We start from the raw sequence: 57671 nt of genomic DNA, 5'->3' as shown, positions 1-57671 counted from the left end.
AGCCGAGGTCCTCATAACGTTTCAGCCAGCGTTGAATCTGCACGAATTGAATCTCGATCGACCGTCCCAGGAGGCCCTTATGCATGACGTCCTTGATCAGATCCAAATAGAACATCACATCCTTCTGGCGAAAATCCTGACGCAAAAGTCCGACCGTGAGGATCGCACACTGGATAATCACCGACAGAAATGTTTCGACGCTGACCTTGCTGGCTGGCTTGCTCATGGTGTAGAGAACCCCGATGCGCGTTTATTCGACTCTCTTATGATTCACGAAAATGATGAATCTGGCGAGTTCAGGATGCTTTTTATCATTCTTTTTGCCATAATGAGTGGCCACGCCTCATTCACAGGGGTATCGGTTCTCAGGTTCAGGAGGATACCGTTTTTTTATGGAACATTTTGTTTGGGACTTTTCCCCCGAGATCTTCAAATTCGGTAGTTTTGCGCCGCGCTGGTATGGACTGATGTTCGCCATCGGTTTCATGGTCGGCTACTCGTTCATGCAAAAGATTTTCACGCGCGAAGGCTACAATGAAGAGGACCTCTCGTCTCTGCTCTTTCACGTCATGCTGGGGACCATTATTGGGGCCCGCCTCGGACACTGTCTGTTCTATGAACCGGAATACTATCTCCGCAACCCGATTGAAATGCTTTTCATCTGGAAAGGCGGACTGGCCAGCCATGGCGGAACCATTGGTGTCATAATTGCCGTCTGGCTCTACAAGCGCAAGCATCCCGATCAAGGCTATGTTTGGCTGGCCGATCGTCTCTCGATTGCGATCGCCTTCACCGCGGCCTGTATCCGCATTGGTAATTTTTTCAATTCCGAGATCCTCGGCAAACCCAGCGATGTGCCCTGGGCCATCGTTTTTGCACGCGCAGGCGAAACCGTGCCCCGGCACCCGGCCATGCTTTATGAGTCGCTCAGTTATCTGGTTCTGACCGGAGTTCTCTACTGGCTCTACAAGAAAACCGAAGGCAAAAAACGCGGCCAGATGATCGGTCTCCTGTTCGTCTGGGTTTTCACCTCGCGTTTCTTCATCGAGTTTTACAAAGAGAATCAGGTGCCCTTTGAAAACGATCTGCCGCTGAATATGGGGCAAATTCTCAGCATCCCGTTTATTATCCTGGGTCTCGTGGCATTCTCCGGCAAACTGGTGGAGTGGATGCCCTGGCTCGATGGGGCCAGCAGTCGCCCGGCTCCACAGAAGAAAGCGTGAGGAATGAGGAAGGCCCCGGCCTTCCTTTTCCCTTTCAGGGTTGTGATACTGGCTCCGCTTCCGGATTATTTTCGATGTTTTCGATGTTTTCCGCAGGTTCGTTCGGCTGGTTTGCGGATTCCTTGATCCAATCCTTGATATTAAAACCGAACTGCAGATAAAGGACCACGGCCAGCGCAAAGGCCGTTAATATTACTCGTAACCACATGCTGCGACTCCTTCTTTGCTGCCATTATAAGACCAGCACGGGCGGAGGGTAAAGCTTAGGTTAAGGAAGGCATAAGGATCTTCACATGGTGCGCGGGCAAATCCTTCTTCTCACAGTGTTCATGTCAGGTGCTTTTTGCAAGTCCCAGTCGGAACCCGGCCAGGCGCTCCTGCCCTGGGACGAAGCGCGGGTCCGTCGTGCTGTGGAAGTGCTGACCGCGGAACCGCATCCAATGGGATCCCCGCGCCAGGCTCAGCTCGCCGATTGGCTGCAAAAGGAAGGGGAAAGCCTCGGTCTGAGTGTGACCGTGGACACCTTCCCCGTCTCGGTTCCTGATCCGACTCTGCTCGATTCCTCCGGCAGTGTCATGCAGAAGCTGACGCTTGATCTGACCGCGCGCAATGTTTATGCGAAGCTGAAGGCTCCCCAGGGCGACTGCGTGGTTCTCGTGGGTTCGCATTACGACAGCAAACGTCTTGATACAGGACCGAGCGTCGGAGCCAATGATTCCGGTTCCACCTCGGCGGCTCTCCTCGAGATCATGCGTCAACTGAAAGAGCGTTCCGATCTGAAATGTTCAATCATGGCGGTGTGGTTTGATGGTGAGGAAGCCTATCTTCCGGGATGGCGGGACGGCGAGGATCGTCACCCGGCCCGGCAGCAGGATAATCTTTACGGCAGCCGGCATCTGGCCGGGCAACTGCAAAGCTGCGCGCCGGCTCAATGTCTGCCGGATCACCTGGGTGGTGAAAAGGTCAAGGCCCTGGTGCTGCTCGATATGATCGGCATGCCGGGGGTGCGCCTCTCCCTGGATTCCATGTCCGATCCCAACCTCCTGGCCATGGCCGTTGACCTTGATAAGAAAATGTTTGCGGGCGAACTCTATGGGCGTTCGTATGTCCGGAGTTCCATCGACGATCATGTTCCCTTTATGGACAAGGGTGTCCCTGCCGTCGACCTGATCGACTTCGACAATCTCCAGACCTGGCATCAACCATCCGATCGTCCGGAAACTCTGGATTACAAGAGTATCGAAAAGGTCAGCCAGCTGGCGATGGCTCTGGTCGTGAAACTTGCGCAGCCTGGCCCCTGAAAACCAGTATGCAGGATAGACGCGTAAAAAGGCTGTAAAACGACCGAAACGCTTGAACCTTTTTCCAACTCCCTCCCATTTGGAAGCTTTCTCCTGCAGGCAAACCCTCATCTTTTATAAGGGCTTCGTTTTCATTTTGGAAACCCTGTGATATTCCCTTGTTTTCAGGTTCCCTATCCCAGATATTTTGGCGCTACCACAGGAGGAGACTATCGCATGAGCCTATTGTCATCCGACACCGTGTTCCACCCCATTCGTACCATCGACCGTCCTCGTACGAGCGACAACAAACTGGCTCGTGTTACGGACTATTTTGGGTCCAATGTTTTTGACCTTCGTGCCATGCGCAAACGTCTTTCCAGCCAGGATGTTGAAACGCTTGATAACGTCATGAGATTTGGCGGAAAGATCGACATTCATCTGGCCAGTCGCATTGCAACCGCGGTTCGTGAGTGGGCTTCGGAGCGTGGCGCGACTCATTATTGTCACTGGTTTCAACCTCAAACCGGCGCGACCGCGGAAAAGCATGATGCCTTTCTTTGGTTCGATAAGTCGGGTTCACCCATAGAGCGATTTACGGGCGCTGAACTTTTACAGAGTGAGCCCGACGCCTCAAGCTTTCCATCGGGCGGTCTCAGGGCCACGTTTGAAGCCCGAGGCTATACCGGCTGGGATCCCTCAAGTCCCATGTTCATCATGGAAACGGAAAGCGGCAAGACACTCTACATCCCTTCCGTTTTCATCAGCTACCACGGCGAAGCTCTCGACTACAAGACTCCTCTCCTTCGTTCCAATGAATCCCTGAACCAGGTTGCCGTCAAAACCATGCATCTTCTCGGTGAGAAGACCGTCTCACACGTTGTGACCACCATCGGCGCCGAGCAGGAATTCTTCGTCATTGAAAAACAATACTATGACCAGCGTCCTGATCTCAGCATGACCGGCCGCACGGTGCTGGGTCATAAGCCTCCCAAGGGCCAGGAACTTGAGGATCATTATTTTGGTCACATCCCGAGCCGTGTGCAGTCGATGATCAACGAAGCCGAGCTTGAGCTTTATAAACTCGGCGTGCCCCTGAAAACTCGTCACAACGAAGTGGCTCCACATCAGTTCGAAGTCGCTCCGATTTTCGAAACCTCGAACATCGCCGCCGACCACAACCAGCTGCTCATGAAGGTCATGAAGCAGATCGCGGTGCGTCACGGTTTTGTCGTGCTCTTCCATGAGAAGCCTTTTGCCGGCGTCAACGGCAGCGGCAAGCACCTCAACTGGTCGATGGCCGACAACACCGGCCGCAACCTTCTGGAACCCGGTCATACGCCTCATGAAAACATCGTGTTCCTCACCTTCCTCTGCGGAACACTCCAAGGGATCCACGATCACGCAGATGTACTCCGAGCCTCCATCGCAACGACCGGCAACGACCACCGTCTCGGTGCCAACGAAGCCCCTCCGGCCATCATCAGCGCCTTCCTCGGCGACACCCTGGATCGCATTCTGAATGCATTGGAATCCGGAAAAACCGAGGGTCTGTCCGCGGAACGCGTGATGCTCGACCTCGGTGTCAGCCATCTGCAGGAAGTGGCGAAGGACAACACCGACCGCAACCGCACATCCCCGTTTGCCTTCACCGGCAACAAGTTTGAGTTCCGCGCGGTCGGTTCCAGTACACCGATCAACTACCCAGCCACGGTCCTGAATGCCGCTGTGGCGTCAGGCTTGAAGAAGGTGAATGCGAAGCTGGAGGCCAAGGCGAAGAACGGTGTGGTATCGCCAGAAGATATCATCAGCGTCCTGCGTGGTGTGATTGCGGACACCAAAAAAATTCGCTTTGAAGGCAACGGCTATTCCCAGGAATGGCGTGATGAAGCAGCCCGCCGCGGCCTGAGCAACTTCCCCAACACGCCGGCGGCCCTGGAAGTACTGTCGGATAAGCGCAAAACCGAGTTCCTGGTGGAAGGTCGCATCTTCCGCTCCGAGGACGTGGCGAGTCGTATGGCGATCCAGCTCGAACGTTATCTGAAGCAGCGTTTGATCGAGATCAACTGTGCTTTGGAACTGACCGAAACAGCCATCCTTCCCACTGCGTTCACCTATCTCCGGGAACTGACCACACTGGTGAAGAACACACAGGAACTTGGCATCGAATCCGGCGCCAAGGATGTGGCGATGATCCTCGGCAAGGAAACCGCGCTGCTGGCCCACAGAATTCAATTGCTCCGCGTGGCGGTCAACAAACTCACATCCGGCGACGCGATGGAGCACGATCATCTTCTTCCAACAGCAAAAGAGATGGCCACCACCATCTATCCACAGTTGGAGGAACTGCGCGACGCCAGCGACCGCGTGGAAGCCTTGCTCCCACGTGACTTGCAGCCTCTGCCTACATACTCTGACATGTTGTTTGGTATCGGTTGATGAGTAGCTGTTACCCCTTCGGGGGTAACAGCTTCCCTGACGTCGATCCTTCTCCGTGACGTTATCCCCGAAGGGGACATCCCCACCGTCGTCATCACCGAAGGGGACATCCCCCACAAACTGAAGCCTTTTCCCCGCCCAACCTTTGGTGTACGATGCGCCCAAACTTGCCATAGGGGACCGTTTCGATGACCCTCAGCTTCGCCGACTTCATTCTCAACAATGAAATCATTGGATTTTTCGATAAGCCGCTGACGCTAAAAAGCGGCCGACTCAGCCACTTTTACGTAAACTGGCGCAAATCCACCAACGATGCCTGGATGCTCGATCAACTGACCGACTACCTCGTCAACTTCATGCGTGATCAAAATCTCGCCTGTGAAACCCTCTACGGCGTACCCGAAGGTGCCACCAAAACAGCCGTCATCGCCGCCATGAAGCTGGCCAAACAATCACCCAACTTCAGCCAGGGCAGCCATGTCATCGCCATGGGCCGCGCCAAACCCAAATTGCATGGCGTCCCTGCGGATCGCTTTTTCATCGGCCAGCCCCAAGGCGCCACCTTCGTGCTCGAGGACACGGTCACCACCGGCCTCTCGCTCTTTGAATGCCTCGATCAACTCCTCGAAGCCGGCATCAATGTCCGCGGCGTGATCTGTCTTACCGATCGTTGTGAACGTCGCAATGATGGCAGCACGGTTCCTGAATATCTGCACGAAAAATACGGCTCCCATATCAGCTATCATCCGATGAGCCGCGCTCCGGAACTTCTGCGCCTCGCCATCCAACAGCGTCAGCCTCCGCAGGCCTTGGTGGAAGCCCTGGCCAAGGAATTGGGCCTCTCTGTCGATCAACTGGTTTAAAGGATCCTGACTATGGATTTTCGTCAAAAATGGCTCGCTGCGGTTCAAAGAAAAAACAGCCTGCTCTGCGTGGGAATCGATCCCGCGGAAGCCGCCCAACGACACGGCAAACAAATGCCGGACGGCGTGAACAAGACCGATTGGACCCTTTCCATCATCGACGCCGTGGCACCCTATACCGCTGCCATCAAACTCAATCGCAATTACTTCAAGGATATTTCCCGGGACGCCATGCGGTCCTTGAACGATCGCATCCATGCGCAGGGCATGGTCAGTATTGATGACAGCAAGCTTGCCGATATCGGCGACACCAACGACGCCGGTATCTATCACGCAAAACAGGAAGGCTTCGACGCCATCACCTATGCTCCATTTCCCGGCAATACCCTGCAGGCCGGTGCGCAGGCCAAGGCTCATGGTCTGGGTCTTATCCCGCTCGTGCTGATGTCGAATCCTGAATACCAGCTGATGAAGAGCGCCCTCATCCAAGGCGAACCCCTTTACCGCTTCCTCGCCAAGCAAGCCGCCGAAGCCCAGGCCGCGGGCATTGTGATCGGCGCGCCCAGCTCCGGCAATCACATCACCATCGAGGAAATCAGCGAAGTCGCCCGCATCCTTCCCGAGGCCCTGGTTCTGGTTCCCGGCATCGGCGCACAGGGCGGGGACATCGCCCCGATTCTGCGGATTTTCGGTCAGCGAACGATCGCCAATGTTGGTCGCGCCATCATTTACGCACAGGATCCCGCCCAGGAAGCCAAGACCTATCGGGATATGCTGGCTCAGGCGCGGGGTTGATGGGCATCAGCTCGGTCCAGGTGGCAATTTTCCCGAAGTCCCTGTAAGAAAAATGTGGGATCCAATCGAAGGGGGGGCCTCTCATGCAACGTACTTTGGACCGACTTCCGCCCTATCTCCGGGCATACTGCACCGAACACGACACCAGCAAATACACCGCGCGCGATCACGCGGCCTGGCGTTATATCATGCGTCGGGCGATGGCGTTCTTCCCGGAGCACGCGGTCAGCACCTATGTGCCAGGTTTCAAAAAAACCGGCCTCCAGGTCGATCGCATTCCGCACGTCGATGAAATCGATCAGGCGCTTCAGGAAATCGGCTGGGGTGCCGTGCCGGTGGTGGGCTTTATCGCACCCTGGGCTTTTATCGAATTTCAGGCCAACCGGATTCTTCCCATAGCCACCGACATGCGCAGCGCCGAACACATCGCCTATACGCCCGCACCGGACATCGTCCATGAAGCCGCCGGTCACGCTCCTATTCTTCCCGACAAGGACTACAGCGATTACCTCGCCTATTATGCTTCATTGGGTTCCAAGGCCATCTATTCCAGGCAGGACCTGATGCTTTATGAAGCGGTGCGTTATCTCTCGGATATCAAGGAAAAACCCGAAAGCACCCAGGCCGTGATCGAGGGCGCCGAGCAGCGCCTGCAGCAGGCACTGAAAGCCTTCACCTATACCTCCGAGCAGGCTCTCGTCGCCCGCATGAGCTGGTGGACAGCCGAATACGGCCTCGCCGGCTCGCTGGAAAATCCAAAAATTTACGGCGCCGGTCTGCTCTCTTCGGTCGGTGAATCCAAACATGCGATGACCGCCAAGGTGAAAAAAATCCGCCTCAGCATCGATTGCATCAAATATTCCTACAACATCACCGAACCGCAGCCCCAGCTCTTTGTCGCCGACAACATGCAGCATCTTCATGATGTGCTGCATGAACTCGACGCCATGCTCGCCTATCGTATCGGCGGGATCGAAGCGTTGAAACGCGGCCGGGAAGGTGAAGCGGTCTGTACCGTTGTGCTCAACACACGCATCGGCGTAACCGGCCGTCTCGCCGAATTTGAACACGCCGGCGATCGCGTGGACTTTGTGAAATTCTCCGGCCCTGTTCAGATCAGCTACCGTGATCGCGAAATCGCAGGGCAGGGCACAAGCCGCCATGCGCATGGATTCAGTTCGCCCATTGGCCGCCTTGCGGGTCATACCGATCGCTCTCTGGCAGGCATGAGCGACAGCGAATGCCGCGACCTCGGCCTTGTCGTCAATCAGAACACCACCCTCCGATTCGCCTCCGGCTTTGAAGTCAGCGGCCGTGTGCTGCGACTGCATCGGGAGGAAGGCCAGCTGGTTCTCGTGACCTTCACCGACTGCTCCGTTCGCAAAAACGGTCAGCTGTATTTTGATCCAGCCTGGGGCGAGTTTGATATGGTCGTCGGTGATAGCGTTCCTTCCGTCTACGGGGGACCGGCTGATCGGGAAAAATATGGCGAGCAGGAAATCACCCCGGCGTCCACCACACCGGCGCGTGATACTCCTTATTCCAGTGCAGAGCTTGAGAGCTTCGCCTGCTATCAAAAATTGCGCAATCTCCGCGATGCGATGCATCAATCCGGTGCGGACCGGAAACGGGGTCTTGAGGAACTGGAGAGCCTGGCTCTCACCGTGCAGGAACATCACCCCAAGGAATGGCTGCTGCAACTCGAAGTCTATGAACTGGCGCGCGAGTATCTCGATGCACGCGGGCAGGAAACCAGCTGGGTCCGCGATCTGCGTCAGCGCCTGGAACCCTCCCGGCAGCCCACCGACGATACCCGTGAGCTGGTTGCGGAAGGCTTGCGTATCCTGCCCTGAAGGGTCAGCGGATGCCGCCATGGACCCGGCGCCATCCGCTTCATTCCGCAAAGGATTTCCCTCCCTTTCCGTCAACTCACCAAAAAGCAGGATTTCAGGAATAACTCCCTATTCCGATAGTCCCTTATCAACAGTCGAGAGGAAGGGCGTGCTCGTGCGACGTTTGGATCCCAAAACACCGAGCGAAAGTTCCGTGATCATGACCCAACTGGTTTTGCCCCAGAATACTAATCCGCAGGGCACCATCTTTGGGGGCGTGATCATGTCCTGGATGGATATCGCCGCCGGCATCTGTGCGCAAAGGCACAGCCGCACGGAAGTGGTCACCGCCGCGGTCGATACCCTGCATTTTCTGAGTCCGGTGAAAATCAGTTGGGTCGTGACCTTGAAGGCCACGGTCAACTATGCTCGAACATCAAGCTGTGAAGTCGGCGTTCGTATTGACTCGGAAAATCTGCTGACCGGCGAACAATTTCACACAGCCAGTGCCTACTTCACGATGGTGGCGCTTGGCAGTGACAAACGTCCGACCCGCATCCCGCCTCTGAAGCCGGAAACGGCTATTGAAAAGCAGCGTTATCAGGAAGCTGAATTCCGCTGGCAGGAACGTCAAAAACTGCGGAAACAGGCGCAGGACTGATCAGTCCTCCGCCGTGTTCACCATCCATCCAGAAAAGCCCTCAAGGAATTTCTTAAAACCTTCCAGATGCTCCACGGGAAATTGATAGCGTTCGGGCTGCTCCAAAACCCTATAAAAACAGGCCAGCCATTCACGGCGATGCGCGTCCGTAATACGAAACGGCAGATGCCGGGCCCGCATGCGCGGAGGTCCATAGGTCTGCATATAAACAGGCGGCCCACCCAAAAGCCCGATGAAAAACAGCGCGGACCGTTCCGAGGCCCGCACGAGTTCGCGCGGAAACATTCCTGCAATCGCCGATTCTCCGAGCTGCAGATAAAAATCACGCAGCATCGCCTTGATATTCTCTTCACCCATGGCGGCATAAATTTCGCGGCTGGGAGGCTCAGCACCACCCGGCCCGGAATCAGGGACATGCAGCGGGGAATCCGCCTTACGGAAAAACTTCTCAGTCATGGGAACACCTCCCGGTTGCCAGACTTGGGCATAGCCGGCCCCCGGGCTTTCGTCAACTGCGCCTTGGCCTAGAGCGGCAAAATGCTGCACTCATCCTTCGAAGCAATCCAGCAGATTTCCATGGACTGCGGTTTTTTGCTGGGATGATTGATAACAATTTGACGGCGAATACTCATCTCAGAGGGAATCCGCAGGGCTCCACTCAGCAGATGGTCGCGGCTGTAGACCGCCGGCCCGTATTGCGCGGACTGATGACTCTTGTGAATATCCCGACCGACGGCTGCGGTCGTCCCACCGAGCATGACCGCGGTGCCGGCGTTACTCGCTGCTTTTCCGGAAGCGCCCACCGCCACCAGGGCTCCGGTCAGGATCAGGCCGCTCAGAGCCATGGCTGTGTTGTGATCGCTGCGCTTTTGCTGAACGGCCATGGCATCCGCCAGGGCCTGCATGTCGTCAGCCGGCACAACCTTGACGTCCGCCTGATCCGGAAAGCGCACCGAACGAATTTTCAAATCCTGCCAGTTGCGGCTCTGATTTTCGAGGGTACAGACGATGCCCGAGATGCTGTTCGTTTGGATGTCCGCTCCATAGCTGCAGCTGACTTTGACGGGAGCCACGGCCAGTGGCACAGGCGTGGTCGCATGGGTGGTGACGCAGGCCGGAAGAAAGGACAAGAGAGCCAAGGTTGAAATGAAACGTGATTTTTGTTGAAAGTGTGACACAGGAACCTCCTTCGGCCGCCTCCCTTGCAAAGGATGTGCACCAAGGACTTCGCAGATTTCTTCAATCATCTTCACGGGCCTGCTTGTCCTGACCAGGATTGGCGCGTCACGCTTCGCACACACATGGTGAGGACCAGGCACAGAATTTTTTTCTGCAACACATCCGGGGTGGAGCCGCTGCTCCACCATCGAGGGGATCAACTTTGGAGTTTGGCCTGTACCAGGAGCTGGCCACCGATGGGTGGCTGCAGCCAGCGCGGCAGCCAACGGAGCGAACGCATGGGAGCCAGCATTTGCACGGTTTTCAGCCCGGTTTTACGGAGCAGAAAATCAAGGCTGTACCTTGAAAAAAGAATGCGGTGCTGAGGATCAAAGGCTCCGGACCAGCTGTCCGGTTTCAGCAGGCGCTCCAGGGACTGAACGTTCGGCGTCGTCAGATAAAGCGCACCGTTCGGGCTGAGGAGCTTCCGGCATTGTTCCAGAAAAGCCACCGGACTGCGCAGATGTTCGATGATGTCAAAGGCCAGTATCATATCAAACTGCTGCAACGGCAATTCCTTGAGCCAGTCCTCTCCATCGAGGTTGGCCTGCACAAAACGCCAGCTATTCGCTTCAAAGACTCCGTCCTTGGGTTTCTCAATATCAACTCCGACACTCACCAGCGCGCCCTGATTTTTGGCCAGACGGGCCAGAAACCCCGAACCGCACCCGAGATCGAGCAGCCGGGTACCGGCAAAGGATGTCACGCCCAGATTCTGCAGCCATTCCAGGTGCACCGCATCAGACACGCGCGGCGCGGGATTTTGAGCCAAAGGAAGCGAACCAGTCTGGGCCGTTGACATGAAAAGACTCCAAAAATAGCAGGGCAGCGATCGATGCTACTGCATCCCCTGCGGAATTGCAACGCGCCTCAACCCGACACGCGTTTGCGCGATGAAGGCAGAAGGAGCATCAGAAGCAATATCCCTTGATTCAAGGTTCCCTGCCGCCAGATAACGCCTTTCAGGTAGAGCCAAAGAGGCGACCAAAAACCCCAGCGTCGGAGCGAAACCGCTTCAATCAAGCGCACCTGATCCTCGCTGAGACGCGCCCGGTAGAGTTCCAGAAAATGGGCCACCATGGGTTCGGGACGGCGTTTGGTCCAGCGCCCCTGCCGGAAATTGCTCCAGCGCTGCTGCACGTCCTGCCAGCGCGAGCGCGGCGTTCCCAGGGAATTTTTTCCATGCTGCCGGTAAAGAATATGCGGCTCCGGATCATAGACCAGCGTGCCGAGCGCGCTCAGAACCAGGTAAGCCCACCAATCATGCGCCACGATCCGATCCGCCCGCGGCCGAACTTCCTGAAGGAGCTGGAGCGCCTCGGTGTTCAAGGCGATCGTGCAACCGGTCATCTGACTTTCAAGCAGGGCATTCCCCAGACTCCAGCGTGAGATCAGTGGCGATAGGTGCAAGGGCTGCAGCGTCTCATCCACCACCGATAGACGGCCAAAGTACAGAACGGGTCCCTTGGGAACCTTTTGCATGAGCCGACAGGCGGACTCCACCTTATGCGGCAGCCACACATCATCCTGATCGCAGAAAAAATAGGCACTGGCATCCGGTGGAGCCGCCGCGATCAGTTCCAGAAAGTTGCCGACAAAGCCCAGATTGGGTCCCTGCATGACCTGGAAGATGTTGGGATAGGTCGCGGCATAGTTCGCCAGAATTTCCATCGTCTCATCCTGCGATCCATCATCACGCACCAGGATGCGCAGGTTCTTGTGCGTTTGAGCAAAGAGACTCTCGATCTGCTCCCGCAGAAAAGGTTCGCCGTTATAGGTGGCCAGGAGTATCACGACCATATCACTCATGACAAAGCCTCACGCCAGGCCTGCAAAAAAGCCTCTTCCGTAAACATGCTGCGCACCGTTTCCCGTGCCCCCTGTCCCAGACGCTCCAGATTTTCCGGATGCAAAAGGAGCTGCCGGATGTGAGTGCGGAGTTCAGCCGGTGTTACGGCCACGAGTCCATTCACTCCGTGCACAATGGGAGAACTCGGATTGGCTATGGTCACGACCGGCAGACCGATATTCATGGCTTCGAGCATCGCCGTGTTATAGCCATCCCCTTCCGGCTGCTGAATCGTATACACATAGAAGTGTGCGGATGAAAAAAGGCGAATGAACTCCGCATAGGTTTGAGGTGCCACCGCAACGGGAATCTCGGGATTGCGCCCCAGAACGCGAATCGGAAATTCCCGCAGGAGCGGCCCCAGAAGATCCCAGCCGAGTTCCCGGCCGCGCGCGGCAATAGCGTTGCCGACCACGACCGGCACCACACCCTTGCTTTTCTCTGGCGCTAACAAGTCCGGAGGAAACGGCACCGGAAAGAATCGCACGACCGGCCCGGAAAAACCCCAGGTCATGCGTTTCCATTCACTGACCGCCACAAAGCGAAAGCGATGGGTCAGGCGATAAAGCCAGACCGTGGCGAGCTTGCCCAGGCTTTTCACAATACGCGTCGGCCGGTCCCAATAGAGGGGGATATGCGCGACAAAAATCGTGAGCACGCGGTTGATCCAGAACAGCCAGAACAGATTCTTCACCGTATGGGCCACGACCGCATCGTAGCCGCCCTTCTTCAACTGCGCCCTGGCCTCTTCAAAGTCGATCAGGCGGAAATTTTCCGGCGGCTGCCGATTGGCCGTGTTCCATGACAGGTCCAGCGGACCTTTTTTAATGACGATATCGAAGTGGTGCCCCAGCGGGGCCATGGCATTCAGAAAGGATTCATGATGATTGAAAGTCAGAATGCGCAATTGTTTGGCCACGATCAGTCCTTAATCGATAATACCAGCACCGAGACAGAGTTCACCGTCGTAGATCACCGCATACTGTCCCGGAGCGATGCCGCCATCCGGCTGTCCAAGGTCAACCGCCAGGCGGCCCTCCCCGAGATCCGTGAGACGACATTCCGTGGTGCGTTCGCCATGACGAATTTTCACGGTATAAAAACGTTCCAAATCCGGCTTCTCTTCCAGCCAGTGCATGCTGCTGACCGTAAAGTTGAGCTGCGGTCTTTGCAAACGCCCTTCTTCCGACGATACGTAGACAATATTCTTAACCGGATCCTTTTGCACCACAAACCAGGGACCGCCGCTCAGACCAAGGCCCTTGCGCTGGCCGATGGTATGAAACCAAAAGCCCTTGTGCTTTCCCAGAACCCTATCATTCGCGATATCGACGATATCACCGGGCCATTCCCCCAAATGGGCTTTGACGAAATCACTGAATTTCAGTTTTCCCAGAAAGCAGATGCCCTGACTGTCGGGGCGCGACTGGGTCGGCAGATCATACTGCGCGGCCAAAGCCCGCACTTCGCGTTTCGGAATATGCCCAATCGGAAACATGGCCCGATCGAGTTGCGCGCGGCTGAGACGCGACAGGAAATAGGTTTGATCCTTGATGGGATCGACGCCCTTCAAAAGCTGCTGATGCCCCTGATGCCAGCGCTGCCGTGCATAGTGGCCGGTGGCAATCCGCTCAAAGCTGTCATCGATGAGGTCGCAGAAGGCCCCGAATTTCACATTTTGATTGCAGAGTATATCCGGACTCGGCGTCCGACCCGCTCTCAATTCCGCAATGGAATGGGAAACGACCCGATCCCAGTAGGCGGTTTGCAGGCTGATGATTTCCAAAGGCACGCCGAGTCGATCGCAAACACCTTGCGCATACTGCAGGTCCTCTTCCCAGGGACATTGCCCCAGGTACTGCAGATCATCCTCGAGCCAGATTTTTAAATAAAAGGCCTGGATCTGGTGCTTATCTTCACGCACCAGCTCCGCCAGAGCCACGGAACTATCGACACCACCGGAGAGCAGCATGGCGATCTTCATAGAGATAACTTCCTTCTGAATCCATCGGTCAATTTCCAAGAGACCGTCTATGGCACCAGGACAGCCCTTTTAGCATGGAATAGCGGGGTCTGAAAGCCCTGTTTTCAGCTGAACGCTTGCCCTGAGCGAACAGGTTGCCTATGTTAAGCCGAACCCGGAACCAGGAGATGGGCATGGACATGGAAAGCCAGGATTTGACTGAACAGGACCGCGTCAAAAAGATTACGGTTGCTCAGTACAAGCATCATGAGGCCGGCCTGGACCTCGTGCTGAAGAATATGTCCCTCTACCTTTTGAATGAAGAGGATTTTGGGATCAATCCTGATCAATTTGACCCAGAACGCCACGAGCATGCGATTCCCAAATATGAAATGGCGCGTATCTATCTGCTGGTCTGCGCTCTGACCGGGGATGACCTCGGCTTTACGCCCGAGGATCGGGATGATCCGGTCTACCATATTTACGAAAAGGCATACCAGCGCAGCCTGGAGCAGGAAACTGAGCCGGAGCTGCTGCGGCGTCTCGACCAGATCGCACAGACCTGTGGATTTGTCCGCTCGGGGACCTGATATTTGTCCGTGATCCCACGTAAAAAGTCTTGGGCCAAGGGGGAAAAGCTGTTAAAAGGGGCGCGTTCCCCCACCTTGGACCAACTTTTACATTTGGATATCGACATGACTCAGCTTCCCGGCAAACCATTGGCCTTGATCTCGGTCACCGACAAAACCGGTATCGTCGACTTCGCCCGTTCCCTGGAACAATTGGGCTTTCAAATTTTGTCCACCGGCGGAACCGCCAAACTCCTTGCTGAATCCGGCGTTGCCGTAACCGAAGCCGGAGCGCATACCGGCAGTCCGGAAATCCTCGACGGTCGCGTGAAGACTCTCCATCCCAAAATTCATGGCGGCATTCTTTATGATCGCACGAAGGATGCTCATGTCGCGCAATGCCGTGAACACAGCATTCAATCCATCGACCTTGTGGTGGTGAACCTCTATCAATTCGCGGCCAAGGCCGTGGACCAGCAGCTCGATCTGCCCCAGGCGATCGAATATATCGACATCGGTGGCCCCACCATGCTGCGGGCCGCGGCGAAAAACTATCGCTTCGTGGCGCCGCTGCTCGACCCCCAGGATTACCCGCGCTGCCTCATGGAACTCAAGGCGGGGGGCCTGACGGATGAGTTCCGACGCTACCTCGCCGCCAAGACCTTCCGAGCAATCTCCGCCTACGACAGCATGATTGCCAGCTACTACGAAAAGAGTCTTGAAGCCGCCCCGACCGAATCCCTCGCTCCTTCCTACGACCTGCACCTCGAATCTCAACAGGAACTCCGATACGGTGAAAATCCCCATCAAAAAGCCCGGTTTTACCGCTCGAATCTGAGCCTCCGCGGTGGTCTGCAGGACGCCAGGGTTTTACAGGGCAAGGAACTTTCCTATAACAACCTGCTCGACTGCGACGCCGCTGTGCAGATGGTGGCCGATTTTCCCGAGTACACGGCCGTCACAATCATTAAGCACAACAACCCCTGCGGCGCCGCCCTCGGTCGTTCCGCGGATCGCCTTTTGGATGTTTATCAGCGCGCGCTCGCTGTGGATCCCAAATCCGCATTTGGTGGGATCATTGCCGTGAACAAAACGATCGATGCGGAAACCGCCGACGCCATGTCGCAGCTTTTCCTCGAATGCATCGTCGCTCCAGCTTTCAGTCCGGAAGCCCGCTCGGTGCTGGCCAGCAAGAAGAATCTGCGTCTGCTCGAACTTCCTTATCTTTTGCCTCAGCACAGCGTCACGGCTCCGAAACAGCTGGACATTCGCTCCGTGCTCGGCGGTATCCTGATTCAGGATCGCGATCAGGTGCGGGCTGAAAAAGGCCGCTGGGAAGCCGTGACCAACCTGAAACCAACGGAATCCCAGGCCGAGGACCTCACCTTCGCCATGCGCCTTTGCAAGCATGTGAAGTCGAATGCGATCGTTTATGTGAAGGATCTCGTCACGGTCGCCGTCGGCGCGGGCCAGATGAGCCGCATCGATAGTGCGACCTTCGCGGCGGAAAAAGCCAAGGAATTCGGTCGAACCGTCCAGGGATCCGTGATGGCCAGCGACGCCTTCTTCCCCTTCCGCGATACGGTGGACCTGGCGGCCAGGCTCGGCGTAAGCGCCATCATCCAGCCCGGTGGTTCCATGCGGGATGAGGAATCGATTCAAGCTGCGAATGAACATAAAATTGCGATGGTCTTCACCGGCGTTCGCCACTTCAAACACTAAAAATGAAAAAGCCCGGTGGGGAGTCCCACCGGCGTTCGCCACTTCAAACACTAAAAATGAAAAGGCCCGGTGGGAAATCCACCGGGCTTTTTTTCAATGACGCAAGGCTTTGCCTAAACCGGGTATGATCTGTCCCACAAACCACTTGGAATTCTGCACGCTGTTGGCATCCGATCCAAACGTTTGCCCGCTGAAATTCCGGGTTCCCGCCTGACAACGTCCATACAGAATCGGACAGGTGTCCAGCGGGTAGGACTCACCAAAGAAAACCGTGGTGCCGATCAGTGAATTCAGGGGCGAAAGATCGGACACGCTCGTCCCGCTCATATCGAGCTGAGTCAAAGCCTTCAGATTTTCGATCCCTTTGAGGTCCTGTAACGGATTGTTGCGGAGCGAAAGCGTCTGCAGGGCCGGCAGCTCCGTGCGAGCGCCAATCGATTCCACGCGACCATTCTCCATGACATCAAAGGATCCTTCGGAATCCAGGGTCAAAACCTTCAGCCCGGGATGCGACAGCGCCTCAAGACTGGTCCGCGGAAAATCCGTGTAATTCATATTCACAAGCTGCGGCATCTTCTTTATGAAGTCGAGCCGCGTCTGGACAAAGCCCAGGTCCAGGTTTTTCAGCGCCGGAAGACCGGCCAGAACATCCGAGCTTGTCAGAACCGCATGACGAATCGTCAAACTCTCCAGCTGGTTTAGACTTTTCAGAACCCGCGTATCATAAAGAGCGGAGCGCGCTATGTATTCACTCACTTCGCCCTGCACCATAAGCGAGCGGGCATCCTGGAGGAGCAGCTCAAGATGAAGGCAGGTTACATCTCCGTAAAAAAGGACAGGTAGATTCTGACTCCGCAGCAGAGAGGTCACCATGGGAGCATAAACATAAGTCCTGTCTTCCACCGTATTGCGGCAGTAGTCACCGACCGTTTGAGGATTCAAAACCCGATCCAGGGTGCACGTGATACCGCTGGGGCATGTGGCATCCGTCAGCGGATTGTCGCGCAGGTCCAGGGTCTTCAGGGCAGGCAGTTCCTTCAAAGGTTTAGCACTTTGGAATTGGTTGCCATCGAGCACGGCGTTCGTCAGTTCAGAAAAACCGGCAGGAGGCAGATGCTCCGACGTCAGACCATTCAGGGACACGTTCAGGTCCTGAATACCCTTGTTTTGAAAGAGTTTCATGAGATCCGGCCGGGCCAGGGCTTCGCGACCAATGGTCAGGGACCGAAGGGATTGAATGGCCTCACTATCGAGCCACTTCAGATCGGTGGCCTGTTCGGAGCGAATCTCAAGGCTGTCCAACGCGATGGGGCGAGGCAGCTTGATTGGCGACTGATAGTTCCAGTTGAAAACACGCAGGTTCTTCAAGGCCGCGAGACCGCTCAAATCCAAGGTCACATCGTCCTTGCCCGCCGTTGCCGTCAGGTCCAGTCCTTCGAGCTGCGACAGGGCCGCGGCCGGAAGGGTCTGCAGCTCCGCGGCCGTGTAGTTCGCAAGATTCAAAGTCTTCAGACTGCGTCCGAGTTTTTGCAGAGCCTGGAAACTCACCGTCCCGGAATGCCCATCGCGGGGCGCGGACAGGACGAGGGAGGTCAAGGCAGGTAGCCGGGATGCGGCTTCAATGCCGGCAAGGGCCGCCTCTTCCTTCAGCAACAGGGTTTTCAAACCGGTCCAGGTCGCCAGCGGGCGCAGGTCGAGCGCCTGATCCTTGAAATACTGGGCCTTCGTTGTACTCAAACTGAATTCAAGCAGACTTTCCTGTTCCACGAGCGCCTGGGAAAAGACGCCATCATTATAAATACGAATGAGTTCTTCAGGCTGAAGATCCCGGTAGTGGTTCTGCAACAGGGTGCTCAGCAAATGGTTGACGGTGTTCCAGACTTCATCATTATGATAAGGATACTGAACCCATTCCGCCCAGGTCTTCGGCTCGGCGACTTCCGCTGCTCTGGATTCCCCCTGGATCAGGACAGGCGGCGTGCTGCGATCCGGATTGCTCTCCGGTTTTTGCTGGAGCTCCTGACTCGATGTCTTCTGCAGCCAGGGAACATAGTCGCCCATGAAGGTATAGATATCACTGCCCGACTCGCAGGACTGGGAGGGATCCTCATAGCTTTCGGGAGTCAGGTAAATGGTGGCGCCATTGGTGACACCAATCAAATACCAACGGTCCTCAATCCTGGCATAAGCCGGTCCACCGGAATCACCATTGCAGGCGCCGCCCAGACCCTTTTCTGCATCTCCTTTGAAGACGAGGAGACTCATCAACCTTGGGGAATCGTAATACCTGTCGAGGGCGGTATTGGTTTCCAGGAGCTCGTCATTGCAGGTATACAGCAGGCAATTGGTTTTTTCATAGCCATAGCCTGCCAGGCGGATTTCCTTGGCTTCGTTCAAACGGGCAGGATCCCGCAGGATTTCCATAGGTTGGAAGCGTGCCGGCACCTTCGTTTTCAATTTCAGCCAGGCGATATCAAAGTTGGGAAATGCGGCGTCGCCATAGGGCTTATAAGTCTCCACCTTGTCCACGGCGATCTTTTCCATCACGCCGTTCGGCTGACCAAAGACCACATAAAAACCTTCTCTTTTGTGCACGCAATGGGCGGCCGTCACGACCATATCATCGGCGACGATGCTGCCCGTACAGAAGGTGGAGAAGCCATCCGAACTGAGGCCCACGACGTTGTTCAAGGCCGGACTATCCGGTCCCAGAGGACGTCCCCGGATGATATCAAGATCGCTGGTCGCGGCGCGATCGCAGGCGCCGGTCAGACTCAAAAAAGCCAAAGTGGAACTGAACGTGATAAGTTTCGAAAGTTTCATCGTGAGCCTCAACCTTGCTGCGGAACGAATTGATTCAAGCGGCCTTCCACAAAGCATCCCGTTTTTACGGAATAGCTTCCCAGCTTATCCACCGTGTGGACGTCCTGGGATAAACCGCCTGGAATGCGGCTGAGACGCAGATAAGTGCCGCCACGGCCTTCCATGAGGTAAAGGATATCGGGATCCGTCTCGTTCACACTGAAGCCAAGCATGACCTTGGCATTTCGTGGAGCGCAGCTGCCCTTCACGTGTTCCAGTTGAATCTCGCGCGGGCTCGCCTGAAACGTGCCCTTGAACGTATGACGTTCGGCCACGATCTGGCTTTTGCCCTTGCCGTAGATCAAAAGGCTCATCAGCACCTGACCATCTTTTTGAATCGTATAGGTCACGTTCCCAAAGTAATTGGGATCCGAAAAGTTCGATTGCCAGTCACCAATCATGGATTCCCAGGGCAGTCCCTGCGAGCCCGGAGCTGGCGTTGGGGTCACTGTGGGTAGAGGAGTTGGTTCCGGATGGACAGGCTGAGTCGGTGCAGCTGGTGGCTGACTCTTCCGGCTGGAAGAGGAGGAACAGGCCGTGAAAATGCTGACAAAAACCAGCATCCCGGTCGAAATCAAATGCTTACAGGGCATGGCGCGCTCACGTTTGGGGTGAATCCATAGGTCCAGCTATCAGAACGTGGAGGTGCCCTCTATATTGCAAAAAAAGCCTGGAGGTCAAGCCATTTAGACTTACCGAACGTAAGTTTTCCCGCCCGACTCTCCCTAAATCCCGTGTCCCCCAATTTATTCGCGCTGTAAGAACCCATGACAGCTCAGCGGAATCCTTGAGAAATCGAACCCTTTTATAGTTTTCGATCCTGTAACCGAATGAACTCTTAATCGGTGTGAGGATGGTCCAAACACCAGAACAATAGAGTAGGAGCCTCACATGAGCATTGCCCGCCATCTGACTCTTGCAACCTTCCTTATGGGAAGCTGCCTCTTCACAACGGCTTTATTGGCCCTAGAGAATGAAGTTGAGACAGATGAGGGACTCGCGGCTTTCGTCTATGGCGGTGAATGTAGCCAGCTGGCAAAGTTCACCCGTCTCCAGATTCAGGCCGTGACCCATGCGGTGCATGCAGAAAATTTCGATCGCTTCTGCTTTGTGCAAGGCATTTATAGTTGCAGCGATTATACGGCACTGCTCCAAGGAGCGGGCACGCTCGTAGAAAACGATAGTTTCGGCTGTAACTTCGTGCCGGCCAGGCGTTGAGATCAGACAACTGAATAGTTCGTAAGCAGGGCGGTCGTCGAGGAGACGACCGCCTTTCTCTTTGTCAGGACTTAAAGAAGTTTTGCGGCTTTCGAGGCCAGTTCACTCCGCTCACCCTTCTGCAGGGTCACGTGCGCGGCAATCTCTTCCTTGCGGAAGCGTTCGATCACATAGGTCAGACCATTGGTCTGCGAATCGAGGTAAGGGTTATCGATCTGGTAAGGATCACCCGTCAGCACGATCTTGGTGCCTTCGCCGGCACGGGTCAGAATGGTCTTGATCTCATGCGGCGTCAGGTTCTGTGATTCATCCACAATGAAATACTGCGCCGGCAAGGAACGTCCGCGGATATAGGTTAGAGGCTCGACCGCCAGCATGCCCTGATTGATCAGCTCCTGATAGCTCTTGTTAAAGCGTTTCTGCCGTGAACCCGGCGAACCGCCCAGAAGCAGGTCAAGATTGTCGTAGATGGGCTGCATCCACGGATTGAGTTTCTCATCAATGTCACCGGGCAGATAACCGATATCCCGGCCGAGCGGGAAAATGGGGCGCGACACCAGCAATTTCTGATACTGGTCCTCGTCCGTGGTTTTCACAAGGCCGGCGGCGATGGCCATCAAGGTTTTGCCCGTTCCGGCCTCCCCGCTGATGGTCACCAGCCTGATTCTATCGTTCAGGAGACACTCCAACGCCATGGCCTGTTCCATGTTTCTGGAGTAAATTCCCCACACGCCCTCATTCCGGGGCTCGATCATCTTGATCACATCTTCATTCGCATCGTAGATCCCAAATACGACCGAACTCTTGTCGTTTTGGTCCTCGAAAATCACAAACTGATTGGGGTACAGCTTCTGATCCGGGAGGCGGATTTCGCGATTCGTATAAAAATCGTTGATCACATCCGGGGGAACGGTCACCGTGACAAAGCCCATGTAGAGGTGGGAAATGTCCACCTTGTCCGCCGCAAAGTCTTCAGCCGCCAAACCGAAGGCATCCGACTTGATACGCAGGTTGGTATCCTTGGTGATGATCAGCACCTTGCGCGTATCGCCGAACTGCTTCTGCAGCGTGAGTCCAATGGCCAGGATGTGGTTGTCCGTGCTGCTGGCCAGGAGCTCAGGCAGGATGTCCATGTTGTGACCAAGATACACGTAGAGCTGTCCGGAATCTTCGCGGTTGTCGAAGAGTTTAATGCCGGACGAAAGAGTGCCCTTCATTCTCAAACGGTCCAAGATACGGGATACTTCACGGGCATTGCGGCCGATATCGCTCTGGTCCTTCTTGAAGGTATCAATCTCCTCGATGACGGAAATGGGGATAACTACGTCGTTATCGTCAAATTTAAAAATGCTGAGGGGATTGCTCAATAGAACGTTTGTATCCAGTATGAAGACTTTCTTCATCAGGGGCCCTCGTAGCTTGTTGACTTGTATGGCTCTTTCTCACCATTAGCATAATTCTCAGGGCACCAAAAGTCGCGATTCGTGAATTTCCTAAAAAAAGGCAGTGCCCTGCCTGCTCTTTCTCCGTTATAGGGCCTTCCCACCTGGAAAGTAAAGACGATGACTGTCGCTGACAAACGGTGCCGCTCGGGTTATGCTGGGGAGAATGAACTTTCTTCGTCAGCCGGAGGCAGGACCCATGGCAGAGGCTACAGATCTCCTCTATCAACTCAATCAGCAGTCGCGCTCGCTCTTTCAGGAAAGACAGGTCATCCTGAGTTTCAGCGGTTTTCTCCGAAAGCTGCGGGAACGCCCGATTCCACTCATTCGCAACTCCTCCCAATATCTTTACGACACCTTCAATTACTTCGGCCGCACCGAGGCAGGCAGTGGCTTCGAGGACTGCGCACGCTGGAAAGTATTTGACATCGGCACGCATAAAAACGTCCCCATCGTGGGATCGGAAGGCGTCCAGGATGAGATCTATAAAGTCATCACCGGCTTTGTCCGGCAGGGCTACTCCAACAAACTCATCATGCTGCACGGGCCCAACGGTTCCGCCAAGACCTCGATCATCGAATCCATTGGCCACGCCATGCAACGCTACTCAGAGACCGAGGACGGCGCGGTCTATCGATTCAACTGGATCTTTCCCACCGACAAGTCGCTCACGTCCAAAGCCATGGGCGCGGTCGGACCGATCGGCTTTACCGGCATGCGGGACGATGACAGCAGCCTCCGCGAGGATTCCTTTGCTTTCCTCGACGAAAGCAAGATCGCTGCAAAAATTCAATCCGAATACAAGGAAAATCCGATCTTCCTGCTTCCCATGCCGCAACGGGCGGAATGGCTCAAGAAATGGATCTCCGAGGATACCGGCGTTCCCGAAGCCGAAATTGAAATCCCGCAGCACATTCAGCTGGCCGGTCTCTCCAAACGCAACCAGTTGATCTTTGAAAACCTCCTGGCCGCTTATGATGGGGATCTGGGAAAAGTTCTGCGCCACGTGCAGGTCGAACGCTTTTTCTTCTCCAAGCAGTATCGGGTCGGGATCGGCACCGTCGAGCCCCAGATGTCGATTGACGCCTACGAAAAGCAGCTGACGATCGACAGGAGCATTGCCAACCTGCCGCCCGTTCTGCACAACATCAGCTTTCATGAAGCGGAAGGCCCCTTGGTCGAAGCCAACCGCGGCATCCTTGAATTCTCGGATATGCTGAAGCGCCCAATCGAAGCCTTCAAATATCTGCTGACAACGGTGGAAAAGGGCTCTGTGAACCTGCCGTCCTCCACGACCAACCTTGATATCGTTTTCTTCGCCAGCACCAATGAAAAGCATCTGGACGCTTTTAAAACGATTCCTGACTTTGCCTCGTTCCGCTCGCGCTTCGAGCTGGTGACCGCTCCTTACCTCCTGAAGCCAAGTTTGGAACAGCAAATCTATGCCCAGGATGTCAAGGCGCTGGCGAAAAGCAAGCCGGTGACACCACACGCCCTCGAGATGCTCTGTCTTTGGGCGGTGATGACCCGTCTGAAGCAACCCAACCCCGACTACTACGATTCCAAGTATCGAGCGCTGATTGCCCGCCTCGATCCGCGGCATAAGGTTCGACTGTATGAGGGCGAATCCTTGATGCCACTCTTCAAGCCCCAGGAGGAGGCGACCCTGCGGGAACTTCGGCGGGCTATTCTGGATGAATATCAAAACGTCGTGGCCTATGAGGGGCGTTTTGGGGCCTCGCCGCGTGAGGTGCGCAGCATCCTCTATCGCGCGGTGCAGAATTCCAAATATACCACACTGACGCCAATGGCTTTGTTTGACGAACTCGAGCGCCTCGTCAAGGACCGCACCGTTTATGAGTTCCTCCAGCTGGAGCCACGCGGCAAGTATCACCAGCCTCAGGAATTTATCACGGTCTGCAAGCGCGATTTCGCCGACATCTTCGAACGGGAAGTCACTGCGTCCATGACTCTGGTCGACGAAGAGCAGTACGAAACGCTCCTGAGCCGTTACATTGAAAACGTGGTGGCCCAGGTGAAACGTGAGAAGATCTATAACAAGATCACGGGCAACTATGAGCAGCCCAACGAGAACCTGATGCGGGACGTCGAACGCATCCTGAAGGTCAACGGGCCGATTGAAAAGCACCGCGAGGCGCTGCTCGGTCGGATCGCGGCCTTCAAGATCGACAATCCCGTGGCTCCGATCGTGGTCAGCAGGATCTTCCATGAGTACATGGACACGATCAAGCAGCACTACTATGAAGAGCAGAAAAAACAGGTGGAGGATAACTTCAAGGTCATGATGGTCCTTGGCACCGATGAAGCCAAGAACTACAAAGAGGATGATCTGCACCTCGCGACGAGCACGTATCAGAATCTTGAAAAGCGTTTTGGCTATCCGCGCGACGCGGCCTACGAAAGTCTGAAGTTCCTTCTGACCTTCCGCAGCCAGCAGGCCTCCAGTTGATCGCAATCCGAAGCTGTGGGCTCAGGCCCACAGCCTTCATGCCACCAGCACCTTGCGCCGCAGCATTTCCGCCAAAAATCCCTTGCCGTTCTCGAGAGCCTTGACCGCAGGATTCATCAAAAGGTTGGCATCCAGTTCGCGGGATTTTCCAGCAAAAAGGTCCAGCACAGCTTTTTCCGCGGCCGTGATGCCGAGCGTCCAGTCCATCACCTTGCTGCCTTTGCGCGGGTAGTAAAAGATCATATAGGGCTTGTCCTGATAAAACTGATCATGCGGCGACTGCCGCGGATTGCTTTCAATCCGGACCTTGCCGCTCAAAGCAAAGGTTCCTTCCGGCAGATACCAGAGTTTCCAGTAGGCTTTGAGCACATCCTGCCAGATCACGCTGGGACGCACGGTGTCACCGCCCGAGTCCTCAAGATCCTCGGGATCGATCTGATCCTCCAGACGTTTGGGAACGGCTTTCACCATGGCCTTATCGAAGCGCGCGGACTCGCGGATGGGCTGACTGTTGGCGATCTCCCAGAGGTTTTCACGCTCGCGCACGATGACCGCGGCGCAGGCCCGCATCAGTTCCTTTTCGCGACCCAGCCAGTCTCCCCAGAGCAGCTCCCTTGCCGAATCCTGCCAGCCCTGCTGACCTGAGGCTTTATGAATGTTCCTGCCGAGCTGATCGAAGGCCTTGAAGTAACGATCCAGGTCAAAGCCCGCCTGCTCCAGAGCCCACTGACCCAGAGCCATTTCCACCTGACTGCCCAGGACCTGGAGCTGATCCCAGAAGCCTTCGCCCGCGTCCCCGTGATCCTTGTAGCAAAAGAAAGTGGAACACACGGCGTTGCGAAACGCATGGATATTGCAATATCCCGTGCTCTGATCCAGGTTCGGGCACAGCACCTTTTCACTGCGACCGAAGGCATCGCTCTGCAAATCATCCAGATAATCCACCCACTGGGCGGGCGCGTAGTGCATGCCTTCGGGAATCAGCATGCCGCGATCCATGATATTATCCAGCACGCGCTCGCCGACCGGCGTTTCCAAAGCGAGGCCGAGCAGAAAATTGGCGACGCGTGGATGATAGGTACAGCAGCGATAGTCAGCCCGGAAGCCTTCATGCGAGGCCTTGGGGCAGTTCATGCAGGTCGCGCGACGTTCCTCCGGAATCTGCAGTCCGAACAATTCGCGCGGCATCATCGCCGTCCAAATACCAGGAAAATTGTGACTCCCGAGCCGGGACGGACGCAGAAAGGGATCGTCTTTTTGCAAGAGAGCTTTGAATTCATTCATGGCAAGATGGTCCGGTTGGAGTGTGTCTATGAAAGGCGGCAAGGCTATCGAAATTCGTGGCCCGTGTCCAGGACTCCCCTCGGAGGATAACATGAAATGACGGATGATCTCGAATCGAAACTCCGCGCTGTCAAGTCCCAGCTCCCCGCAGCCCGGACCCAACTGAGTGAAGCCGCGAAGGACGAGCTGATCCGGGCCGTCGGAGGCCCGCGGACAGCGGAAAGTATCCGCAAGGCCATGAGCAAATTACCCCACGAACGGATTCCCTGGCTATTCAGCAGTCTGGACAGCCAATTGGTCGTCGATATCATGAGCAATGATATGGAAGCGGCCATAGCCCGGGCCAAAGCGGGTCAGAACCGCGAACATTCATGAACTACGCACTTTTTTTCATGGACGACCCTCCGTCGGGCCGTTATATTAAGGTTGCCAAACCCGGACTCGGCCGTATGAGCATACGTGGTCATTGAATGGCTGAGCCATGGGTTTTGCCAGGTTCCAAAGAACCGATCGAGTTAACGAATAGGAGTAAGATCTTTTTGAAAGTACTAGAGCGTTCTGACCTGAGAACCATAAAAGAGGTTCGACTTGTTGGCGAAGGTCGTAATGACATTGTCACAGCAAGTGAAGCACTTCGCCTCGCCGAAGAAGAGGGACTTGACCTGGTCTTGGTGAGCGCCCCGGAAGTCAACCCACCCGTTGTCCGGATTGAAGACTACAAAAAGCTGCAGTACGAGAAAAAGAAAAAACAGAAAGCCAATCGGCAGACTTCGGATCTCAAAGAGATTCAGCTGAAAGCCAATATCTCGGATCACGATCTGCAGACCAAGGTGAACAATATCGATCGCTTCCTTGAACGCGGGGACAAGGTGAAAATCGTCGTCCGCCTGAAAGGTCGTGAACGCGACAATCCTCAACGCGCCCACGATTTGATCGACAGAGTGATCGGCACTGTCACGATTGCCTGTAAATCCAACAAGATCCCAGGCCCCATCGCGACCGCGATCCTGGAGCCCGCTAAATAATCGCTTCCATAGAGTCTGATAAAACACCCGCGTCGCCTATGGCAACGCGGGTGCTGGCATTTGCACCCACATAACTCTCCTCATTGGATACCTTCCCTTCCTTCGCTATCATCAGCCCATGACCAACACTTCGTCCGAAAGGAGCGGAATATGACTCAAGAGGACAATCGTGCCGTCGACGCCATCTGGAAAACTGATCTGGAGCATGCCAACGAAAAATTGGTGCTCTATCATTTGGCCAGTAAGCATGAACTGGGAGACCGTTATTCGTCTGCATGGAAGAGTTTGGATCGTTTTCTGGACGAGTTCCAACCACGCTGGTCGCACCTGAAGGACATCAAGGAGGCCACGCAACTGAGCGATGTGAAACTGCAAAGAACCATCGAAGCTTTGCAAAAAAGGGGCTATATTGAAAGTCAGCCCAACAACGAAGTCCGGCATCAGGGAGGACTCGACGCCTTTGTCTATGGCATTAAGCCCAAAATTTTTGAAGACTATCGTCTCAGTCAGGGCCGGAGGAAAAAACAGGCTTGATTGGGAATCTGCGTTGATGACCTGCGGACTGTGGCTTGCTGTTTCCTCAGAAGCCACAGCAGCCGTTCCTCTGACGACCGCGCGCATCGGTCTGGGCCCATCATGGGTGCAAGCCTCGGATCGCGATATGACCACCTGGGGCAGCTACGGAGCCTTTCGTTTTGGAGCCTTTCAGGAGCGCCTGAACCTCATCGCCGGTCTTGATCTGACCGCATACCTTATCCAGGACGCCCCCGACAAGGGATGGCGTTACGATATCCACGGCAACGATGTCCTTTTTTTTCTGGGTTATGCCCGGGACTCCTGGACCCTTTGGGGTGGGATCGGGGCGGGCCAAATGCGGATCTACGATCGCGAGACGCCGCAGGAAGGGAATGAGGGCGATCCGATTGTCAACGAGTATGATGAACGCAGGGCGCATCGCTCCATCAGTCAGGTCACGGAAGCCGGGGCGAGCTATGACCTGTATCGTTCCCACTATGGGAAAATTGATGCCAGCCTCACCTGGAGGCGCATGGTGCCCGAGAAAGGCTGGCGTTCAGCTTACGCATTGTCTATGATCGACTGCCTGCAATTTGAAATCGGCTTTAAGTTGTTGGGCTGGTGATCCAGCGCATAGGTAAAGAGCATCATGCCTCAAAAAAATAATACAGCCGTCATCATTGGCAGTGCCTGTCCCGACCTCGGACAAAGCATCTGCCGGCATCTGAGAATTAAGCCCATCCAATCGGAAGTCCTGACGTTTAGCGAGGGAAATACGTTTGTGCGGGTGCTTGAAAGTGTGCGCGGCAAGGACTGCTTCATCATCCAGGGTATCTGCTTTCCGGTTGATAAGAATTTCATGGAACTCATGTTCTGGGTTGATGCCCTGAAACTCGCCTCGGCTTCGAATGTCACGGCCGTGATTCCCTTCTTCTCTTATGCCAAGGGTGATAAGAAGGATGAGCCGCGGGTGTCGATCCGGGCCCGGGTTTGTGCCGATGCCCTGGAAGCGGCCGGGATCGATCGCGTGCTGACCATGGATCTGCATAGTCCCCAGATTCAGGGCTTTTTCCGGAAGCCGGTCGATCATTTGAATGCCCGTGGAGTTCTCGCAGCTTATTTCCGCAAACAGGATCTGAGCGATTGGGTTGTGGCTTCCGCCGATGTCGGTTACGGCAAGAATGCCTTCAAGTTTGGTCAGGAACTGGGCTGTCCGGTCGTGATCGGGAACAAGACGCGGAAGGATCACAGCGAAAGCGCTCAGATCTGGAATATCGTCGGGGATGTGAAGGATAAGAACATGCTCATCGTCGATGATATCGTCTTCACCGGCGGTTCCCTGATTGCGATGGCGCAAGCCGCGCGGGCCCAGGGCGCGAAGAAAATCGTCGCGGCCGTGACCCATGGGGTGTTAACGAACGGCGCCATCAGCAAGTTTGACTCCAGCATTATCGATGAGCTGGTGATTACGGATACGGTGGAGTATCGCTTTGAAAAGCTGAGCGCCAAGGTCAAGGTGGTCTCCGTCGCTCCGCTCTTCGCAGAAGCGATTCGACACATCCATGACCACGAGTCGGTCAGCGAGCTCTTCCCGAATTGAAGCCGCGCAACGACAGGGGCCGCGCGCAATGTCACCCAACCCGGCCGCTCAGGCCGGACAACCGGTCCCTTCTGCCGTCCTAAACCCCGGCCCAGTCTGCCTCCCAGCCACCTCACCGAAGCTTTTGATGCGCCAAGCTTTTGTTGTAATCAAGCCACAGTACGGGAGCTTTTCTTGCCCTATTTGTGCGTAGCATCGTGACATGCAAAAGAAATTAGGGTGGACAGTTCTGAGCGCACGGGTGTATTGACCAATGATCACCTTGTTCCAGGCACGACACAGGTGATCCATCTCAGAGGGATCAAGAGAGGAGTCAAAAGTGCAAGGTAACGTTTTATCAAAAACCTGGGCTCTCGTTCTAGGCGGCTCCAGCGGAATGGGCCTGGCAACAGCCAAAAAACTCGCTCAAAACGGCTACAATCTTTTTGTCGTTCACCGCGACCGTCGTGGCTCCATGAAGACTGTGGATGCTCATTTCGATGAAATCCGCGCCATGGGTGTGAAGCTCGAAGCGTACAACATGGACGCGCTGAGCAACGAAGGCCGTCAGGCTATTCTCAACAGTATCGCCGATACCCTCGGTGATGGCAAAATCCGCGTTCTCCTTCACTCGATCGCTCTTGGCAACCTGAAGCTGGCCGCTCCGAAAGCCAATCCTGATTTGCCATTCGATGACAGCAATCTCCTGAACGAAGAGGACGTGGCTCAAACTATCTATAATATGGGAACCAGTCTGCTCTTCTGGGTCCAGGACATTCACAAGCGCGGGATGTTTGCCCCGGACTCGCGCGTGTTTGGCTTGACCTCGGAAGGCAATCAGGTCGCGTGGCTTGGTTACGCCGCGGTATCCGCAGCCAAGTGCGCTCTGGAATCGATGGCCCGGACCATTGCCAAGGAATTTGCACCTCATGGCATTCGCTGCAACATTCTGCAGCCCGGCATCACCGATACTCCAGCGCTCCGCCTGATTCCTGGCAGTGAAAGCATGAAAGAACATGCCATTGCCCGCAACCCACTGGGTCGCATGACCACGCCTGAAGACGTCGCCGGGGTTGTTTATCTACTCAGTCGCGACGAAGCTTCCTTCATCAACGGCGCTTTGATTCGCGTTGATGGCGGCGAAAGCATCAGCGGCTAACGGAGCTGAAAAACCTATGACTGCTTATCAAGATCTGCCGCTGGAAGAAAAATTTACACGGGTTCTGTCCCTGGTCCCTCAACAGAAACCTTTTCGTTTCGTCGATCGTATTATTGAAGTCGACGAACAACGAATTGTAGGCCAGTATACTTTCCGTGAAGATGAATGGTTCTATCGCGGCCACTTTCCTGGCAATCCGGTCACCCCTGGTGTGGTGCTGGTCGAATGCATGGCTCAAATCGGGCTGGTGGCATTCGCTATGCATCTAAAATTGAGTGCGGGTCAGGACCCCTCAGAATATGTGACCCTGTTTCAAGAAACCCAGGTGGAATTTCTGAAGACAGTCTTGCCAGGCGATACGGTAACCGTGAAGGCGGAACAGATCTATTGGCGCCGAGGCAAACTCAAGGCCAAAATCGATCTCTATCTTCCTGGTGAAGTTCTGGCCGCGTCCGGTACGATGGCTGGCATGGGAGTGAAGAGTAGCAATGCATAAGTTAAGACGAGTGGTCGTCACCGGCCTTGGGGTCGTGGCTCCCAACGGAAAAAATTGCGCGGACTTTACCGCATCGGTGCGGGCGATGCGTTCGGGTTTGCGTTTTGTGCCCCGCCTGCAGGAACTCGGGTTTGCCTGCCAGGTCGGTGGGATTCCACAGGGCATGAAAGAGGTCGCCGAGCAGCTTTTCTCGGAAGACCTGCGTTTTGCGATGAATGAATACATCAGTTATGCGGCCATTGCCGCTTTGGAAGCGTTTGCGGATGCCGGTCTTAAGCCGGTGCCAGCCAACGCCGAGCGGGCCATGGACGATACCGGTGCCATCATTGGAACCGGCATCGGCGGTTTGGATACCTTCTCGGATAAAGTCTATCCCAACGTCGCCGCTCATAAGATCAAGCGCCTCGGTTCTTCCGTGGTCGAACAGATCATGGCCAGCGGGGCTTCGGCTCGCGTCGGCGGTCTGCTCGGTTTGGGAGGCCAGGTCAGCAGCAACAGTTCCGCCTGCAATACCGGAACAGAAGCCATTGTCATGGGGACCCGCTCCATTCAATGGGGTCTGGCCGATCGCATGGTGGTGGGTGGTGCGGAAGGATCGGATCCTCATATCTGGTCCGGTTTTGATTCCATGCGCGTCCTCAATCGTGGTCACAACCATGAACCGGAAGCCGCCTCACGCCCCTTGAGTGCCAGCGCCGGTGGTTTTATTCCCGGCAGCGGTGCCGGCATACTTGTGATAGAAGAGCTGGAAACGGCGCTGCGGCGTGGCGCGAAAATCTATGCCGAAATTATCGGAACAGCCACCAACTCCGGCGGGATGCGCGCAGGCGGCAGCATGACGGCGCCAAACCCCTACGGAGTGCAAACATGTATCCGAAAAGCCTTGATGCAAGCTGAGATTTCTCCTGATAGTATCGACTACATTAACGGTCATCTCACTGCGACAATGGCTGACCCCATGGAGGTTCGGAACTGGTCTGAAGCATTGGAACTCGGTCCTGATCGATTCCCCCGGATCAACTCCACCAAATCCATGATCGGACATGCTCTCGGTGCCGCTGGTGCAATCGAATCGGTTGCGACCCTGCTGCAGATGACCCATGGTTTTGTCCACGGGTCGCGTAACTGCGAAGATTTCCATCCGGAAGTCGAGGCTTTCGAACGCTGTGTGCCCAAACAGTCTGTCGACATGCCGATCTCCATCGCGGCCAAAGCCAGTTTTGGATTCGGGGATGTGAATAGCTGTATCATTTTCAAGAAATGGAGTCAGTGACATGGAACAACAGGAAATTTACTCGAACGTCGTCCGCATCATCTCGAAGCACGCGAAAAACGAAGATGCTCTGAAGAATCTGGGACCTGAAACCCACATCATCAACGACCTGCAAGTAAACTCTGCACGTCTTGTGGATATCGTTCTCGACTTCGAAGACACCTTCGACCTCGAAATCAGCGACGATGACGCCGACAAAATCAACACCATCGGCGATGCGGTCAAGCTCGTGAAAGACCTGCTGCACTGATTCTTAGCAATCAAGGTACCCAGCTCGCCTCTTGAGCTGGGTTATTTTTTTGGAATGCCCGACTGTGGAACTCGCAGCCAGACATCGCATATCCCTACGCGTCCAGAAATTCTGGGGCTATATCAACTTATTTTGGTTCGGCCCACTCTTTCTCTTCCTTCTTCGCTATGCGGGAGGCTATCGCTGCCGGGATCGCGAGGCGGTGCGTGCCAAACTCGATGGCATTTTGAAGGCGCATCCGAATCGTCCGGTGCTGCTCTGCGCGAATCACATGACCATGATTGATTCGATGCTGATCACCCGCTTTCTTTTTCCCTTTCCTTCGCTTTTCACGAATTTTGAACGTTTTCCCTGGAACATACCCGAGCTCCAAAACTTTGGTGTCAATCCTCTGTCACGCCTCATGTGTTACCTCGGCAAATGCGTTTACATCGAACGTCATGGTTCGGTGGAATCACGGAAGCTGTCCTGGTCGAAGGTCACCTGGCTCAATCATCAGGGTGATTTCATCTGCGTTTTCCCGGAAGGGGGTCGCACACGGATCGGGCGCGTGGATCGCGATGCCGCTGTCTATGGTGTAGGTCAGCTCCTGCAGGACAATCCCAAAACCCTGGTGATCTGCGTTTACCTGCGTGGCCTGGGTCAGGAAAATTTCAGTTTCTTCCCGCGCTATGGCGAGGAATTTTTCCTGGATGTCGAGGTCTGTGAATGCACAGTGCTTCCGGGCCGTCGCGGCCAGAAGGAAATCACCATGCAGATGTTTGATAGCCTCGAAAACCTGGAGAAGAAGTATTTTGCGGCTCGGCAATGACATCGTCGATCGCGCTGCCACCCGCGAGCACAACCCGCGTTTTGTCGATCGCATTCTGAATCCCGAGGAAAAATCGCGGCACCAGACCTGGTCCTTGGATGAACCTTTGCTCTGGCTTTACTGGGCCTGCAAGGAAGCGGCATACAAAGCCATCCGGCAATCCCGGGACATTCCCTTTCATCACCGTGAATTTATCGTATCTCCGGATATGACCACGCTGCGCTATCACACCGAAACACTGCGGCTCAGCACGAGACAGGAAGGGGACGCGCTGTTTGCGCTGGCCACGGATGCTGATCCTGTTCGCTGTCATTCGCGGATCCTAAGCTTCGACACGGAATCTGATCCCGCTACTCAGAGTGCCAAAGCACGCTCTCTTCTTTTGGAACTGACAGCGACCACACTGCAGTGCCCTGTGACGGACCTGGCCATTACCTCGACCCATCGCATTCCAAAAATTCTGCAAAAGGGCCGCGTTCTTCCCCATCCGGTGAGTCTCACTCATCACGGTCGATACGTCGCAGCTTCCCTGGCGATTTCATAAGCCCTGGACAGATGCATGGTCGCCCTATATGCTCTTTGCCCGTCAAACACGAGGAATGACGCATGAGCAGCCTGGAATTAACGGACGCCGAGCAACGCCTGATCAGGGAAGAGGAAGAGATCTTCCGCGACGTGATCGAGGCCATTTATGAAGCCCGCCGCAAGCGACAGGCCAGCCAGGAACATCTGGCTCAGCGCCTGGAGGATCTGCGTGAAGAGGCCTCCAAGGCCAAGACCGCGGACCTGCCGGCTCTCTTCGATCAGATGAATACCCAAAGAGCGCTCATGGAGCGTCAGCCGAAAAGCATTCTGCCCGATATTCAATCGCCCTACTTTGCGCATATGGGGCTCGAGGAAAACGGCAAGCGTCGCGAGGTGCTCCTCGGTCATTTGACCTTTTTGGAAAGCCGCAAGCTGCCCATTATCGACTGGAAACACGCTCCCATTTCGCGGATCTTTTTCAATTACCGCGAGGGTGAGGAATATGAAGAGGAACTGCCGGGCCGCGTGGCGATGGGCACGGTCATCAAACGGCGCGTGGTGACGATTCACCGCGGGCAACTGGTGCGCATTCATGCCTTTGGCCAGAGCTATCGCCGGAAAGATGATGGCAGCTGGGTGCGGGATACAGCCGGCTTTATACCCAATCTTGCCGGCGGCTCGGGAACGGCCAGCCGCACGCTGCAATCGGGCCTGGGTTTGACCAATACGCCCGGTCCGGATGTTTCCGCACTTTTGGATCCGGAACAGTTCCGTATTCTGACGGCCGATCGCGACGATCCCCTGCTGATTCTCGGCGGCGCCGGCTGCGGAAAAACCACAGTGGCCTTGCATCGCATTGCGTTCCTGCATCATCAGCATCCGGATACCCTGCCCCAGAACAAAATCCTGGTGGTGGTGCCCGAAGAGGGCCTTGTGCGTCTCTCGCGGAAACTGCTCGATAGCCTCGGGCTTTCCGCTGTGGAAGTGCGGACCTTTGATGCCTGGGTTGAAGTGCAGGCCCGGCGCCTGCTGCGGTCCCTCCCGGGGCGCACATCGGACTATACGTCGTCCAATGTCAGCCGCTTGAAACGCCATCCGGCTCTCCTCAAACTCTTCCCGGAAATCGTCCGGCGACAGATCGAAGAGATTATCAAGCAGCTCGATCGGCACATTCCCGGTTCGCAGCATCTGCACGCGCTTCTGCGGGATCGCACCGACCTGACCATGCTCGATCGTCTGAATCAGGCGGAAGCGCAGCTGAGCAAGGAGGCGGAAGCCCATGCCGGTCATACTGCACCGATGCAGCTGCAGAACATTAAAAAGTTCTTCGATGATCGCCGCAAGCGTTACATGAATACCGTGGGGGATCGGGCCGATCTTTACACCAACCTTGAACTCTTGCAGCTGGCCGCGGCGCATTCCGATGGGCAGATCACCGAAAGCATGATCCGTGACACCATCAGTCATGTGATGGAACAGCTGGGGCAGAATGCCGAGCAGCAGTACAGCGGCTATGCGAGCGATGTATTGGAAACGGTCGATGGACGTTCGCTCATTGAGGATGAAAAGGAACAGTCGATGGCCGACACCATCGACGTCGAGGATTTCGCCGTTCTTTTGGAACTGCATCATTACAAGACCGGCAAGGATATTTCCCGGCATGGCCGTCTGAAGACATACGCACACATGGTGATCGATGAAGCGCAGGATCTGGCCACTGTGGAACTCAAGGTGCTGGGACGTGCCCTCGAGGAAGGCGCCGCGATCTCCATCGCCGGCGATGCCGCCCAGCAGATTGATCCGACCCATAGTTTCGCCTCGTGGGAGCATGTGCTCGATGAACTCGGCCTGCCGCGCGTCCATGCCAACCATCTGCAGACCACCTATCGTTCACCGGAACCGATCGCAGCGTTTGCGCACGCCATCCTCGGGCCGCTGGCACCAGCCCAGCGTCCCAAGGCCATTCGCGACGGCCTGCCTGTGGCCCGCACGCTCTTCCCTGATGAAGGTCAGATGGCTGTGTTCCTGAGCGATACGCTGACCAACCTGATGCTGAATGAGCCGCAGGCGTCCATAGCGATCATCACCAAAACCTGGGATTACGCGCTCTCGCTTTATAAACTTTTGGAGGATATCCCGAAGGTGCGCCTTGTGGAAGGCGGGGAATTTGAATTCCGTCCTGGCATCGACATCACACCGGCCTCCGAGGTCAAAGGCCTGGAATTTGATTATGTGATCGTGCCGGATGCCAATATAGGCGTCTACCTCGACAAGCCCGAGGATCGGCGCCTTCTGCATGTGGCGGCGACACGGGCGATTCATCAGCTCTGGGTGATTTCCGTGGGCCGTGAATCGCTCATCCTGCCACCGCTCGACGATTAACTGGGAATAATCCCCTGTTTCAGCATTTCACGTACTCCTTTCTCCTTTTGCAGATCGCGGGGGGAAAGGCCTTCCTCCTGAACCAGGAAATCATAGGCTGGTTTATACGGCATCGATTCCAAAATGTGACGGGCCAGGTGCGACTTTAAAGTGGGTGTGCGTTCCGAATTGAACTCATGGATCAGGGTCTCTTTCGCTTCCGGATCAAGAATCAGAAGTTCCCGGATGGCTTCGGCTTCAAACTCACTGTATTCCCGCACACTTTCCTTGCGCAAATACTGGATGAAAGCCTTCAAGGACTTGAATCCCCAGGACCACTCCTGCTCCACTTCATCTTCGAAAAGTGAAATGTTAAAGAGCAGGGTTAAATCGCTTTTCATATGTTGGTTTCCTCTAAGAGGTCATTCCAAAACAGAACCGGAAAGCATGCAAAGCCGGTGCCCGGTCCATGGAACATATAACTATTTAATATTTATAATTAATTCGAATTGCGATCTGTCGAGACATTGGCCGTTGTCGAAGTCCTGGCAAACAGGTTTCGCGTGGCGTGTCCTTGGAGAATCATCTTTACTTCTCGAAGAGTAGGTAAGATTTCCCCTGCAGTTTCCCGCTGGATTGTCGATCAAAGGCGGTGTGATATTGCGTTCTTGCGAGGGAGATTTCCGCTTATGCAAAGATTGTGGTTCCTGCTCGCTCTTCTGTATTTCGGGGTGAGTCCGCAGCGGCTGGGAGCCCAAACCATTGTCATTTCGGACAGCATGCAGGGACTCGTCGTGGGACCTTCCTTGAGTTTCCTCGAGGACGCGAAGCGGGAACTGAAGGCTGAGGATATCTTCGCCATGGACCGCCGCGCGTTTCGTCCAAGTCTCCAGCAGGATCCCAACTTTGGCTTCACACGTTCCGCCTACTGGGCCCGCTTTCAGATGGAAAATAGCAGCGACCAGGTCCAGCGCATTTTCCTTGAGTACGGATATCCCAACGCGGATTACATCGACTTTTATAGTCCGCTTGAGAATGGCCAATATAATAAAAAACGCTCCGGCGATCAGTTGCCCCTGAGTGCCCGCGAAATCCCCTACCGTCTGCCGGTCTTTATCGTGGACGTTCCGCCCGGAGTTCATACCTACTTTATGCGTATTGAAACCGAAGGCGTGGTGCAATTTCCTTTGCGGATCTGGACACCCGATGCCTTTCATTCGAAGCGGGTTTCGGAAACGGGTTTTCTGGGAACGGTCTATGGTTTTTTCCTGGTCATGATCTTCTATAACCTTCTGCTCGGGATCAGTGTCCGCAGCCGCAGCTCGCTCCTGTATGTTGGATTTATTCTGGCCGGCGTGGGTAACTTTTTTGGTTTCCAGGGTCTTTGGCTGGTGTTCTTTCCGGACTCGATCGGTCCCGTGCTGGCCAACCACGGTTTTATCATGTCCTCAGGCTTTTTCGCCTCGTTTGGTGCCCTGTTTTCCTATGCCTTTCTCAATATCAAGGATCATCCGCGGGTGATTCGTTGGCTGATTTATCTGGGAAGTAGCATCGGTTTCTTCGTCGTTCTGCTCTGTCCCTTTTCCTATAACCTGGCGGCAAGAATTTCGGCTGTCAATGCCTTCGTCACAGCCTTTGCCGTGCTGGCGGCATCGGGTGTGGCCTGCTACCGGCGCTTTCGTCCGGCGTATTTTTTCACCTTGGCCTGGCTGCTCAGTATCACGGGAAACCTGCTCAATCCTCTGGCTTTGGCGTCGATCATTCCCGTGAATGTCTTCACGATTTGGGGTTCATTCCTGGGTGTGGCAGTGGAAGTCGTTCTGATTTCCCTCGCACTCGGCGACAAGATGCGGCTCGCGCAGGAGGAATCGGAAAGGCAGATCCGTGAGTTGAACTCCGGCCTGGAACGCAAGGTGGAGGAGAAAACCCGGGATATCATGGCGATCCTGAAAAACATCAAGCTCGGGATTTTCGCGATTCAGAAGGAAAATTTCTCGATCCATAAGGACTACTCCCACCATCTGGAAGACATGGTTCGGCAAAATCAGCTGCACAACCGGCCGGCTCTGCCTCTTCTTTTTCAAAACAGTTCCTTGAGCGAGGATGAAAAGCAGCAGGCGGAATCAGCGCTGCAGGCCAGTCTTGGCGAGGACGAAATCGCCTTTGAAGCCAATGACCACTGCCTGCCGCGGGAAATTCATTACCATCCGCCGCATCCGGAGCAGACCTTTGAGCTCGACTGGAATCCGATGCTGAACCAAATCGGTCAGGTGGAACGAGTACTGGTGACTTGCAAGGACGTAACCGAAGTCCGCCGTTACCAGAGGGAGGCGGAACATCGGAAGAAGGAACTGAACTACATCGCCGAGCTGATCAACGTCAGCCAGGAAAAATTCAGCCGATTCTCGACCTCTGCTCATCACTTTATCGAAGAGAACCAGCGTCTTCTGTCCACAGCCGTGTCCAGCCCCGAGGTTCTCAAAATTCTTTTTATCAATATGCATACGATGAAGGGCGCAGCCCGTTCGCTGGGCCTTAAGGAATTGAGCAATACCCTGCATGAAGCCGAGAACACCCTGACGGTTTTGCAGAAAGGTGACCAGGTCTGGGATCATGAACAGCTGACCCGGGAACTGGATGCCGTGACAGCTTCCCTGGCCCAGTATGATTGGATCAGCGCGCATCGCCTGAATCGTTCACTTCATACGCTCGACAGCATCGAGATTCGCGTGGAGGATCTGGAGAAGGAGGTGGAGGCCATCGAGGAGCTGCAGAGCAGTCCGGACTCGAAAAACATGGCGAGTTATCTGACTCAAATGAAGCAGCGTCTGGCCCGTTATGCCTTCCGCCCTGCCGCCGATGTTTTCCGTGAACTGTGCGAGCCGGCCCCACGTCTGGCCAAGGACCTCGGCAAGCTTCCTCCTCAAATCAACATTGAGGGCTCCGACTTTTGCTTTACCCATCGTTCGGTGGAGCTTCTGCGTAATGTCTTCGTTCACATCCTGCGCAATGCTCTGGACCATGGCATCGAAAGCGAGGCAGAACGCAAGGCCTCGGGCAAGCCTGCTCAGGGCACCATTCATATCAATCTGAAAATCGAGGCCGACCGTCAGCTCGCGATCGTGGTCCATGACGATGGCCGTGGCCTCGCCCTCGGCATGATCAAGGAAATCGCCTTGATCAAAGGCTTCCTACACGCCGACACCAGTCCCAGCCCCGAAGCCCTGGCTCAGTTGATTTTCGAATCCGGCTTCAGCACCAGTTCCGGCATCAGTGAAATTTCAGGCCGTGGCGTGGGGATGGATGCGGTGAGACGCTGGCTGGAGAATGCAGGCGCCAGCGTGAGCATTGAATTGAATCCAGCGTCCCGCTCTGACCTGCAGTTTGTACCGTTCCAGCTGAAAATCAGGCTGCCGTGCGGCCTTTATCGTCAACTGGAACCGGAACACAGTCTGGCGCTTGTGGGCTAGGAATCAAAGACTCTGCGCGTGATAATGCGCCACCAGCTGCCCCATCGTGGGCAGCCCGTCCTCGAGCTTCTGCGCTTTCAGGTACTCGGGATTCCAAAGTTTGGAAAAGGAGCGCTCGCCCAGATCGCAGGCGAAGGTCACGATCCGATGACCGGGACCGAGCTGCAGAGCGGTATGAAGGGCGGCGGCCGCGTTCAGGGCGGAACTGCTGCCCAGGACAAGGCCATCCTCATCGCGCACATAACGGGCGACCGTTATCAATTGCTTGTCCGTCACGCGCACAGCAGCATCGACCTTGGCCTTGGCAAAGTTGGCGACGAGACGCATGATGCCGATGCCTTCGGTCAGCGAGGAACCCTCGCTCTTGAACTCGCCGGTCTTTACGTAGGAAAAGAGGCCCGAACCTTCCGGATCCGCCAGCACAACTTTGACATCCGGCAGTTGTTCCTTCAAATAGGCCGAACATCCCCCGATCGTGCCGCCCGTCCCCGCCGCGGAAACCAGCGCATCGAGACGACCGCTCATCTGCTGCAGAATTTCCGGTCCGGTGAAATCATAATGCGCCCGGAAATTCGAGATGTTCTCGAACTGATTCGCCCAGAAATACTGCTCAGGCTTTTCTTCGGCGATGCGCCGCGCGGTGTGATAGAAATGCTTCGGATCCTTGAAGGGACAGGGATCCACCAGCATGAGCTCGGCGCCATGCAAAGCGATCATGCGTTCCTTCTCCGGAGTCTGCCCCTTTGGCATTACCACGAGCATCTTATAGCCAAAGGCCTTGGCGGCAATGGCGAGGCCGATCCCGGTATTTCCGGCGGTCCCTTCGACGATCGTCATGCCGGGTTTCAAGCGCCCGTCCTCGATCGCATCCTGAACCATGGCCAGGGCTGCGCGATCCTTAATGGATCCGCCTGGATTCATGAACTCACATTTCACGAAGATATCACATTGGCTCAAGCGGCTGAGAGAAGGGATTTTGAGCAGAGGCGTACGACCGACCAATTCCACGAGGTTATGTGCAAGCATAGGCTTCATGGGTAACTCACTCCTATGGGAATCCCTTCAAAGTTGTTGTGAATGCACCACCGACCTTGCCATATATTTTCTGAAGTGGCCAGCTCAGTCTTGCAAGACGCAGCTTGCGCCAGCCTGGGCGTGCATCTGTCAGCCAACAATGATGTGGGAGATAAAAAAGATATTGACGAGCGAACGAGGGCCTCGTGTTTGGCGATTGACACTCGCGTGTCATCGGGAGGAGCCAAACAATATTCCTCTAGCACCTCTGTGCCAAGTCCCTCATCCACTCGCCCTAAAGGAGTCTGCAACGTTATTGTTAAAGCAAGGGCTGGGCCACGGACGATGATCCTCCCTATGGACGCCAAGTCCTTGATTCCAAAACCTTTTCTCATCCCGAAACCGACGCTTTTCCTGTCGCAATCCTCAACATGATCAGAAGTCTGACATCACGTTTTTACCAACTGTTTTTCCCACTTGATTCAACGCATTAAAGAACTCTTACCCGGCAAGTAAGTGGGCCTGCTTGAAAACCTGGGCAGTGCGTTGCTCCCGGCATACGCCTTGCACAGGCGAAGCTGTGGATTGTTGCTGCTCCTACTGCTGTTGCTGAGGTACTGAAAAATGAAGCTGATATACCTGCCTGTTCTGAGCCTTGCACTGGCCGCGACGGCCCCAGCGGCTGATTTTTCTCCAAACAAAATGGGCCCCTTGCTCCAAAAACCCTTGCCTTCAGCGGTCTATCGCCTGGGACTGGATTATGTTCAGTCCCATGATGAATCCGACCAGCAATTCATACAGCGAGGACTGAATCTGGCCATTGGTTTGCCAGCTCAATTTGAATTCGGTCTGGGGCTGCTCGATACGCAGGAACCCCGCGTGGATCATCGCAGCAAACCCCTTGGAGGCTTGGCCTGGCTGCGCTGGAACATGGTGCAGTCCTCGCTCTTTTCGTTAGCAGCCACGCTGCAATATCAGCCCGGACTCTCGACTTACGAAAGCCAGTTTCAGGCCAATCAGGATCGGACTTCCATTGGCGTTGATATGGGCGTGCAACCCTGGTCCTGGCTGTCGAGCGCTGTCTACGCCAACTACAGTCGTCGTCTGGACGAACGCTTTCATGCGGTGCGGCTCGGCACGGAAGCGGTCGTCGGAGCCCGCCTCAGCTTGGGAACCTCATCCTACGGAATCTACGGGGACGGCTCCCAGCGGCATCTGAACGCTCGCCATAGCCGAACCGGGGAAAGCGGGCACATCTTTGCCCGCGAGTGGCAGGCCGGCCTTTATGTGGGAACGAAGACTCTTCAATTCAAAACCTTCGCCCTGATCCCGGACACCCAGCGTTACCTGGGAATGCCCGAACGCGGCTTCGGAGCCTCGTTCACCATGCTCATCGGTAGTGGTGCAGAGGCTCCGGTCGATCCACGTGACAACCCGGGCGATGCCCTCGCCGCGATTGCAAAGGCTGAACGTGAAAACGAAGACGCCGAAAAATTGACGGAATCTGACATAAAAATTCTGGAAACGAACGAACTGGATGAGTTCCAACTGCTCGAGAAAAAAATGCAGGAGAAGGCCAGGAATCAAAAGGAAACCCCTGCCGAGAAAGCTGAACGCGAAATGCGACAGAGTCTGGAAGCTGAAAAGAAAATGGCCGCGCAAAAAGCCTTGGAAGACGAAAAGGCCAAACGTGATGCGGACCAGGCTTATCAGCAGCGCGTCCAGGATCGTGAAGACGCTTATCTTGAATATAAGGATGAGGTCAACGAAGAGGTCAATCGTTATACACTGCCTGATCAGGACGATCTCAACTGGAACGGATTGACCCCTTAAAAACCGTCAATTTCCCACACCCGAAACCAATCAACTGTTTGGGTTAAAATTCGCCCAAATAGCTGTTGCAAAAGACTTGAGGCTCCATTAAGCAAGCTGGAGCTTCAATGATCTCATTTTGCTATCGAGGTGTTTCTTGAAATTCAACTTGCACGGACTGTCCAGCCTGCTGCTGGCTGCTGCCTGTTTCGCCTGCCAGCCCCACGACGGTCAGAATTCCGAACAGAAGATAGTCGACAAATCGCATCTGGATCGCGATCTGCTGGCCACAGGTCCCTTCGCGATCGAAGAGTCCTTTTATAAAGTCGCTCCTTCCATTGACCGGGATATCCTGCCTGCACCACCCTTCGGCCAGCCGGAGGTAAAAACCGATATTCGCGGCAAACTCTATCTGCCCAAGGGCAACGGTCCATTCCCTGTCCTGGTTTTCCTGCACGGCAATCATGGAACTTGCGGCAAGGTCACAGGACCAGGCAATCCGCGCCTCGACCTTAACGTGGATTACACGCTCACGGGTCAATGTCCGCCCGGCATGATCGAAGCGCCCAGCTTCCTTGGTTATGAATACTCCGCGAAGCATCTCGCGTCCTGGGGTTATGCGGTGATTTCCATCAATGCGAACCTCGGCATTACCGGTCGCGATGGTTACAATTCCCGCGACGCCGGTCTGGTCTATGCTCGCGGCGCTCTTGTGCTGAAGCACCTGATCAAGCTGCGGCAGTGGTCCAAAGCGGGCGATGAGCAGGCTCTTGTTAACAAGGACCTCGACATCAAAAATAAATTCGACTTCACCGAAGTCGGTGTCATGGGACACTCGCGCGGCGGTGAGGGCGTGCGCTACGCTTACAATATTTATGAAACGGCAAAAGCGGATAGCCTCTGGAAGCGGGAGCTGCCGGATCTCAAAATCAAAGGCGTCTTTGAAATCGCCCCGGTTGATTTTGGAACGGGCACGACACCTTTGAAAGTGGAAGCCCTCGGCACAGCCTGGACCGTTTTGATCGGCGGTTGCGATCGTGATGTCAGCAACTTTATGGGCAGCAACCCTTATGCCCGCATGCTCGGAGCCCAGGATGGTTATCCGAAAGCCATCTTTGCCATCTGGGGTGCCAATCATAATTTCTTCAACAGCGAATGGCAGGTTTCTGAGGCACCGCACCGTTGCTTCGGCAGTCAAAAGCCGCTTTGGAATACCAACGCCGATCCCTTGCCCGGACCACTCGCCATGGAAGATCCCTATGCATTGGAAGGCGTGACCGGTTCGGTGGCTCAGCAGACTCTGGCCAAGGCGCTGATGTACTCCTTCTTCAAAGCCAACGTCGGCAAAAATGTTGATTCCACATTGATGCACACCTTTGATTCCCAGTATGCGCTGCCCCGCGCCCTGGATCAGCTGGCGCCCAGCAGCCGGGAATTCATTCTTTCGAATAACACGGTACGCGTGGCCCGGCCTGGCAAAACTCTGAAGGCCAAACACACCGAAGGAGCCATCACCTGGCAAACGTTCGATGACAAACTGCAGGCTGATCTGCCTCTTCTGCAAAAATATTGGGACGCGTATGCCCTGGACAACGGCTATTCCCGCATGATTGTGACACTGGTGCCTGAAAGCTTTGCGCGTCCGGCGCTGGTGTTGGAAGGCCCCGTTCTGAACGCCGCACAAACGATTGATATTCCCTTTGATGCCACAACCAACACCGAACATTACTGGACCGTGGATGCAACCCTCGCGCGTCGCACCGGTTGTTATGTCTATCCGGAAACGGACTGCGTTCCCGACTCCAGTGTCGCGGAAGTGGATGTGGCTCTGATTTATGAGGATGGCAGCAGTTCCGACTTTGTGCAATTGACCGACTACATCAAGCTGGAAAATTACCATAGCAATTATTTTGAAATGGCGTATTCAGAACCCATTGCAAACTCGGGCGTTTCCTATAGGCTGGGTTTCAGCTACGTGCCTTTGCTGTTCAGTACAGCCCGCTTTGAGCTGACCGATTTTGCTCTGCAGAATCCGAACATCAAAGGTCTGCGCTTGAAGTTTCCGGCCGGCAAACCGGTCGCTCTGGCTCTCGACGAGATTCGCCTGGTCAAGCGCGCGAACGTGGCTCATTGAAAGGATTCTGAACGGAGCCGCCTGACGTGACGTTAATGACCCTGCGCAAGATGAAAACAGAGTTTCGGGAAGATAAGCCGGTCCTTTACTTTCTGCAGCCGGATGAACCTCCGCTGAATGAACGTCTGGGGACCACCGTAACTCTGCGCGCCAGCGGCTCCATTTTCTGCATCGCCTGCGGCCGTAAAACCAGCAAGAGCTTCAATCACGGTTATTGCTTCCCCTGCATGCGGAAATTGGCTCAATGCGACAGCTGCATGATCAAGCCCGAGCAGTGCCACTATCACCGGGGCACCTGTCGGGATCCCAGGTGGGGTGAAGCGTCCTGCATGATCCCGCATCTTGTGTATCTCGCCAATTCCTCGGGCATCAAAATCGGCATCACCCGCGCCTTTCAACGGCTGACGCGCTGGATGGATCAGGGAGCCGTCCAGGCCATTCCTCTTGCCACTGTCAAAAATCGTCTGGATGCGGGTCTGATCGAGGTCGTGCTCAAGCAGCATTTTCCGGATAAAACCAACTGGAGGGCCATGCTCAAAAGCTCGGCGGAAAGCCTGGATATGGAAGCCTTGCGGGACGACGCCCTGGGCTTTTTGCCCATGCATCCCTTTACGGAAACGTCAGACGAACCCGCGGTGACCCTGCACTATCCCGTGCTGGAGTATCCGCAGAAGGTGCTGTCCTTCAATCTGGAAAAACAGCCGCACATGGAAGGCACGCTCCTCGGCATCAAAGGGCAGTATCTGATCTTCGATACCGGCGTCATCAACGTGCGCAGCCACGCCGGCTATGAAGTCGAGGTCAGCTGAATTTCAAGGGCTCTCAAGTTCCTGAAAGCCGTCATCCATCGGGACGATTTTCGTTTCCTGGCGATCCTCTTCCTTCAGGAAATAGACTTCCTCAACGTTGACATCATCATCCGACAGCTCTTCCACCTTCAAATCCTGAACCTTGCCGGCCGGCGTGGGCGTCGGCGTGGCGGCAGGTGGAACGTCCAGTCCAGCGGCCACCTGCTGAAACCGCACCCTGGCGGCCTCGGACAGAGGACGGCCGGCCAGCTCCTGATTGATCCAGCCATTCACCTTGATATTGGGATCATAGGTGGCCGCGACCAGATACAGATCATTGATCGGGTCACGCCGCCTGATAAGGCTTTCGAGGATCACTCGCCTTGTGCCGGCATCCATGATCCGAATGGCCTGGCGCATGATATAGATTTCCCCGCCCGTGGCCGCGCGGCGAAAGCGTCGGAAATAGTTTTGAATCAAGGAACGCCGCGTGGAACCAATGCCGGCTTCCACCGTATCGATGTCCACAGCCACACCTGACTCCGCCAGCGCGATCAGAGCCTCCATGCGGGTCCAGAACTTGGGCTGGGCCAGCGCATCATTGAGCAGATTCTGGGAGCCCTTTAAACGGGCCTTGCGCATATCGATAACAGTTTTATAGCGTTGCCAGACAAAAGGGTGCGCCAGACCCTGACGCCAGCGTTCCTCCTGCGCTGGGTTGAGTATCCCCCCTTCCGGACCTGTCGTATTTTCCAGAGGATTGGGCAGGGCCCAGTAAGGGTTCTGAAGATCGACCTGAGGGGTCGGCGGGGTCTCCACTTTCGGTGGTGGAGCCGGGGCCACCTGCTGCGTGGTGGGAGCCATCATGGTCGGGGCACTTTCGGGCATCATGTCATCCGCCGGGGATTCCGGTGCCATCTCACTGGTCGAGCCGAATTGACTTAAGATCTGCGACAAAGGACTTTCCGTACCATCACCACTGGTCAGATAAAGCGCGGCTGCCAGGGCCAGCACCAGGACGCCCACTATGATATAGTTGCGTGTGTTGCTGCCACTATCAAATCGACCAAAAATCTCGGTCATTCGGGTGAGCGAGGTTCCAAATGAGGATCCGGTCGAAATTGAACTGAGGGGTCGCACATCCGAGACCTGATCCAGGTCGCTGGCGGCCGACGTTTCCGTTTGAAACTGATCGCCTCCCGCGTACTGCGGATTGTACATTACATTCGCGGGTTTAGGCGCTTCCTTGCCCTGGCCTTGAAGGCCCCCGATATCATCGAGACTGATGGTCTTGATCGCGTCACTCATTTGACACCCTTCCGTCCCTCCTGGGTCTTCTTTCTTCATCGTCAGAGTTTCCGGAAAACTTAAATTCACAGGGAGGGTATGCGACGGAATTTGCCGGGTATTTTACGCAGCTCCTGAATCCGGGTCCATGTCAGCCAGACAGGAAAGGGGAAGTTTTGATTGTTATTCGCGCTGGAATTACGTATAAACTTCGCTTGAATTTTGAGGATTTTGTGTTACTTAAACATCCTCCCGTGCGCTTATTAGCATGTTGTTTCAATCTTTTATTACCGCAAAGGTTTGCAGCCCATGAAACTCGAGAAGCTCAGGAACATTGGTATCTCGGCACACATCGACTCCGGAAAAACTACCTTGTCCGAGCGTATCCTCTATTACGCCGGTAAGATTCATAAGATCGAAGAGGTTCGGGGCGGCGGTGACGGCGCAACCATGGACCACATGGAACTCGAAAAAGAACGCGGTATCACGATCACTTCCGCATCGACCACGGTCTATTGGAAAGACCATATGATCAACCTGATCGACACCCCGGGTCACGTGGACTTTACGGTGGAAGTGGAACGTTCGCTCCGCGTCCTCGACGGCGCTGTCCTCGTTCTCTGCGGTGTATCAGGCGTTCAATCGCAGTCGATCACGGTCGACCGCCAGATGAAGCGTTACAATGTTCCTGCTTTGGCCTTTATCAATAAATTGGACCGCGCCGGTGCCAACCCTTTCAAGGTTACAGGCATGCTGCGCGAAAAACTCGGCCACAACGCGGTGATGATGCAGCACCCCATCGGCGCTGAATCAGACTTCCTCGGCGTGGTTGACCTTATCACCCGTAAAGCCATCTACAACGACGGCGAAAAAGGTGACAACATTCGTGTTGAAGATTGTCCTGCCGAGCTGAAAGACAGCGTGGAATCCCTGCGCGCTGAGATGCTCGACAAGATTTCGATGTTCAGCGATGAAATGACTGAAATGCTTTTGGAAGAAAAAGAAATTCCAGAAGATTTGATTCACGCCACCATCAAGAAAGCAGTTTCCACCAAGGAGATGACCCCAGTCTTCATGGGTACCGCTTTCAAGAACAAAGGCGTGCAGACTTTGCTTGACGCTGTTCTCCGTTACCTGCCTTCCCCACTGGAGCGCAAGTATTACGGCAATGACAACGACAAAGGCGAGAAAATCGAAGTTTATCCTGATCCGAAGAAACCGCTCTGCGCGATGGCTTTCAAGATCACGGACGAAAACTTCGGTCAGCTGACCTATACCCGTATCTACCAGGGTACGCTGAAAAAAGGTGAGAGCTACTACAACCCACGTATGGGCAAGACGCAGCGCGTGGGTCGTCTGGTGCGGATGCACTCGAACGACCGCGAAGACGTGAACTTCGCCGAAGCTGGTGACATCATCGCCATGGTCGGTGTGGAGTGCGCGTCCGGTGATACCTACTGTGACGAAGGTATCAACGTCACCATGGAAAGCATGTTCGTTCCTGAGCCTGTGATCGAACTCGCCATCAAACCTGCCAAGCAGGAAGACCTGGTGAAGATGTCGAAAGCTCTGAACCGCTTTATGAAAGAAGACCCCACCTTCCGCGTGAGCGTGGACAAGGAGTCGAATGAAACCCGTATCGCAGGTATGGGCGAACTTCACCTTGAAATTTACGTCGAACGCATGAAGCGTGAGTACAAGGCCAACGTGATCGTGGGTCAGCCGAAGGTGAACTACCGTGAAGCGCCGACTCAGAAGGCCGATTTCGATTACAAACATAAGAAGCAGACCGGTGGTTCGGGTCAGTACGGTCACGTTGTGGGAACTCTGCACGTGAACGAGAATCCGAAGTCAGAGGAAGATTCACACGAGTTTGTTAACGCCACGGTGGGTGGTTCGGTTCCAAAGGAATACATCCCCGGCGTGGAAAAAGGTTATCGCGAAAGCCTCGACAAGGGTCCTTTGGCCGGCTTCAAGGTGATCAACACCAAGTTCGAGCTGAAAGACGGTACCTATCACCCTGTTGACTCCTCTGAGATGGCGTTCAAAATCGCCGCTCGTCAGGCGTTCAAGCAGGCGTTCCTTGAGTCGAAACCTGTGATCCTTGAACCGATCATGAAGGTGGAAGCGGAAACCCCTATGGAATTCCAGGGTACTGTGCAGGGTGACCTTTCGTCCCGTCGCGGTATGCTGCTCGGTTCCGACATGCGGGATGACTATGCGGTTATCCTCGCTGAAGTACCACTGGGAGAGATGTTCGGTTACTCAACTGACCTGCGCTCGAAAACCCAGGGTAAAGCAACCTTCTCCATGGAATTTGCTTGTTACCGTCCTGTTCCGTCCTCGATCCAGGAACAGCTGGTCAAGAAATTCCGTGAAGAGCAGGCTAAAGGTGGCAAGAAAGACGACGAATAATCGTCTGAAGCAACATGCTGTTCTCAGGGCTCCGCAAGGGGCCCTTTTCATTTTTCCCAAAGTCCCGCCTCAACCCTCTTCATTCAGCTTTGAAAGAATCTGCCGATACGAAAGCATCGCGCAGGAGGCGCCCATGGAAAACACGGAACGAAAATCCCGCTTGCGTCTGGTGAAGGCGAACGAGGATCAGACGGCGGACGAGCGGCACGAGCAGCCCCAGACGGAGCAGCTGAAAAGCGCTTTCGCAAAACAGGTGAATGGTTTTGCGGATGAGCTCGATCGCATGATTGCGACGATTCTGAATTCGTAAAAACTTTCGATGTTAAAGCATCATGCAGAATTGCGTGGGTTAAGATTTCTTAACCGCGATTCTACATGATTTTATCCAAGATCCTGCTTCGAACTTGCACTCCTCCTTCCGGTATGTGCTGCAAAATCTTATACTGACATGAAGAGAGAGCCCTGGCGTAGAGCTCGGACCATCACTTGGGAGTTCCACCATTTTTCCCTGGCTTAACAGCATCACACGCGGGCTGATGTTCATCAGTGCGTTAAGCTTTACCATCCCGGTTCCGGCGGCTGACAAAGCGAAAATCATCACGATCGGTTCGCCTTTGAACAGTCCACCCTATGTCTACGAGGGGGAAGGTCGCGGGATTGAGATGGAGCTGGTTGCATCCATTATCAAAAAAATGGGCTATGGTTTTACCTGGCGTCACCTGCCGCCCAAGCGCATGCGCCACCAGGTATTACAGCGCGAAATTACCGTGGGCATTCGTTCGCAACCCGTACCCGGTGACAAGCTCTTCTACAGCCGCCCCTATATACAGTTTCAAAATGTTGCCATCGCCCTGGATCCCAATGTCCAGGTGAATACCGTCCAGGATCTGTCGAAGTATAGCGTCGTGGCCTTTCAAAATGCCAAGGATGTCCTCGGCCCTGAGTATGCCAAGGCCGTCTCCAGGTGCACGGTTTATATGGAAGTAGCCAACCAGGCCAAGCAGATTGAGACCCTCTTCCGCCGGCGGTCACAGGTCATCATTCTCGAGAAGCATATCTTCAATCACTTCCGCGACATGTTCGATCCCAAGAGTGAAGTGAAGATATTCGAGATTTTCCCGCCAACCCAGTACTCGGCGGTCTTCCACGATAAGACGATGCGGGATGAATTTGATAGGATTCTGCAGGCCACCCAGCCATCGCTCACCCGGGACTGAGCCGCGAGGAGTTGGACCAGGCTGCTAACGGATCAGGCACGCGACGCTGTGATTTTGGGTATTGAAGCGGACCGTGCCGATGCTTTCGCGACTGCTGTTCCGCACCACCCAATGACCTTCTCTCGCAGGTTCCACGGTATGCGCGGCCAGATCACAGATACGGCTGGCGAGATAACGCCGAATATCGGCGCGGAGCGTGCTGCCGTCCCAGGTTCCATAAATCGTGAGGCTACTGGATCCGCAGGGCAAGGGGCTATCCGAAGCACAGGTAAAGACCGTTTCCGGTTTTTCAGGAATGGGCAGGACCGCGCTCAGATCCGCGACGGCTTGGTTCATCACAGCGACGCTCACGCAGGGTCCGGAGCAGTCGTGATCGGACGCCGCGCAGTCCGCATCGTTGGCTCCGAAGCGGAATTCCCGCCCTGTCCCATCCACCAGGATCAGAAAACGTCCCCCATAGCCACCATCAATGGCACCATAAGGATTGCAGCGTGGCACCTGACGAATGCTCGCCTGAGCCAGACGGTCCAGGAACTGAGCCCGGGACTCAGCCGACCAGGACGCATTTTTCTGCACCACAAGCGGTTCCTCAGGAGAGAAGGGAACCGGATCAAACTGCCGCTCCACGTCCAACGTCAGCTTTTCAGGATCGAGGCGAAAGGTCAGGGTATCGGTCATGACATAACCATCCTCGAAGAGTTCGAGGACGCGCAGGCTTTTGGTGTGAGGAAGGATCGCATTGAGTTGAGTGATGGTGACATCAAGTCCGGCAGGATCCCATTCCTCAGGAACGGAGGGCCCCCGCCGATGTTTGCAGGAATTCAGAGACCACAGGCTCAGCAGGCTGAACGCCAGGATACCACGCTTCAGCCGTTGATGGTTTGGGCTCGACGTTCCCAATTGCGGTCCGCCTGTGTTTCATAGATGGTTTTTTGAAGGCTCGACAGCTCGTGTGAAAGCTCCAGCGTCGGCTGTTCCAGCTGCTGCAGGAGCACGCGCGCCAGACCCTTCCAGTCGGACTGGGACTCCGCCACCTGAATGGCCCGATGCGATTTTCCGATCATCTCACGCATGGACGTGACATTGGTGATATCTATGCGGCGGTCGATCAGAACCAAAATATGATCCAGAAGCTCAATCATCAGGCGAGCATCCTCGATCACCGCCCGCGCTTCCATGCTCAGGCGTGAACCCTTGTATTCCCAAAGGTGCACCGCAACCGGCTTCAGGTTGCGACCGATGGCCGTGCTGAGATTCCGCAGGGCATCGATGGTCTGAATGCAGATTTCCATGGGCGAATCGATTTTGCAGCGTAGATCGGATTCCGGCGTCAGAGGCAGTGCCGGTACATACAGCACTTCATCGTTACCGAGGTCGATGTCCCGACCATCCAGGGTAATCCGCGTGATGGTGTGGTCGGGCCGCAGAAGGTGCTTTTCAATCCAGGCAACGGCATCAGACAGATTGTGAACCGGCACGGGAACCGGGATTTTCTTGCCATTGATCAGCAGTTTCTTCAGCATATCAGTCTCAACCGTTGGAAGTCGTCAACTTGCTTTTCTGTTGTTCAAATTCGGTGCTGGCCTGCTTCGCCAGCGCGGCAGCGCGCTTGTCACGAGGATCAGCTGCCAGAATCTGCTTCATCAGCCCCAGACACTCGCTGAAGCGCCCCAATTTGTAAAGGATGCCGCCCAGCGTATAGATAAAGTTGTAGTCGTTGGGATGAATCTGCAGATAGTTGCGGATGGCTCTCTCGGCTTCCGCATAGCTTTCGCTTTCATGCGAGATGCGGACCAGTGAGTAAAGAGCGGCCGTGTTCTCAGGGTTGATCGACAGCGCCTTCACAATCCAGCGGCTGGCTTCGCGCAACTCGTTCATGCCCTGGAAGGCGAGACCGAGACCGAGGTTGGCCATCTCATCATCCGGGGCCAGGCTGACCGCTTTCTGAAAGTGCAGGACGGCGATATCGTTGCTGCTCTTCATCAGACCGACGGTACCAAGACCGACGTAGACGCGCGGGGAATAAGGATCCAGATCCGCGCCATGCATATAGGCGTCCTTGGCTCCATCGATATCACCCAGCTTGGCAAAGCAGTCACCGATCAGACGGTAAAGGTTTGCGCGGTGATGGACCGGCACTTCATCCATGCGGAAGACGGTTTCGATCGCGTCGACGGCTTCGACATACTGCTTGCTGCGAACCTTGGCTTCGATTTCCAGAACGCGATGATCGAGGCTGCTGAGGTCGGTGCTGTTTGTGGCCTCGGCAAAGCGGTTCAGAAGGTCCAGCATGCTGGCCCGGACGCGCTCCTCGGTGAAGCGCTTGCCGGCCTCACTCAGGTTTTTCTGGACGATGTCATGGACGATCGAAGGATTCGAGCGCATTTTATTGATGGCTTTGGCCAGGCTGAGTGGCGAGGACACGCAGAAATCGATGCGGTGCTTGCCGCAGTATTCCTCGACCAGGGCATGACGGGCGGCGATCACGGGAATGCCCTGAACCATCGCGCTCACGATGCGGTAGGGGTCCCCTTCCAGGCGATCATGCGAGGCGATCGGCGAAATATAAACGGCATCGGTGGCCTGATGAATGGCCCGGATGCTGTCACGGGTGGGGGCATAATAGAGGGCGCAGTTATCAATGCCCATGTTGGTGAAGAGATCACGCAACTCACCGGCATAGGTACCCACACCGCAGAAGACGATGCGAAGTTTGGACTGCAGACTGGGTTCGCGCTTGATCAGAAGGCGGGCTGCGGCGGCGAGATCGGAAAGACCTTCCTCCCATTCCATTTGCCCCATATAGCTGATCACGAGATCGCTTTCGGCGATGCCCAGGGTCGCCCGCGCCTTGGCCCGACCGGCCGGCGTGCGATCCACACGGGCTTCCACCCAGGTGCCCATTTCCATGATGCGATCAGCATGCACGCCTTCAAGTTCGAGCGCGTTGCGGGCCGCTTTGGTTTGAACGATGAATCCGTCCGCAGCGTTGGTGATTTCGGTCCGGATGGTGCGCATCTGGTCCACGTCATGGGCCGGGTAGGGCACCAGGTTATCGACCCAGACCAGCAGGCGGAACTTATGGCGCCAGCGGGCTTTCAGAGCCTGATAAGCATAGAGGCCCAGGCGTTCCTTCACGATCACAATATCAAAGTCGCTCAGCACCTTTTCCAGGCTGGGCAGAAAGGTTGGGTTTTCATCATGGTCGCGCAGGACCACGCAGGTCAGATCCTGGAAGTACGAAGTCTGGGTCAGATAACCACAGATCGATTCCGAGCTGATCACCTGAACTTCGAAAGCGTCGATCAAGAGGCGAAACTGATCAACCTCTTCGACGCTGGGCAAGCTACCCAGGACCAGGGCTACCTTTTTCTTCAACTCACCCATCGAACGCCTCCGAATCTAAACCGATTTTTGAAAGCCTGCCTGTTCTTGAACGCCTGAATAAAACTTACCGATTCTGGCTCGGTGCTGACTGATCTTCGCGAGTTTCTCGCTCAAACGAACTTTCGCCTTTTCCATTTCCTGCGCCAGGCGTTGGTTGACCGCTTCCAGTGTGGTGCCCAGACTTTGCAGTTCAGGTTCAGCGAGGTAGTCCGCGCGTTGCGATCGTACCAGATGATCCGCGGCCCGGAAGTTATGGAAGGCGGCACTGCGCCATCGCATGGCGGAATCGAAGCTGTTCCAATCCTCTGACACGAGCGCCGCGAGGGCCGTTTCAGAGCGCGCAAGATAGACTTCCAGAATCCTCTTGATGCGTTGAAGTTCAGCGTCCATGACAGCCTCAATGCTGATGCATATCTTCATTGTATGGGAGGCGGCTTTTCAGTGTCAATCGAGCGGGATACCGTTCCATCGCTTGCCGGACGCGCATCCCATGGCAAGGACTCAGGCTTTCACCGTTCCTCATGAACATGACCAGGCTCGAAGTAATGAAAAGAAATCAAGGGCTGTGTGAAATGAAGGCAGCGGGGGTGGAAATACGAAAGGAGCATGGGAGCCGTGCGGCTCCCGGACGGGATCAGCCGCTGCCTTCGAAAGCCGGGCGGGCTATGGAACCGCTGATCTTGTAGTTCAGCTGCCCCTCGTTGCCGCCGACAACGCTCAGGATAAAGCCAAAGTTCTCCTTGAGCGTGCCTTCGAGTTTGAGCGGGATGGTGATGTCCAGAATGGAATTCTGGAAGGGATTTTTCAAACTGACCACGCCGCGCACATCGGTCTTGATCTCCTGCGTTTCAAAGCCGGATTTATTGTCGATCTGCAGCCGGCCGCCCTTCAGGGAAGCCTTGACGATCGCCCGTTTGAAGTTTTGCTTGGCCACCACCAGCGTGGGGTTGGCCAGATCGAGGCTGGCCTTGTCAATCTTGAGCTCCACATCCCCCGTGGATTGCAGCGGATCGTCGATGGCCAGCTTGATTTCGCTTTGACCGCTCAGGTTGCCCTTGAAAATGAGCTGGACCAGAAGGTCCTTGATCATATCATTGGCGGTTTTCGAGGCATGATGCAGCGCCACATTCACAAGGCCGCCCAGCTCAAAATCCTTCGCCTCAAGCGCGATACGCCGCGGCACATAATTCTTATCCACCAGCAGCTGCCAGATGCCCCAGGAGACGCTGGTATCCAGCGTTCCATTGTTCCGGCTCACGAGCTCGACATCGACCTTGGCCCGGCCGATGAAAAGGTTCAAAAGCGAAACCGAGGCATCGATGCTTTTAAGCTCCATCTGCGCGCTGCCATCAGCCGTGGAAATCCGCACGCCACTGGCATCCATGCCTACCAGGAACGATGGTCCCATTTCCTTGACCCGCACCGTAAAACCGGTGGCCTGGGAAATCTCGGAAACGATGGCCTCCTTGAGCACCCCATAAGGAAAGGTGAACAGGAAAAAAATGAGAAAACCCAGGAAAAAGAGCAGGACATACCAGGCGGCATTAAAGACCTTGCGCGTTTGTTCTGTCACTTCCGGCACTCGTTATCCCCCTGTCTTATAAGCAATAACTTTCGCGTTGGTCTCAAAGAACAGACGATCCCCATAGCGTGTGCGGATCTGCAGACTGTGCACATTGAGGCTCCCATTGGATTTTTCCACTTCCTCCATGAACTTCAGAAGGCGCGGCAAGGAGACTTTGGGCAGTTTGAACTCGACCTGCGTATAGCGGAAATCCGCCGCGAGGGGGCTTTCTGCGGGAATTTCCGTGTCCTGCGAACGCAGGTCGGCAATCTGAACACCGACCTGATTGGCTTTGCTTTCAAAGAAAGGCTTGGGCTTGAAGTCCGCGGCGCTGCGGCTGATCGCCGATTTCAGTTCCTGGTAACGCTTCAATTCCTGCTCATAGGTGGAGCTGAGGCCCCGCACTTCCGTCAGCGCATCAAAGCTGGCATTGAGTTCATCCTCCAGCGCATTGATGCGGGTATAGTAGATGGTAAAAGCTCCCAGCACAAAGACCAGGAGAAGCCCAGCGGCACCCGCCAGCACACCGGTTTGATGCTCGGGGGACAGTTTGTAAAAACTGTCCATGATAAAGTCGATGCGCTCATTGTTGGCACCAAAGAGCGAACGACGAACCCGGTCGACCACACGGGCCACCAGCGATTGAATGGAGTCACGAACATTCTGCAAAGCGCTCATAATTGGGCCGCCTCACTGTTGGGATGAACATATTCCGCCTGGATGGTGAACTCGATCACCTTGCCGTCCGATCCGGGCTTGGCACCCGAACTTTTTTCCTCGACCTTGCGCAGGGACTTGGTTTTACCCAGAGCCTCGATGATAGCCGACTGGGACGCGAAGTTATCCGTTTCCGCCCGCATGGTGAGTTTGCCGGCACCCGGCTGGGTGGAACGGAAATCAAACTCGGTCACATCAATCTTGACCGTCTTGGGAACGACCTCGCTGATTTCCTTCAGCACCCGCAGGGGCCCGCTTTCGCTGTTGGCCAGAACGAATTCCGAGACGGCGGCCTGCTTGTCGCGAATGCCGGTCCTCAATTTGCCTTCGGCGTCCGAACGCAGTTTTTTGAAGGTGATATTCGTGTTGGAGTATTTCTTCTTGAGCTCAGGGAAGTTGATAAGGAATTCCTGAACGTACTGCTGCTTCACCTTCTCAATCTGCTGATTATAGAAGTAATACTTCACGATATACGTGAACATCAAAAGGACCAGCACCAGCGAGATCACCTTGAAGGCCTGGGCCACGCCTTTCATGATGTATTCGTAGTTCTGGACGTAGGCGAACTCGCCACGACGCAGGTTGATCTGCGAATGCTTTTTCAGGTTGGTGACAGCCCTGAGGCCGATCGCGAGACTTTGCGGCAGGATTTCCTGCTTGTTTTCCAGGGCTGGGTTGATGCTGATATTGGTCCGCGCGATATCAAACTTTTCAAAGTTCAGCTCGAGCTGATCAGTCAGAAACTTATCAAAGTGCTGAAGTTTGGACGTTCCACCGGTCAGGATCACCCGATTGATGGGTTCCTTGTCCCAGGTTTTATAGGCATAAAAGGTCCGGCCGAGTTCCTTCACGATGGCATGAGCCGCCAGCGTTGTCCGCTCGGCAATGCGCTGGTCGCGCTCGTTCAGGTCCTCGCCGCGGTAGTTGGTATGAAAGACCGCACTGACTTCGTGCTTGGCGCGCTGGGCCTCATGGAAGCTGCACTCCAGATCACGGGACAGAAAGTCGGTGATATAACGCCCACCGAGGTTGATGGAGCGGAACATGCGGAGCACGCCGCCTTTGATGATACAGACCGAGGTTTTCTCGTTCCCCACATCGACCAGGGCAAAGCACTCGTTCTCCTGGGCGACGATGGTCGGGCAAAGGTTATAAAAGGCCAGACTGTCGACATCGACCAGTTTGGGATCGATATTCACCCGGCTCAAAAGATCCAGGAAGTTTCTGAGAAAGGCCTTGCGGGTCATGACCGCAAGGGCCATGGTCTGCCCTTTGGAATGACCGAGGATCTGATGATCGACGATCATGTCTTCCATGTTGAACGGCACATATTCTTCGAGTTCGACCGCGATGGATTGCTGAATCTTGCGCGGGTCGCTGAAGGAAAAGGGGATTACCCGGGACGAGATAAACTGCCCCGGCATGGCGGTGATAATACGGTCAGCAGTCAGATTATGTTCCTGGAACAGCTGTTCCATACAGATCGGCACGATCGCATCGAGCGGGACACCGTCGAGATTGGGAATGACGGTCTCGTAGAAGTTCACGACTTCGTAGGACTTGAAGGTATTGACAATCTCGATGGCTTTGATCGAATAACTGCCGATGTCGAGGCCTATGACTTTTTGCATAGAAGCGTTTCCGTCCTGGTCGCTGGCAATATAAAGATTGTGGGGGTGACCCTGGTTGCCCCCAGATCCATTCTATAACATTTTCCAGTAAAGATAGCGGTAGGCTGCCTTGTACTGAATTTTGTTGTCGTCGGCATCCGGCAGCTTCCTTTGCAGGACCAGTTCGATGGTCTTGTGCTGCCCGAAAACTTCGGCCTGTACCTTAACCCGATAGAGATCGGACCGAAATGTGAATTTTTTTGCCATTTCATCATTTTCGGCACAGAACGCGTTTTTCAATTTGTCCTGAATCTGCTCCATCGAGGTGGCTGGTCCGTTTTCCTCAAGTTCAGTGAAGTGAGACACGGATTGCTCGGCACAGTCCGTGGTGGCCTTGGGGAAGAGACAGCCCAGGAATTCCCGGGAGGTCGTATTGAAATTGATCGGGGTCCGGGCCGCGCCGGTCGTGGCGACAGGAATCGGATAAACGGTCAGGTAGGGCGCGAAAATTGTATGCATATCGACGTCCCAGCCTGGGATAACCCGCAGCTCCTCCAGGGTATCGAAGGGT

Annotated in this window: 53 protein-coding genes (2 of these 53 only partly in view); 30 read left to right on the top strand and 23 right to left on the bottom strand. The window is 55.1% G+C overall.

Annotated features, from left to right (window positions below; genetic code table 11):
- Nucleotides 1-226: the start of a hypothetical protein gene (locus tag OLTU_RS06510; protein WP_141731944.1), read on the bottom strand. The gene continues 569 nt to the left of window position 1, outside the view; only the first 226 of its 795 coding nucleotides appear in the window; it begins with the start codon at nt 224-226; its stop codon lies beyond the left edge, outside the window.
- 166 nt (nt 227-392) lie between these two features.
- Here OLTU_RS06510 and lgt point away from each other — a divergent pair, with 166 nt between their 5' ends.
- Nucleotides 393-1223, top strand: a complete 831-nt coding sequence (gene lgt / locus OLTU_RS06505) for a prolipoprotein diacylglyceryl transferase (RefSeq protein ID WP_141731943.1) — start codon at nt 393-395, stop codon at nt 1221-1223.
- A 34-nt stretch (nt 1224-1257) separates the two neighbouring features.
- Here the strand turns inward: lgt and OLTU_RS31790 are convergent, their stop codons facing one another.
- Nucleotides 1258-1431: a hypothetical protein gene (locus OLTU_RS31790; RefSeq protein ID WP_176736387.1), complete on the bottom strand. Its 174-nt coding sequence runs from the start codon at nt 1429-1431 to the stop codon at nt 1258-1260.
- Between the two features lie 85 nt (nt 1432-1516).
- On the opposite strand from OLTU_RS31790, the gene OLTU_RS06500 reads away from it, so the two are divergent.
- From OLTU_RS06500 to OLTU_RS06475, 6 genes are all read left to right on the top strand, one after another.
- Nucleotides 1517-2524, top strand: coding sequence for a M28 family metallopeptidase (locus tag OLTU_RS06500; protein WP_141731942.1), 1008 nt, complete (start codon nt 1517-1519; stop codon nt 2522-2524).
- Between the two features lie 216 nt (nt 2525-2740).
- Entirely contained in the window at nt 2741-4942 is a 2202-nt protein-coding gene (locus OLTU_RS06495) for a glutamine synthetase III family protein (RefSeq protein ID WP_141731941.1), read from the top strand.
- Nucleotides 4943-5130: 188 nt separating this feature from the next.
- The gene (locus OLTU_RS06490; protein WP_141731940.1) at nt 5131-5805 is read left to right on the top strand and encodes a type I phosphoribosyltransferase; all 675 of its coding nucleotides are present in this window, start codon (nt 5131-5133) and stop codon (nt 5803-5805) included.
- A gap of 12 nt (nt 5806-5817) precedes the next feature.
- Entirely contained in the window at nt 5818-6600 is a 783-nt protein-coding gene (locus OLTU_RS06485; protein ID WP_141731939.1) for an orotidine 5'-phosphate decarboxylase / HUMPS family protein, read from the top strand.
- 83 nt (nt 6601-6683) lie between these two features.
- Nucleotides 6684-8453 (top strand): aromatic amino acid hydroxylase, encoded by a 1770-nt coding sequence (locus OLTU_RS06480; RefSeq protein ID WP_141731938.1) that lies wholly within the window; start codon nt 6684-6686, stop codon nt 8451-8453.
- 154 nt (nt 8454-8607) lie between these two features.
- Nucleotides 8608-9093 carry an acyl-CoA thioesterase gene (locus OLTU_RS06475; RefSeq protein ID WP_218109880.1) on the top strand — a complete coding sequence of 162 codons (486 nt, stop codon included), beginning with the start codon at nt 8608-8610 and terminating at the stop codon, nt 9091-9093.
- On the opposite strand, the gene OLTU_RS06470 is transcribed toward OLTU_RS06475, so the two are convergent.
- The 6 genes from OLTU_RS06470 to mnmA all read right to left on the bottom strand — a co-directional run bounded on the left by OLTU_RS06470 (nt 9094) and on the right by mnmA (nt 14144).
- On the bottom strand, nt 9094-9549 hold the full coding sequence (locus OLTU_RS06470; RefSeq protein WP_141731937.1) for a globin domain-containing protein: 456 nt from the start codon (nt 9547-9549) through the stop codon (nt 9094-9096).
- A 68-nt stretch (nt 9550-9617) separates the two neighbouring features.
- Nucleotides 9618-10271, bottom strand: a complete 654-nt coding sequence (locus tag OLTU_RS06465) for a hypothetical protein (RefSeq protein WP_141731936.1) — start codon at nt 10269-10271, stop codon at nt 9618-9620.
- A gap of 197 nt (nt 10272-10468) precedes the next feature.
- A complete protein-coding gene (locus tag OLTU_RS06460; RefSeq protein WP_141731935.1) occupies nt 10469-11113 on the bottom strand; it encodes a class I SAM-dependent methyltransferase in 645 nt (214 codons plus the stop codon).
- Nucleotides 11114-11181: 68 nt separating this feature from the next.
- Entirely contained in the window at nt 11182-12120 is a 939-nt protein-coding gene (locus OLTU_RS06455) for a glycosyltransferase family 2 protein (RefSeq protein WP_141731934.1), read from the bottom strand.
- Nucleotides 12117-13079, bottom strand: a complete 963-nt coding sequence (locus OLTU_RS06450) for a glycosyltransferase family 4 protein (RefSeq protein WP_141731933.1) — start codon at nt 13077-13079, stop codon at nt 12117-12119. The genes OLTU_RS06455 and OLTU_RS06450 overlap by 4 nt, the downstream gene beginning before the upstream one ends.
- Nucleotides 13080-13088: 9 nt before the next feature.
- On the bottom strand, nt 13089-14144 hold the full coding sequence (gene mnmA / locus OLTU_RS06445) for a tRNA 2-thiouridine(34) synthase MnmA (protein ID WP_141731932.1): 1056 nt from the start codon (nt 14142-14144) through the stop codon (nt 13089-13091).
- A 173-nt stretch (nt 14145-14317) separates the two neighbouring features.
- On the opposite strand from mnmA, the gene OLTU_RS06440 reads away from it, so the two are divergent.
- Nucleotides 14318-14713, top strand: coding sequence for a hypothetical protein (locus tag OLTU_RS06440; protein ID WP_141731931.1), 396 nt, complete (start codon nt 14318-14320; stop codon nt 14711-14713).
- 105 nt (nt 14714-14818) lie between these two features.
- Complete coding sequence (gene purH, locus OLTU_RS06435; RefSeq protein WP_141731930.1) at nt 14819-16414, top strand: bifunctional phosphoribosylaminoimidazolecarboxamide formyltransferase/IMP cyclohydrolase; 1596 nt, start codon at nt 14819-14821, stop codon at nt 16412-16414.
- A 93-nt stretch (nt 16415-16507) separates the two neighbouring features.
- Here purH and OLTU_RS06430 read toward each other — a convergent pair whose 3' ends face one another.
- Entirely contained in the window at nt 16508-19237 is a 2730-nt protein-coding gene (locus OLTU_RS06430) for a trypsin-like serine protease (protein ID WP_176736386.1), read from the bottom strand.
- An 8-nt stretch (nt 19238-19245) separates the two neighbouring features.
- Nucleotides 19246-19869, bottom strand: a complete 624-nt coding sequence (locus OLTU_RS06425; protein WP_141731928.1) for a hypothetical protein — start codon at nt 19867-19869, stop codon at nt 19246-19248.
- A 298-nt stretch (nt 19870-20167) separates the two neighbouring features.
- On the opposite strand from OLTU_RS06425, the gene OLTU_RS06420 reads away from it, so the two are divergent.
- Complete coding sequence (locus OLTU_RS06420; protein WP_141731927.1) at nt 20168-20494, top strand: hypothetical protein; 327 nt, start codon at nt 20168-20170, stop codon at nt 20492-20494.
- A gap of 71 nt (nt 20495-20565) precedes the next feature.
- Here the strand turns inward: OLTU_RS06420 and OLTU_RS06415 are convergent, their stop codons facing one another.
- A complete protein-coding gene (locus OLTU_RS06415; RefSeq protein ID WP_141731926.1) occupies nt 20566-21897 on the bottom strand; it encodes a PhoH family protein in 1332 nt (443 codons plus the stop codon).
- 238 nt (nt 21898-22135) lie between these two features.
- On the opposite strand from OLTU_RS06415, the gene OLTU_RS06410 reads away from it, so the two are divergent.
- Nucleotides 22136-24406 carry a hypothetical protein gene (locus OLTU_RS06410; protein ID WP_176736385.1) on the top strand — a complete coding sequence of 757 codons (2271 nt, stop codon included), beginning with the start codon at nt 22136-22138 and terminating at the stop codon, nt 24404-24406.
- 36 nt (nt 24407-24442) lie between these two features.
- Here the strand turns inward: OLTU_RS06410 and OLTU_RS06405 are convergent, their stop codons facing one another.
- Complete coding sequence (locus OLTU_RS06405) at nt 24443-25690, bottom strand: hypothetical protein (RefSeq protein WP_141731924.1); 1248 nt, start codon at nt 25688-25690, stop codon at nt 24443-24445.
- 96 nt (nt 25691-25786) lie between these two features.
- Between OLTU_RS06405 and OLTU_RS06400 the strand changes: the two genes are divergently transcribed.
- The 12 genes from OLTU_RS06400 to OLTU_RS06345 all read left to right on the top strand — a co-directional run bounded on the left by OLTU_RS06400 (nt 25787) and on the right by OLTU_RS06345 (nt 35706).
- Nucleotides 25787-26065, top strand: coding sequence for a hypothetical protein (locus tag OLTU_RS06400; RefSeq protein ID WP_141731923.1), 279 nt, complete (start codon nt 25787-25789; stop codon nt 26063-26065).
- A 164-nt stretch (nt 26066-26229) separates the two neighbouring features.
- The gene (gene infC, locus OLTU_RS06395) at nt 26230-26715 is read left to right on the top strand and encodes a translation initiation factor IF-3 (RefSeq protein WP_176736384.1); all 486 of its coding nucleotides are present in this window, start codon (nt 26230-26232) and stop codon (nt 26713-26715) included.
- A 150-nt stretch (nt 26716-26865) separates the two neighbouring features.
- The gene (locus OLTU_RS06390; protein ID WP_141731921.1) at nt 26866-27249 is read left to right on the top strand and encodes a hypothetical protein; all 384 of its coding nucleotides are present in this window, start codon (nt 26866-26868) and stop codon (nt 27247-27249) included.
- Nucleotides 27250-27265: 16 nt separating this feature from the next.
- Nucleotides 27266-27856, top strand: coding sequence for a hypothetical protein (locus OLTU_RS06385; RefSeq protein WP_141731920.1), 591 nt, complete (start codon nt 27266-27268; stop codon nt 27854-27856).
- A gap of 24 nt (nt 27857-27880) precedes the next feature.
- Nucleotides 27881-28831 (top strand): ribose-phosphate diphosphokinase, encoded by a 951-nt coding sequence (locus OLTU_RS06380; RefSeq protein ID WP_141731919.1) that lies wholly within the window; start codon nt 27881-27883, stop codon nt 28829-28831.
- 319 nt (nt 28832-29150) lie between these two features.
- On the top strand, nt 29151-29969 hold the full coding sequence (locus OLTU_RS06375; protein WP_218109879.1) for an SDR family NAD(P)-dependent oxidoreductase: 819 nt from the start codon (nt 29151-29153) through the stop codon (nt 29967-29969).
- Entirely contained in the window at nt 29944-30465 is a 522-nt protein-coding gene (locus OLTU_RS06370; protein ID WP_218109878.1) for a 3-hydroxyacyl-ACP dehydratase FabZ family protein, read from the top strand. The genes OLTU_RS06375 and OLTU_RS06370 overlap by 26 nt, the downstream gene beginning before the upstream one ends.
- The gene (locus OLTU_RS06365; RefSeq protein WP_141731918.1) at nt 30458-31738 is read left to right on the top strand and encodes a beta-ketoacyl-[acyl-carrier-protein] synthase family protein; all 1281 of its coding nucleotides are present in this window, start codon (nt 30458-30460) and stop codon (nt 31736-31738) included. The genes OLTU_RS06370 and OLTU_RS06365 overlap by 8 nt, the downstream gene beginning before the upstream one ends.
- Nucleotide 31739: 1 nt before the next feature.
- Complete coding sequence (locus OLTU_RS06360) at nt 31740-31988, top strand: acyl carrier protein (RefSeq protein WP_141731917.1); 249 nt, start codon at nt 31740-31742, stop codon at nt 31986-31988.
- Between the two features lie 31 nt (nt 31989-32019).
- Nucleotides 32020-32799: a 1-acyl-sn-glycerol-3-phosphate acyltransferase gene (locus OLTU_RS06355; RefSeq protein WP_218109877.1), complete on the top strand. Its 780-nt coding sequence runs from the start codon at nt 32020-32022 to the stop codon at nt 32797-32799.
- Nucleotides 32783-33343: a 4'-phosphopantetheinyl transferase superfamily protein gene (locus OLTU_RS06350; protein WP_176736383.1), complete on the top strand. Its 561-nt coding sequence runs from the start codon at nt 32783-32785 to the stop codon at nt 33341-33343. Before OLTU_RS06355 ends, OLTU_RS06350 begins: the two co-directional genes overlap by 17 nt.
- Nucleotides 33344-33405: 62 nt before the next feature.
- Nucleotides 33406-35706: an AAA family ATPase gene (locus OLTU_RS06345; RefSeq protein WP_141731914.1), complete on the top strand. Its 2301-nt coding sequence runs from the start codon at nt 33406-33408 to the stop codon at nt 35704-35706.
- Here OLTU_RS06345 and OLTU_RS06340 read toward each other — a convergent pair.
- Nucleotides 35703-36086 carry a hypothetical protein gene (locus OLTU_RS06340; RefSeq protein ID WP_141731913.1) on the bottom strand — a complete coding sequence of 128 codons (384 nt, stop codon included), beginning with the start codon at nt 36084-36086 and terminating at the stop codon, nt 35703-35705. The two genes, OLTU_RS06345 and OLTU_RS06340, sit on opposite strands and share 4 nt — an antisense overlap.
- A 288-nt stretch (nt 36087-36374) precedes the next feature.
- On the opposite strand from OLTU_RS06340, the gene OLTU_RS06335 reads away from it, so the two are divergent.
- On the top strand, nt 36375-39155 hold the full coding sequence (locus tag OLTU_RS06335; protein WP_141731912.1) for a 7TM-DISM domain-containing protein: 2781 nt from the start codon (nt 36375-36377) through the stop codon (nt 39153-39155).
- A 3-nt stretch (nt 39156-39158) separates the two neighbouring features.
- On the opposite strand, the gene OLTU_RS06330 is transcribed toward OLTU_RS06335, so the two are convergent.
- The gene (locus tag OLTU_RS06330; RefSeq protein WP_141736752.1) at nt 39159-40181 is read right to left on the bottom strand and encodes a cysteine synthase A; all 1023 of its coding nucleotides are present in this window, start codon (nt 40179-40181) and stop codon (nt 39159-39161) included.
- Between the two features lie 612 nt (nt 40182-40793).
- On the opposite strand from OLTU_RS06330, the gene OLTU_RS06325 reads away from it, so the two are divergent.
- From OLTU_RS06325 to OLTU_RS06315, 3 genes are all read left to right on the top strand, one after another.
- Nucleotides 40794-42002 (top strand): hypothetical protein, encoded by a 1209-nt coding sequence (locus tag OLTU_RS06325; protein WP_141731911.1) that lies wholly within the window; start codon nt 40794-40796, stop codon nt 42000-42002.
- 136 nt (nt 42003-42138) lie between these two features.
- Nucleotides 42139-44115: an alpha/beta hydrolase gene (locus OLTU_RS06320; protein WP_141731910.1), complete on the top strand. Its 1977-nt coding sequence runs from the start codon at nt 42139-42141 to the stop codon at nt 44113-44115.
- 35 nt (nt 44116-44150) lie between these two features.
- Nucleotides 44151-44924 (top strand): DUF2797 domain-containing protein, encoded by a 774-nt coding sequence (locus OLTU_RS06315; RefSeq protein WP_141736751.1) that lies wholly within the window; start codon nt 44151-44153, stop codon nt 44922-44924.
- Nucleotides 44925-44927: 3 nt separating this feature from the next.
- Here the strand turns inward: OLTU_RS06315 and OLTU_RS06310 are convergent, their stop codons facing one another.
- Nucleotides 44928-46211, bottom strand: coding sequence for a hypothetical protein (locus tag OLTU_RS06310; protein WP_141731909.1), 1284 nt, complete (start codon nt 46209-46211; stop codon nt 44928-44930).
- A gap of 288 nt (nt 46212-46499) precedes the next feature.
- Between OLTU_RS06310 and fusA the strand changes: the two genes are divergently transcribed.
- The 3 genes from fusA (at nt 46500) to OLTU_RS06300 (ending at nt 49822) form a co-directional block, all read left to right on the top strand.
- Nucleotides 46500-48605, top strand: coding sequence for an elongation factor G (gene fusA / locus OLTU_RS06305; RefSeq protein ID WP_141731908.1), 2106 nt, complete (start codon nt 46500-46502; stop codon nt 48603-48605).
- A gap of 133 nt (nt 48606-48738) precedes the next feature.
- Nucleotides 48739-48915: a hypothetical protein gene (locus OLTU_RS31785; protein WP_176736382.1), complete on the top strand. Its 177-nt coding sequence runs from the start codon at nt 48739-48741 to the stop codon at nt 48913-48915.
- Between the two features lie 226 nt (nt 48916-49141).
- Complete coding sequence (locus tag OLTU_RS06300; protein WP_141731907.1) at nt 49142-49822, top strand: substrate-binding periplasmic protein; 681 nt, start codon at nt 49142-49144, stop codon at nt 49820-49822.
- 24 nt (nt 49823-49846) lie between these two features.
- Here the strand turns inward: OLTU_RS06300 and OLTU_RS06295 are convergent, their stop codons facing one another.
- The 8 genes from OLTU_RS06295 to OLTU_RS06260 all read right to left on the bottom strand — a co-directional run.
- Nucleotides 49847-50722 carry a hypothetical protein gene (locus tag OLTU_RS06295; protein WP_141731906.1) on the bottom strand — a complete coding sequence of 292 codons (876 nt, stop codon included), beginning with the start codon at nt 50720-50722 and terminating at the stop codon, nt 49847-49849.
- Nucleotides 50689-51345 carry a hypothetical protein gene (locus OLTU_RS06290; RefSeq protein ID WP_141731905.1) on the bottom strand — a complete coding sequence of 219 codons (657 nt, stop codon included), beginning with the start codon at nt 51343-51345 and terminating at the stop codon, nt 50689-50691. Before OLTU_RS06290 ends, OLTU_RS06295 begins: the two co-directional genes overlap by 34 nt.
- A gap of 7 nt (nt 51346-51352) precedes the next feature.
- A complete protein-coding gene (locus tag OLTU_RS06285; RefSeq protein WP_141731904.1) occupies nt 51353-53209 on the bottom strand; it encodes a glycosyltransferase family 4 protein in 1857 nt (618 codons plus the stop codon).
- 15 nt (nt 53210-53224) lie between these two features.
- Entirely contained in the window at nt 53225-53599 is a 375-nt protein-coding gene (locus tag OLTU_RS06280; protein WP_141731903.1) for a hypothetical protein, read from the bottom strand.
- 244 nt (nt 53600-53843) lie between these two features.
- Nucleotides 53844-54782, bottom strand: coding sequence for a type II secretion system protein GspN (gspN, locus tag OLTU_RS06275; RefSeq protein WP_218109874.1), 939 nt, complete (start codon nt 54780-54782; stop codon nt 53844-53846).
- Between the two features lie 12 nt (nt 54783-54794).
- Entirely contained in the window at nt 54795-55451 is a 657-nt protein-coding gene (locus tag OLTU_RS06270; protein WP_141731901.1) for a type II secretion system protein M, read from the bottom strand.
- Nucleotides 55448-57121, bottom strand: a complete 1674-nt coding sequence (pilM, locus tag OLTU_RS06265; RefSeq protein WP_141731900.1) for a pilus assembly protein PilM — start codon at nt 57119-57121, stop codon at nt 55448-55450. The genes OLTU_RS06270 and pilM overlap by 4 nt, the downstream gene beginning before the upstream one ends.
- A 72-nt stretch (nt 57122-57193) precedes the next feature.
- Nucleotides 57194-57671, bottom strand: partial view of a type II secretion system minor pseudopilin gene (locus tag OLTU_RS06260; RefSeq protein ID WP_141731899.1) — the final stretch only. Its footprint extends 749 nt past the window's final position; 478 of the gene's 1227 nt are visible here — the last part of the coding sequence; its start codon lies beyond the right edge, outside the window; it ends in the stop codon at nt 57194-57196.

Origin of the sequence: Oligoflexus tunisiensis (genome assembly GCF_001748245.1) — a bacterium.
In the GTDB taxonomy this organism is placed as follows: domain Bacteria; phylum Bdellovibrionota_B; class Oligoflexia; order Oligoflexales; family Oligoflexaceae; genus Oligoflexus; species Oligoflexus tunisiensis.
The sequence above is the reverse complement of the archived record's forward strand: the minus strand, read 5'-3'. Positions and strand labels throughout refer to the sequence as shown.

Excerpts from the sequence above, each read along its gene's own strand:
- OLTU_RS06405 (WP_141731924.1), bottom strand. The coding sequence starts at position 25,690 with ATGAATGAATTCAAAGCTCTCTTGCAAAAAGACGATCCCTTTCTGCGT.
- OLTU_RS06315 (WP_141736751.1), top strand. The coding sequence starts at position 44,151 with ATGACCCTGCGCAAGATGAAAACAGAGTTTCGGGAAGATAAGCCGGTC.
- OLTU_RS06455 (WP_141731934.1), bottom strand. The coding sequence starts at position 12,120 with ATGAGTGATATGGTCGTGATACTCCTGGCCACCTATAACGGCGAACCT.
- OLTU_RS06490 (WP_141731940.1), top strand. The coding sequence starts at position 5,131 with ATGACCCTCAGCTTCGCCGACTTCATTCTCAACAATGAAATCATTGGA.
- OLTU_RS06345 (WP_141731914.1), top strand. The coding sequence starts at position 33,406 with ATGAGCAGCCTGGAATTAACGGACGCCGAGCAACGCCTGATCAGGGAA.
- OLTU_RS31785 (WP_176736382.1), top strand. The coding sequence starts at position 48,739 with ATGGAAAACACGGAACGAAAATCCCGCTTGCGTCTGGTGAAGGCGAAC.
- OLTU_RS06390 (WP_141731921.1), top strand. The coding sequence starts at position 26,866 with ATGACTCAAGAGGACAATCGTGCCGTCGACGCCATCTGGAAAACTGAT.
- OLTU_RS06300 (WP_141731907.1), top strand. The coding sequence starts at position 49,142 with ATGTTCATCAGTGCGTTAAGCTTTACCATCCCGGTTCCGGCGGCTGAC.
- OLTU_RS06420 (WP_141731927.1), top strand. The coding sequence starts at position 20,168 with ATGAGCATTGCCCGCCATCTGACTCTTGCAACCTTCCTTATGGGAAGC.
- OLTU_RS06460 (WP_141731935.1), bottom strand. The coding sequence starts at position 11,113 with ATGTCAACGGCCCAGACTGGTTCGCTTCCTTTGGCTCAAAATCCCGCG.
- OLTU_RS06310 (WP_141731909.1), bottom strand. The coding sequence starts at position 46,211 with ATGAGTGACGCGATCAAGACCATCAGTCTCGATGATATCGGGGGCCTT.
- OLTU_RS06430 (WP_176736386.1), bottom strand. The coding sequence starts at position 19,237 with ATGAAACTTTCGAAACTTATCACGTTCAGTTCCACTTTGGCTTTTTTG.
- OLTU_RS06335 (WP_141731912.1), top strand. The coding sequence starts at position 36,375 with ATGCAAAGATTGTGGTTCCTGCTCGCTCTTCTGTATTTCGGGGTGAGT.
- lgt (WP_141731943.1), top strand. The coding sequence starts at position 393 with ATGGAACATTTTGTTTGGGACTTTTCCCCCGAGATCTTCAAATTCGGT.
- OLTU_RS06495 (WP_141731941.1), top strand. The coding sequence starts at position 2,741 with ATGAGCCTATTGTCATCCGACACCGTGTTCCACCCCATTCGTACCATC.
- OLTU_RS06480 (WP_141731938.1), top strand. The coding sequence starts at position 6,684 with ATGCAACGTACTTTGGACCGACTTCCGCCCTATCTCCGGGCATACTGC.
- OLTU_RS06330 (WP_141736752.1), bottom strand. The coding sequence starts at position 40,181 with ATGCTTGCACATAACCTCGTGGAATTGGTCGGTCGTACGCCTCTGCTC.
- OLTU_RS06400 (WP_141731923.1), top strand. The coding sequence starts at position 25,787 with ATGACGGATGATCTCGAATCGAAACTCCGCGCTGTCAAGTCCCAGCTC.
- OLTU_RS06415 (WP_141731926.1), bottom strand. The coding sequence starts at position 21,897 with ATGAAGAAAGTCTTCATACTGGATACAAACGTTCTATTGAGCAATCCC.
- mnmA (WP_141731932.1), bottom strand. The coding sequence starts at position 14,144 with ATGAAGATCGCCATGCTGCTCTCCGGTGGTGTCGATAGTTCCGTGGCT.
- fusA (WP_141731908.1), top strand. The coding sequence starts at position 46,500 with ATGAAACTCGAGAAGCTCAGGAACATTGGTATCTCGGCACACATCGAC.
- OLTU_RS06290 (WP_141731905.1), bottom strand. The coding sequence starts at position 51,345 with ATGCTGAAGAAACTGCTGATCAATGGCAAGAAAATCCCGGTTCCCGTG.
- OLTU_RS06410 (WP_176736385.1), top strand. The coding sequence starts at position 22,136 with ATGGCAGAGGCTACAGATCTCCTCTATCAACTCAATCAGCAGTCGCGC.
- OLTU_RS06365 (WP_141731918.1), top strand. The coding sequence starts at position 30,458 with ATGCATAAGTTAAGACGAGTGGTCGTCACCGGCCTTGGGGTCGTGGCT.
- OLTU_RS06385 (WP_141731920.1), top strand. The coding sequence starts at position 27,266 with ATGACCTGCGGACTGTGGCTTGCTGTTTCCTCAGAAGCCACAGCAGCC.
- OLTU_RS06500 (WP_141731942.1), top strand. The coding sequence starts at position 1,517 with ATGGTGCGCGGGCAAATCCTTCTTCTCACAGTGTTCATGTCAGGTGCT.
- OLTU_RS06360 (WP_141731917.1), top strand. The coding sequence starts at position 31,740 with ATGGAACAACAGGAAATTTACTCGAACGTCGTCCGCATCATCTCGAAG.
- OLTU_RS06425 (WP_141731928.1), bottom strand. The coding sequence starts at position 19,869 with ATGCCCTGTAAGCATTTGATTTCGACCGGGATGCTGGTTTTTGTCAGC.
- OLTU_RS06280 (WP_141731903.1), bottom strand. The coding sequence starts at position 53,599 with ATGGACGCTGAACTTCAACGCATCAAGAGGATTCTGGAAGTCTATCTT.
- OLTU_RS31790 (WP_176736387.1), bottom strand. The coding sequence starts at position 1,431 with ATGTGGTTACGAGTAATATTAACGGCCTTTGCGCTGGCCGTGGTCCTT.
- OLTU_RS06285 (WP_141731904.1), bottom strand. The coding sequence starts at position 53,209 with ATGGGTGAGTTGAAGAAAAAGGTAGCCCTGGTCCTGGGTAGCTTGCCC.
- OLTU_RS06370 (WP_218109878.1), top strand. The coding sequence starts at position 29,944 with ATGGCGGCGAAAGCATCAGCGGCTAACGGAGCTGAAAAACCTATGACT.
- OLTU_RS06470 (WP_141731937.1), bottom strand. The coding sequence starts at position 9,549 with ATGACTGAGAAGTTTTTCCGTAAGGCGGATTCCCCGCTGCATGTCCCT.
- OLTU_RS06440 (WP_141731931.1), top strand. The coding sequence starts at position 14,318 with ATGGACATGGAAAGCCAGGATTTGACTGAACAGGACCGCGTCAAAAAG.
- OLTU_RS06340 (WP_141731913.1), bottom strand. The coding sequence starts at position 36,086 with ATGAAAAGCGATTTAACCCTGCTCTTTAACATTTCACTTTTCGAAGAT.
- OLTU_RS06270 (WP_141731901.1), bottom strand. The coding sequence starts at position 55,451 with ATGAGCGCTTTGCAGAATGTTCGTGACTCCATTCAATCGCTGGTGGCC.
- pilM (WP_141731900.1), bottom strand. The coding sequence starts at position 57,121 with ATGCAAAAAGTCATAGGCCTCGACATCGGCAGTTATTCGATCAAAGCC.
- OLTU_RS06325 (WP_141731911.1), top strand. The coding sequence starts at position 40,794 with ATGAAGCTGATATACCTGCCTGTTCTGAGCCTTGCACTGGCCGCGACG.
- OLTU_RS06380 (WP_141731919.1), top strand. The coding sequence starts at position 27,881 with ATGCCTCAAAAAAATAATACAGCCGTCATCATTGGCAGTGCCTGTCCC.
- purH (WP_141731930.1), top strand. The coding sequence starts at position 14,819 with ATGACTCAGCTTCCCGGCAAACCATTGGCCTTGATCTCGGTCACCGAC.
- OLTU_RS06485 (WP_141731939.1), top strand. The coding sequence starts at position 5,818 with ATGGATTTTCGTCAAAAATGGCTCGCTGCGGTTCAAAGAAAAAACAGC.